The sequence below is a fragment of the Streptomyces sp. NBC_00122 genome (assembly GCF_045160845.1).
In the GTDB taxonomy this organism is placed as follows: domain Bacteria; phylum Actinomycetota; class Actinomycetes; order Streptomycetales; family Streptomycetaceae; genus Streptomyces.
Map to the genome: position 1 here is coordinate 6,768,332 of NZ_CP108191.1, position 55,851 is coordinate 6,824,182.

Genomic DNA, 55,851 nt, shown 5'->3' on the forward strand with positions numbered 1-55,851 from the left:
GTCCTGCGAGGTCGTCAGCACCTCCGCGATGTCCTGCTTGACCGCCGGGAGATCGAGGGTCTGGAACGCCGCGGCGTAGTCGAACTCCTCGCCGAGCGGGTTGGCGACGGCCGGGTTCTTGGCGAGGATCTTCAGGTTGAGCCGCTCGGGCCACCACTGGCGGTTTCCGCCGCCCTGCGTCGGGTGCGGCGCGCGCCCGTGCGCGACCGGGCAGCCACCTACGCCCTCGGCCTTCGCGTCTACGACGATTGCATCATGGTTCTCGGACATGGGAATCCTTCCGTACCAGGCGGATCGCGGTGTTCAGGAACTGAATGCGGTGGAACAGCCGGGGCTCCGGGCCCCGGCACATGTCCTCGGCCGTGTCGATCTCCTCGACGCCGAGGTGGTCACCGTCCCGGACGGTCTCGAACAAGTGGGACGCGAGCGGCCGTCACCTGCGGCATGCCGGCACCGCTGGGCTCCTCGGCGGTGGTCCGTCACGTCTCTGTCTCCCGCCGCTGTGGAGTCGTCCTGCCTCTTTGCTATCTGTGAAACCGATCCTACGATGGACAGAATCCAAGTCAAGAAGGCCGCCAACCCCATATGCCGTCGGATCCCGGACGTCTGCGCACACACGCCGGGGCATCCCACCGAACCGAAGAGGGGAACCGATATATGAGTGACCTGCTGGAGCGGCTGCGGGGGCGTGGCTGGCGGATGACGTCCCAGCGGCGGGTCGTCGCGGAGGTCCTCGACGGAGAGCACGTGCACCTCACCGCCGACGAGGTGCACGCCCGCGCGGTGCGGCTGCTGCCCGAGATCTCCCGCGCGACGGTCTACAACGCCCTGGGCGAGCTCGTCTCCCTCGGCGAGGTCGTGGAGGTCTCCACCAACGGGCGTGCGAAGCGCTACGACCCGAACGCGCACCAACCGCACCAGCACCTGGTGTGCTCCGACTGCGGCCTCATCCGCGACGTCCGCCCGGCCGGCGACGCGCTGGCCGGCCTCCCGGCCGAGGAGCGGTTCGGCTTCACGGTGTCCGAGGTCGAGATCACCTACCGCGGGCTGTGCCCGGCCTGCGCCTAGGTCGAGTTCGCCCTGCCGTCTGCCGGAATAACCTTTGAGACCCGGGGGGTTGGAGGGGTGGAAGCATCCGATTCCCCCTGGTGCCCGGGGGTCCGACGACCGGAGCAGACATGACCACCGAGACGCCCCGCGACGCAGACCGCTCGTTCCTCTTCGTCCTCGGCAGCTCCCGTCCGGACGGCAACACCGAGATCCTGGCGCGGGCGGCCGCCGAACAGCTGCCCGCCGGCGTCCCGCAGCGCTGGGTGGACCTGGCCCGGCTGCCGCTGCCCGACTTCCAGGACGGGCGGCACGACACCGGCTCCTGGACCGTCGGCGAGCACGAGGAACAACTGCGCCGGGCCACCCTGGAGGCCACCGACATCGTCATCGCCTCGCCCTTGTACTGGTACGCCCTTTCCGCGCACACCAAGCGCTACCTCGACTACTGGTCGGGCTGGCTCGCGGTGCCCGGCCTGGACTTCAAGCAGCGGATGGCGGGCCGGACCCTGTGGGGGGTGACGGTCATGGCGGACGAGGACGAGGTGGTCGCCGACGGTCTGGCGACCAGCCTCAACCACACCGCCGCGTACCTGCGGATGCGGTTCGGCGGTGTGCTGCTCGGCAACGGCTCCCGCCCCGGCCAGGTACGCGACGACGAGCGCGCGGCGATCCGAGCGAAGACGTTCTTCCAGCGCGAGGCCCCGCTCGCCCGGTTCCCGTACGAGCAGGACCCCGCGGGCCGGTAGCCGGGGCGGCAGACCCGGGAGGTGTCCCGTCCGCCCGGGTCGGGTCCGCCCGGGTCCGCCTAGGTCTGCCTCGTCCAGCGCTGTGACGCCTCCCCGCCGCACGTCTTCGTCACCAGGCCGCTGGCCATGCCCAGGTCGAGGCAGCCGCCGCCGTAGTCGCTGCGCAGGCTGCCGCCCGAACCCGTACGCCACAGTCGGCCGAAGTCCTGGGCGCAGTCGCCCACGAAGACGGCCTGGCCGAGACCGTTGGAGTACAGGCACCCGCCGCTCTGCTGGTTGACGAGCTTGAAACTGCCGTCCGACGTGCTCTGCACGGTCCATCGGGCGGTCGCGTTCGCGCAGTCGCCGAAGTCCGAGGCACCGTAGATCTGGGTGATGCACTTGCTGTTGTTGCCGTTGCGGTAGCGGTAGGTGCCGGATTCCGGGGGCGCCGGGGCCGTGGGGGCGGTGGTCGTCCCGCCGCCGGTGGGGCGCGTGGTGCCGGTGCCGCCCGCGTTCGCGGAGCTTCCGGATCCGCCCGAGCCGCTCTGACCGCCGCTCGCGCTCCGCCTCCGGGGCCGGTTCCGGCGCCCCCGGCGACCGCGACCGGGGCGCCGCCCGGCCCGGCCCGGCCCTTGTCGCTGCCGTCCCCCTCGGGCTTGTCCTGGGCGGGCGACTGCGCGGGTGACGCCGTCCCGGACGGGCTGCCGCTCGCCGGCGGGGCCGTCGGGTCGCCCGGCGCCGTGATCTGGACGGACGGGGTGGTCCGGGCCCCGGCCTGCGGCGAGGTCGTGTTCGGGAGGTGCTGGATCGCGAGTGTCGTACCGCCCGCGACCACGACGACGGGGACGACGGCGAGGAAGACGCGGGTACGGCGGCGCCGTTCAGGCCGTTCGGGCCGCGGCTCGGGCCGTGCCGGAAGGGGCTCCACCGCGGGGGTGGGCTCCGCCCCGGGGGCCTTCTCCGGCTCCTTCTCCGGTCCCTTCAGCCCTTCCGGTTCGGGGTTTTCGCCGGTGAGGGGGACTGTCGGTACGTCGACCGCCTGCACGTTCGCGGCGAAGGCGGCCCGCTCGGCCAGGCGCTCGGCGACGGCCGCCGGCCATGGCGGCGCGGTGGCCGGGATGTGCTGTTCGGCGCGTTCGAGGAGTTCGGCGGCGGTGGGCCTGCCTTCGGGGTCTTTGTCGAGACAGGCCGCGACGAGCTCGGCGAGCTCCGGTTCCAGCTCCCGCAACGGCTCCAGGTCGGGCTCCTCGTGGACGATGCGGTACAGCACCCCGGGCCCCGACTCGTCGCCGAAGGGCGGCTGTCCGCACGCGGCGTACGCCAGCACCGAGCCCAGCGCGAACACGTCGGTGGCGCCGCTCAGCCGCCGTGTGCCCGAGGCTTGTTCGGGTGCCATGTAGGCGGGCGTGCCCACGACCATGCCGGTCCTGGTCAGCTGGCTCTGCTCGGCGGCCCGGGCGACGCCGAAGTCGATGAGGGTGAGGCCGTCGAGGGTCAGCATGACGTTGGACGGCTTGAGGTCCCGGTGCACCATGTCCAGCGCGTGCACCGCCGCCAGGCCCGCCGCCGCTTCCCGCAGCAGCAGCCACAGGGCCTGCGCGGGCAGTGGGCCGCCGTGCAGCCCGACGGCTTCCCGCAGGGTGAGCCCGGGGATGTAGGCGGTGGCGAACCACGGGGGCCTCGCGGTGCGGTCGCTGGCGAGCAGCGGCGCGGTGGCCTCCGCCGGAAGCCGGGCGAGATTGTCCAGTTCGTGCCCGAAACGGCGCACGAAGTCCTCGTCCTCGCCGACGACGGAGGCCAGCAGCTGCTTGACGGCGACGTACCGGCCCTCGTGGACCCCGAGGTACACCCGCCCCATGCCTCCGGCCCCGAGCCTGCCCGCCAGCGGAATCGACCCGATCCGGTGCGGATCCCCCGCCTCCAGAGGCTCGGCCCCGCTCCCCCTGAGCTCTAACACGTCAGCCCCGCTCGAATTAGAAACAGTTTCTAGGAATCTAACCCGATTCCCGCGACGGCAACGCGCCCGGGTGAACGCCGACTTGCTCCTCGACGGGCCGCGGCCGGCCATCGGTGCGGACCCGGGAGCCGGCGCCGTGAGCCGCGTCTCACCGGGGCGGTGACGCTTGTCTATGCAACGAGTTGCATAGAAGGATCGGAGGCATGGCACTTGAGCACGCGATCCTCGTCTCCCTGCTGGAGCAGCCTGGCTCCGGATATGAGCTGGCCCGCCGGTTCGACCGGTCCATCGGTTACTTCTGGACCGCCACCCACCAGCAGATCTACCGCGTGCTCAAGCGCATGGAGGGCGACGGCTGGCTCGACGTCCGCGAGGTGCCCCAGCAGACGAGGCCGGACAAGAAGGAGTACTCCGTCGCCGCGGCGGGCCGGGCCGCCCTCTCCGGTTGGCTCCACGAGCCGATCCAGCCCGACAGCGTCCGGCACGAACTCGCCGTGAAGATCCGCGGCGCGGCCTTCGACGACCCGGCCGCACTGATCCGCGAGGTCGAACGGCACCACCGCGCGCACGCCGACCGGCTCACGCACTACCTCGCGGGAGAGCTGCGCGACTTCACCGGCTCTGACGCTCCCGCGGCGCCGGACGCCGGGCGGGAGCTCCAGCACGTCGTTCTCCGCGGCGGCATCGCCTACGAGCGGATGCAGCTCGCCTGGCTGGAGGACGTACTGGCCACGCTCCGGCGGACCGCGGCCCCCTGATCACCCGCACCGCTCACCCCGTACGTCTCACCCCGCACCCCTCATCCCGCACCCCTCATCCACCACCGAAAGGCGAACCTCCATGACCGACCCGCTGCTGTTCAACCCGCGCACCTACGACCCCGCGCATTTCGACCCCGAGACGCGCAGGCTGCTGCGCGCCACCGTCGACTGGTTCGAGGACCGCGGCAAGCGCAGGCTGATCGAGGACTACCGCTCGCGCGCGTGGCTGGGGGACTTCCTCGCGTTCTCCGCGAAGGAGGGGCTCTTCGCGACCTTCCTGACCCCGGCCCCCGCCGCGGGCCAGGACGAGCCGGACAAGCGCTGGGACACCGCACGGATCGCCGCGCTCAACGAGATCTTCGGCTTCTACGGCCTGGACTACTGGTACGCCTGGCAGGTCACCATCCTCGGTCTCGGGCCGGTCTGGCAGAGCGACAACGCCGCCGCCCGCAGCCGTGCGGCGGAACTCCTGCGCGAGGGCGAGGTGTTCGCCTTCGGCCTCTCCGAGAAGGCCCACGGCGCCGACATCTACTCGACCGACATGCTGCTGGAGCCCGATGGCGACGGCGGATTCCGGGCCAGCGGGTCCAAGTACTACATCGGCAACGGCAACGCCGCGGGTCTCGTCTCCGTGTTCGGCCGCCGCACCGACATCGACGGCCCCGACGGCTACGTCTTCTTCGCCGCCGACAGCCGCCACCCCGCGTACCAGCTCGTGAAGAACGTCGTCGACTCCTCCAAGTACGTCAGCGAGTTCCGGCTCGTCGACTATCCGGTCGGCGCCGACGACGTCCTGCACACCGGCCGCGCCGCCTTCGACGCCGCGCTCAACACGGTCAACGTCGGCAAGTTCAACCTCTGCACCGCGTCCATCGGCATCTGCGAGCACGCGATGTACGAGGCCGTCACCCATGCGCAGGGCCGCATCCTCTACGGACGCCCCGTCACCGCCTTCCCGCACGTGCGCCGCGAGCTGACCGACGCCTACGTCCGCCTCGTCGGCATGAAGCTGTTCAGCGACCGCGCCGTCGACTACTTCCGCTCGGCCGGGCCCGACGACCGCCGGTACCTGCTGTTCAACCCGATGACCAAGATGAAGGTGACCACGGAGGGCGAGAAGGTCATCGACCTGATGTGGGACGTCATCGCGGCGAAGGGCTTCGAGAAGGACACCTACTTCGCCCAGGCGGCGGTCGAGATCCGCGGCCTTCCGAAGCTGGAGGGCACGGTCCACGTCAACCTGGCCCTGATCCTCAAGTTCATGCGCAACCACCTGCTGGAGCCGGTCGAGTACCCGGCCGTGCCGACCCGCCTGGACGCGGCCGACGACGACTTCCTCTTCCGCCAGGGCCCGGCCCGCGGCCTGGGCTCCGTACGCTTCCACGACTGGCGCACGGCCTTCGACGCGCACGCGGCCGTGCCCAACGTCGGCCGCTTCCGCGAACAGGCCGACGCCCTGTGCGAGTTCGTCACGACCGCCGCCCCCGGCGAGGAGCAGAGCCGGGACCTCGATCTCCTTCTGGCCGTGGGCCAGCTGTTCGCGCTGGTCGTGCACGGCCAGCTGATCCTGGAGCAGGCACAGCTGTCCGGTCTGGACGAGGACGTGCTCGACGAGCTGTTCGGGGTCCTCGTGCGCGACTTCTCCGAGCACGCGGTGGAGCTGTACGGCAAGGACTCCGCCACCGCGGACCAGCAGAGCTGGGCCCTCGGCGCGGTCCGGCGCCCGGTCGTCGACGCCGACCGCTCGGCGCGCGTCTGGGCGCGCGTGGAGGCACTGGCCGGGGCGTACGAGATGGCCCCCTGACCCACCGGTCCACACCGGGCGGACGGCTCCCGGCAGTGGGGGCCGCCCGTCCGGCGCCGAGGTGATCAGGCCGGGCCGGCCGGGCCGGGGGAGCGGTCGGATGCCGTCATGCGCTCGATGTCGGTGGCGAGCGAATCGAGCCAGGCGAGGGCGGTGAAGAACCGCAGTGGGGCGACGTGCGGCGGCACATCGGACCCGGCGTCCGGCCCGGCATTCGGGCCGCCATCGGGCCCGGGCGTGAGCCCGCCGCCGGGCCCGGGTGCTCCGCCCGGCGCCAGGCCCGTACCCGCCCATCGCGCGGCCTCGCGCAGCCGCCTGGTCACCCCGTCGGCCCGGCCGTGCAGCCACGCCCCGTTGTCCTCGTCGAGGGCCGGCCCCCCGTGGCCGAGCACCCGCCGCGATCCCCACAGCACGTGATGGCCCGCCATCATGGCCGCCTGCCAGTCCGGCGCGGCGTCGGCGGGCCCGCGGGGCTCGCCCTGCCGCTGCGCGAACGCGGACTCCGCCAGCAGCAGCGCCTTCCGGAGCGGCCGGTCGTCGAGGGTACGTCCCGGTCGGCCCGCCACCGCGGCGGCCGAGGCGCTCTCGACCGTCTCGGCGGCCCGCGTCAGCAGCAGCGCGACCGCCCTGTGCAGTTCCTCCTGCGCGCCCCGGGGCCAGGCGAGCAGCCCGAACACGACGCCGATGAGGCTGCCGACGATCACGTCCAGGAACCTCACCTCGGCCAGTTGCCACGTCACCGGTGCCAGCTGCGCGAAGACGAAGGCCACGACGAGGGTGAACATGCCCTGGGCCCAGCCCACGCCCCGTACCGGCCCCACCCGGAACGCGATCAGCATGATGACCGGCAGGGCGACGGCGTAGACGGTGGTACGGCCGCCGATCAGGAACAGCAGGACCGCGGTGACCAGGGCGCCGAGCAGCGTGCCGGTGAGTGCCTGACGCACGGTCGCGCGGGTCTGGGAGGCCGTGGTCCGGGTCAGGCTGAGGACGGCCAGCATCGCCCAGAAGCCGTGGGGCAATGAGTCCACGCCCGCGACCGTACGGGCGGCGGCGAGCGCGAAGCTGATCCGTACGGCGTTCTGGAAGTACACGGACCGAGGCCCGGCGTGTGCCACCAGCCGGTGCCACCACAGGCGGGGCGCACGCTGACCGGCGTACCAGAAGCGGGCCCGGTCGGTCTCGGCCGGCAGCGGCGCGCGCCGGCCCCGTACCGCCAGTTCGGACGCCGTCGTGAAGGCCACGGCGGCGGCCGCCGCCTCCATCAGCGCCGCCCGGCGCCGGCCCCGTGCCGCGGTCGAGAGCTGCTCCACCGCGGCGGCTTCCGCGGCATCCTCCCGTACGCGCCGCAGGGCGCCGGCCGCGTCGGTCGCCTCGTCCGTTCCGTTCAGCAGGGCCGCGCTCTCGGTGGCGGCCCCGCCGACCGCGAAGAGCAGGTCGGACCCCTGCGCCGGAGGCGGGCCGCCGCCGGGCGGCGGGGGAAGGTTCGCCAGCCGGCCGAGGAGCGTGCGGCAGACCATGCCCGCGTGGGCGAGGGCGCGGTCCCGCAGGCCCGGCCCGGCGGGGCGGTCGGCCTCGGCGACCCGGGAGGGCCGCAGCGACTCTCCGGCCGCCCGGGCCGCCTCCGTCGAAGCGGCGGACAGCGTGTACGGTGCGCGGCCGAGCTCGGCGGCACAGAGGGCCGCGGTGCCGGCCGCCTCGGCGGCCAGTAGCCGGTAGGCGCGGGTGGGCGGCTCGGGCAGCACGAAGATCTCGGCGAGGAGCAGCAGTGCGAGGCCGAAGGTCGCCCCCGCGAGACGGTCGCCGAGGGTGTCCGGTGCGTAGGGCGGGAAGCACGGCAGGATGTAGAGCAGCTGCAGCCCGGGAGCGGCTCCCGCCGCCCGGGGCCCGGCAGCCGCCACGAAGGCCAGGACGAAGCCGATCAGCAGCATGCCGGCCACGGCGCTCCAGGTCCGCACCGCGAGGTAGGTGCCGGCCGTGATCAGCACCCAGGCCACGGGCGTGGCCTTGACCATGACGGCCGCCCGCTGGCGCCCGGTGCCGGGGATGTGGGAAAGGGCCCCCAGGGACACCACCGAGAACAGGGCGTACGTCGCCGCCACGGTCCGGTCCAGCCCGTACAGGCATACAAAGAACCCGGCACACGCGGCGAGGGTGGTGCGCACCGCGCGCTGTGTGACGCTCGCGGGGCCGCGGCCGACGCCTGCGTCGCGTTGGGCGCCCATGACTCCAGCATCGGGCCGCCCGGGGAAAGCCACCACACACGGACGGACGTGCCGGTCGGGCGGGCGCCCGTACCGGGATCAGCCCAGGAAGGACAGCCGCACCGTGCGGTCGGGGTTGTCCCGGTTGGTGTCGACCAGTACGACCGACTGCCAGGTCCCCAGCGCGAGCTCGCCGCCGACCACCGGAAGGGTCATGTGCGGCGGCACGAACGCGGGCAGCACGTGGTCGCGGCCGTGCCCGGGGGAGCCGTGCCGGTGCTGCCAGCGGTCGTCCGCGGGCAGCAGCGTACGCAGGGCCCCCAGCAGGTCGTCGTCGCTGCCGGCGCCCGTCTCGATGACGGCGAGTCCCGCCGTCGCGTGCGGGGTGAACACGTTGAGCAGCCCGTCCCGCCCCCGGGCGGCCCCTCTCAAGAACTCCGCGCACGCGGTGGTCAGGTCGTGGACGGTTTCCGACGTGCCGGTGCGGACGTCGATGGTCCGGCTGGTGAAGGTGTCTGGCATCCGTGCATCGTCTCGCGGCCCCCGTGCGCGCCCCGGCCGCCGCACCGTGCGGCCGATCCGTTGAAAACCGCCCGCACCGCGCATCGGCGGGCGCCCGCCCGGGCAGCCAGCCCCTGTGGCCCTCCCCGCCTCCCGCCCACCGAGCCGGCCCGCGGTGTCCGCCGCGCCCGCGGCCCCGTCCGCGCCCGTCCGTATGCCCTCCGCCCGGCGCGCACTCGTCGCCGGGTCCGTCGGCAACTTCGCGGAATGGTACGAGTTCGGTGTCTACGGCTCCTTCGCCACCGTCATCGCAGCTCGCTTCTTCACTCCCGACGGCGGCGACCGGACCCAGGCGCTCATCGCGACCTACGCCGCCTTCGCCATCGCCTTCTTCTTCCGTCCGCTGGGCGCTCTCGTCTTCGGGCGGCTCGCGGACCGGGCGGGCCGCCGGACCGCGCTCGTGCTCGCCGTCTCCCTGATGACCGGCGCCACCACCCTGATCGGATTCCTGCCCGCGTACTCCACCGCCGGCGCGGTCGCACCGTGGCTGCTGACCCTGCTGCGCGCTGTCCAGGGCTTTTCCGCCGGGGGCGAGTTCGGCGGCGCCGTGAGCCTCCTGACCGAGAACGCGCCAGCGGGCCGTCGTGGCCGCCACGGCGCCTGGCAGTCCTGCACCGTCGCGCTCGGGCTCCTCGCGGGGGCGGGCGTCGCCGCCGGCCTGGCGACCCTGCTCTCCGAGAGCGCCCTGTACGCGTGGGGCTGGCGCATCCCGTTCCTGCTCGCCCTGCCGCTGGGCGCCGTGGCACTGTCGCTGCGGCTCCGACTCCCGCAGACCGCCACGCCCGGCGCCGCTGCCGCTGCCGCGCCCGTCGGCCGGGGACGGCCGGGGGACGTGACGCCCGGGTCCGCCGGCACCCCGGGCCGGGCCCACGGCCGGGCGGCCGCCCCGGGAGCGGCCGGCACGGCCCGCGCCGTCGTCCTCGGCGTCGGCCGGATCATGGGCTGGTCCGCGGCCGGCTACACCTTCCTCGTCGTACTGCCCTCCTACCTCCAGGTCACCCTGGGCACCACCTTCCAGCAGGCCCTGGCCGCCACCGTCATCGCCAACCTCGGGTTCGCCGCCGCGATCCTGCCCGCCGGGGCACTCAGCGACCGGGTCGGCCGACGTGCCGTCATGCTCACCGGCAGCATCCTCGTGGTCCTGACAGCCGTACCGGTCCTGCACCTCCTGCGCGACCCCGGCACCTCCGTCGCGGCCAAAGCCGCGACCTTGGCGGCGGCCGGCGCGATGATCGGACTCCTGGCCGGTCCGGGCCCCGCCCTGCTCGCCGAGATGTTCCCGACGCGCGTCCGCAGCACGGGACTGGGCCTGGCCTACGCGCTCTCCAACGCCGTCTTCTCCGGATGCGCGGGCCTGATCGTCACCGCGCTCGTACGGCACACCGGCAACCCGGACGTTCCGGCCCTCTACGCGGCGGGCGCCTGCGCGCTGTCCCTGCCCGCCCTGCTCACGCTGCGTTCCGACGACCACCGAAGGCCCCTGCGATGACCCACCCCACGGCGCCGCCCGCACCGTCCGCATCGCCCGAGCCGTCGACCACCGTCATCGGCCTGATGTCCGGCACCTCCTGCGACGCCGTCGACGCCGCGGCCGCCCGCATCACGTGCGACGGCCCCGTGCTGCGCCTCACCCCGCTCGGCATGGTCAGCGAGCCGTACGACGAGGAGCTGCGCCACGCGCTGGCGGCAGCGCTCCCGCCCGGCCGCACCACCCTCGCCGACGTGTGCCGGCTCGACACCCGGATCGGGCAGTCGTTCGCGGCTCTCGCCGCCCGGGCCGATCGCGAACTCTGCGCGGGCCGGGCGGATCTGATCGCCTCGCACGGCCAGACCGTCTTCCACTGGGCGGACGGCGGCCTCGTGCACGGCACCCTTCAGCTGGGCGAACCCGCGTGGATCGCGGAGTCGACCGGACTCCCCGTCGTCTCCGGCTTCCGGACCCGCGACGTCGCCGCCGGCGGACAGGGCGCGCCGCTGATCGGCCTGATCGACCGCATGCTGCTGCGCGGGCACCGCGGCGTACCGGCCGCGCTGAACGTCGGGGGCATCGCCAACGCCACCGTGCTCGCCCCGGACGGCACCCCGGCCGCCTTCGACTCCGGGCCCGGCAACGCCCTACTCGACGCCGCGGCCCGCCACTTCACCGCCGGGCGCCTCGACCGGGACACCGACGGCCGCCTGGCGGCCCGCGGCACCGTCCACCGGCCGCTGCTCGACCACCTGCTCGCCGAGCCCTATTACGGCCTGCCCGCGCCCAAGACCACCGGCCGGGAGCTGTTCCACTCCGGCTACCTGCGTACGGCCCTGGACGCGGTCGGCCCGCTCCCGGCCCCCGATGTCCTGGCCACCCTCACCCGGCTCACCGCCCGCACCGTCGCCGACGCCCTGCGCCCGTACGGAGTCACCGAGGTGCTCGCCTCCGGCGGCGGCACCCGCAACCCCGTCCTGATGGCCGCACTCGGGCAGGAACTCGGCGCCGCGGTACGGCTGCGCACCTCGGACGCGGTCGGGCTGCCCAGCGCCGCCAAGGAGGCGTACGCCTTCGCCGTGCTGGGCTACCTCACCCTGCACGGCCTGCCTGGCACGGCGGCGCAGTGCACGGGCGCGGCAGGCCCCCGGGTCCTCGGCTCCCTGACCCCGGGCCGCACGCCGCTGCGCCTGCCCACGCCGCTCACGCGGGCGCCCCACATCCTGAAGGTCACCCCGCCACCGGCCGCCTGACGTCCTACCGGACTGCCGGGTGCACCGCCGGTACGTCGTCCTCGGGCGTCTTGGCCGTGACCAGCAGCCCGGCGAGCAGCCCCGCGAGCAGCATGCTGCCGACCGCCCACCAGAGGGTGGTGGTGTAGCCGCCCAGCAGTGCTTCGCCGGCCGGCCCGGACGGCCATGCCGAGTTGCGCAGGCGGGTGACGACGATGCTGCTGAGCAGCACGCTGCCGAGCACCCCGCCCACGTACTGGGCCACGGTGACGGTCGCCGAGGCGGCGCCGGAGTGCTGCGGGGCGACGGCGGTCGCGACGGCGAGGACCGGCATGAAGGCCACGCCGATGCCGAGGCCCATGAGGAGCATGCCGGGCAGTACCTGGACCACGTTGGCCCCGTCGACCGTGAGTCCGGTCAGGAGCACCAGCCCCAGAGCCGCGGTCACCAGGCCCGCCGCGATCAGGACGCGCGGTGCGAAGCGGTGCTGCAGGCGGGCGGAGAGCTGGGTGGAGCCGATGACGACCGCGGCGACCATGGGCAGGAGGGCCACTCCGGTCATGGCCGGGGTGTAGCCGAGGACGCTCTGCAGGTAGAAGGTCATGGACGGGAACGAGGCCAGGACGGCGACGCCGGCCAGGAGCATGACGAGGACGCAGCCGACGCGGTCGCGGCCCGCGACGCCGTACGGCGAAGGGTGCCGGCCCGCCGTCCTGGTCTGCCACCACAGGAAGGTCACGAACAGGGCGACGCCCACCGCGAACAGGACGAGGACCAGAGGGGCCGTCCAGCCGAGGGCATCGACCTCGGTGAGGCCGTAGGTGAGGGTGGCGAGCGCACCGGTGCCGAGCAGCAGGCCGAGCCCGTCGAAGCGGGCGCCGGTAGTGCCCAGGCGGTCGTGGACCAGGGGGAACGCGCTGATCAGGGCGATCACGGCGAGGAGGACGGAGGCGTACAGGGACACCCGCCAGCTCAGGGATTCGATGAGCCAGCCGCCCGTGAGCAGCCCGAGTGCCGAACCGCCGCCGGTGATCGCGGCGTAGATCCCGAAGGCCCTGCCGCGTTCCTTCGGGTCGGTGAAGCCCGTGGCCACCAGGGCCAGCGCGGACGCCGTCAGCAGCGCGCCGGAGAGGCCCTGCAAGCCGCGGGCCCAGACCAGCAGGCCGGAATCGCCGGCCGAGCCGGCGAGCGCGGAGGCCGCCGCACATCCGGCCAGTCCGATGACGAAGACGAGCTTGCGCCCCACGAGGTCGGCGACGTACCCGCCCAGCAGCAGCACGCCGCCGAAGGCGAGCGCGTAGGCCCTGAACATCGAGGCCAGACCGTGGGAGGGAAGTCCGAGGTCGGCCTGTACGGCCGGTACCGCCATGTTGAAGGTCGCCGTGTCGAGCAGCACCAACAGCTGCGCCAGGGCGATGACCGGCAGACCCCACCAGCGCCGGGGGTGCGGGGGCGCGGGCCAGGGGCCCGGGGGCGGTCCGAAGCCCTGCCCGGGGCCGCCGTGCGCGAAAGTCGTCGGGGAGTACGCGGGCGGCGGCGGGGGCAGCGGCTGGGCCCGGGCCAGGTCCTGGGGCTGAGGCCGCGGGGGCGGGATGCGGGGGTCCGGCTGCGCCGTGGGTGCCTCGGCGGGGGCTTCGGTGGGGGATCCAGCGGGTGTTGCGGGGGCGTAGTCCAGCAACTGGGCGGCATGGCGGCCGAGTTGTGCCAACACCGCGCCCGGCAGCCACTCCGTCGCCTGATCCGTCGCCTGATCCGTCGCCGTGCGCGCGGCCACCTGCTGGGGGGTGGGCCGCCTCGCAGGGTCCTTGTGCAGGCATTCGCGTACGAGGTCGACCAGCGTTTCCGGTACGCCGGTGAGGTCCGCCTCCTCCTCGGCGATCCTGAAGAGGTGGGCGTTCAGGCCGGTGTCCTTGGCGCCGAACAGGAGGCGCCCGGTGGCGGCGTAGACCAGGACGGCGCCCAGGCAGAAGACATCGCTGGCGGGGGTGAGTTCGAGACCGCGGACTTGTTCCGGCGACATGAAGCCGGGGGAGCCGATCAGCATGCCGGTGTGGGTGTGCAGGCTGTCCCCGGTGAGGCTGTCCATCGCCCGGGCGATGCCGAAGTCGATGACCCGGGGCCCGTCGACGGTGACGAGGACGTTGGACGGCTTGAGGTCACGATGGATCAGGCCCGCCTCGTGCACGGCCTGCAGGGCGACGGCCAGGCGGTTGGCGAGCGTGTGCACCGAGTGCTCGGGCAACGGCCCGAAGTCCTGGGCCACCACGGTGTGCAGATCGGGCCCCGGAATGTACTGGGTCGCCACCCAGGGCACGGCGGCGTCCGGGTCGGCGTCGAGCACGGCCGCCGTCCAACTCCCGCCCACGCGCCGCGCGGCGGCCACTTCACGGGCGAAGCGCCGGCGGAACTCGGGGTGCCCGGCGTACTCGGCCTGCACGACCTTGACGGCCACGGTGCGGCCGCCCTCGGAGCGACCCAGATAGACCAGGCCCATACCGCCGGCGCCCAGCCGGGCGATCAGGCGGTACGGGCCTATGCGGATCGGGTCTTCGGTGATCAACTGGTCCACGGGGAAAAGGTAGTACAGCGGTCCGACAGCGGTGGGGCCATCAGGCAAATCGTCCGTACGCGGCCCACTTCGGCTCCGACGGCCGCTTCGTGCTCCCGGGGCGCTGTGCATACTGCTGGTCATGACGTCCACGATCGCCTCCCGCTTGCACCTGATGATCACCTTTGTGCTGGTGACGTGCGGGGCGGTCGGCGGCGCCTGTTTCGGTCTTCTCCTGGGTGGCCGGTCGGCGGCTCTGGTCGCCGGGGGAGCGGCCGGCCTGGGCGCGGGGATCGGTTCGTTCCTCTCCCGCCGCCAGGTGGTGGAGTTCTTCCAGCCGGAGCGGGCCGTCACCCGGGTCGACGGGTACGCGGAAGGGATCGCCGACGCGGTCCTCGTGAGCATCGCGACCTACCAGTCCGCGGTCTTCCCCCTCACTGCGGAGGGCGTGACCGACGCGGAACGCGATGCCCGCCGTACCGTCGCCTACCGGGTCGCCGCCTACGACGGCCTGCCCCTGGCCGTAAGGGTGTCGGCGGCCGCGGCCCTGGAAGCCGTTGACCAGGGCCTGGACGCCGAACGGGCCCAGGCGGCGGTGAAGGCCCTGTCCCTCACGGTCTACGACCACCGCGGCGGCCGCTGAACCCGCGCGGCCCGCCGGGCGTCGCGGTCCGGGTCCCGTGGGCCGGTCAGCCGTTCAGCGACTTCATCAGCTCGGGGGAGTAGCGGTCGCCCGAGGCCACGCCGTGCGGGGCCACGGCGTCGATGGCGGCCAGGTCCGTGTCGCTGATCGTCACGGCGGCGGCGGCGATGTTCTCCTCCAGGTAGCGGCGGCGCTTGGTGCCCGGGATGGGCACCGCGCCCTGGTGCAGGGTCCATGCCAGGGCGAGCTGCGAAGGCGTGACGCCCTTCTCGGCGGCGAGGCGGCGCACCTGCTCGACGACGGCCAGGTTGCGGTGGAAGTTCTCGCCCTGGAAGCGCGGGTCGGTGCGGCGGAAGTCGTCGGCGGCGAAGTCGTCAGGGCTGGTGATGGCGCCGGAGAGGAACCCCCGGCCGAGCGGGGAGTAGGCGACGAGCCCGATGCCGAGCGCGCGCAGGGTGTCGAGGACGCCGTCGTGCTCGATGCCGCGCTCGAAGAGGCTGTACTCGGTCTGTACGGCGGCCAGCGGGTGGACGGCGTGGGCGCGGGCGATGGTGGCGGGCGCGGCCTCGCACAGGCCGATGTGGCGGACCTTTCCGGCGGCGACGAGATCGGCCAGGGCGCCCACGCTCTCCTCGACGGGCACGTCCGGGTCGATGCGGTGCAGGTAGTAGAGGTCGATGTGGTCGGTGCCCAGGTGGCGCAGGGAGCGGTCGGCCGAGCGCCGGATGTAGTCGGGGGTCGCGTTGTGGCCGACGAAGGCTCCTTCGTCGGTGAACTCGATGCCGGTCTTCGTCGCGACCACGGCGGATTCGCGGCGGCCGGTCAGCGCCTTTCCGAGAAGCCGTTCGTTGCGGAACGGGCCGTAGCCCTCGGCGGTGTCGAGCAGTGTGACGCCGAGCTCCAGGGCGCGGTCGATGGTGGCGAGGGACTCGGTCTCGTCCGTGGCCCCGTAGTGGGCGCTCATGCCCATCAGCCCGAGTCCTTCGGCGCCGACCTTCAGTCCCTGGCTGCCCAGTGTGCGGATGTCCATCGGGGTCTCCCTGGCGAGTAAGTAACTAACTGGATAGATAGAGCTTGCACCCTGCCTTGCGGCGATGTCAATAACCAGATAGTTACTTGCTAGGGTGTGAGGTATGGCACGGGATTCCAGCGCGACCAAGGCCCGCCTGCTCGACGCGGCCTTCTCCGAGTTCGCCGCGTACGGCATCGCCGGTGCGCGGGTCGACCGCATCGCCGAGGCCGCGCAGGCGAACAAGCGGCTCATCTACGTCTACTACGGCAACAAGGAGCAGCTCTTCGACGCCGTGCTCCAGCAGGCCCTGGAGGTCGGATCGGAGTCCGTACCGTTCGACGCCGACGACCTGCCCGGCTACGCGGGCGCCGTCTTCGACCACCTCGTCGAGCGGCCGTCGCTGATGCGTCTGGTGCTCTGGAAGCAGCTGGAGCGTCCGGGGAACACGGACACGACGGCCGCGTCCTACCGGGGCAAGATCGCGGCCGTGCGGCGGGCGCAGGAAGCGGGGCGGATCGACGCCGGGATGGACGCCGCCGATGTGCTGACGCTGGTGATCGCCATGTCCCAGGCGTGGTTCGGCGCGGTGGGCGGTCCGGCGGCAGACGAGACCGGCACCGCCTGGGCGCCCGGGCAACTCGCCCGCCACCGGGCGGCGATGGTGGAGTCCGTACGCCGGATGATCGCGCCGCCCGGGGATTAGGGTGCCGGCGCGGCGGGATCGGCTCCGGTCCGTCAGTCGTCGAGGGCTTCCAGGACCTTGCCGAGGTCCACGAACTTGAAGCCGGTGGCGGTGCGCTCCGCGGCCTGGGGCGTCTCGTGTCCGTCCTGGACGACGAGGAGGCCCTTCGGGTACTTGCTCCCGAGAGGGGCGCCCAGGGCCGCGGCGCCGTCGCACTCCTCGGAGCCGTCCAGGGTGCGGGACGCGGTGACGCGGAAGCCGCCCTCGTACTCGTTGCCCTCGTCGCTCTCACGGTCGTAGGCCGCGAAGGTGTTGTCGCCCTGGCTCGACGCGAGCAGGTAACCGTCGCCGTCAGGCTGCGTGATCAAGGTGAGCCCTTCGACGTCGGCCGCGAGCCGGCGGCCGCCGAAACCGGGATCGGGCCCCGGAGTGCACTCCTCGGTCTCCGCGTCGTAGGTGCCGGGCCTTCCGTACTCGCGGACCTTGTCGACCAGTTGCGGGGCCGCCGTGAGGTCGGCCCGCAGGCGCCAGATGCCGATGTCCTCCTGGCCCGCGTAGAGCGTGCCGTCGTCCGGGTCGACCACCATGCCTTCGACCTGGGGCAGTTCACCGGGTTCCGCGCACGGGGACCAGGAAGCGCCGTCCGGCAGGCGGAAGGAGGAAGGCAGGTCGAGGGTGCGGACCTTGCGGTAGTCGACGGTGCCGGAGCCGGTGGCCACGAGTTCGAGCAGGGCGACGGTGGTGGTCTTGCGCCGGCTGACGAGTGCGTAGGCGCGGCCGGTGGCCCGGTCGGTCCAGGTGGCGAGGCCGTAGGCCGTCCGCTGCTCGTTGACCTCGTGCTGGTCGGCGGAGAAGACGGGCCGGACCGCCGGATCGGTGACGTCGGTGAGCGGCCCGCCGGGCCGGGCGGGGTCGATGCGGTAGAAGCGCAGCCGGTCGTTTCCGCGGTCGCTGGTCACGGCCAGGTCGGCGCGTCCCGTCGAAAGCCGCAGCCCGTGGACGAGGTCCACATTGTTGAAGCGGCCGGGTGCGTCGCCGGGTGCGGGGCTGCTCGGCGCGGGCACGGACTGGATCTGCTGGGCGTCGAGGTCGTAGACCCGCAGCCCTCCCTCCTTGGCCGTGGCCACGACGAGGCTGCGGCCGGGGTCGGCCGCGTTGCGCCAGATCGCCGGGTCGTCGGCGTTCGCGTTGCCGCCGGCCTCGTCGTCGTACAGGGCGGCGGTCTCGGCCCGGGCGGTGACCGCCGGCAACGGGGCGGGCCCGGTCCGAGAGGTGTGGGCCTGCGCGGGCACGGCCGCGGCGAGCGCCGCGAGGGCGACGACGCCGGCGATCACGCCCGGCCGTCGAATGCGGGAGAGGGGCACGAAGCGGCTCCTTCACGTCGGAACAGATCGTGACCAGGTTCGGCACGGTTCGTAGCCGGTGCCCCATCCCGGGGTGGAGTTGACGTGAACACTTCATCAGCTGTGCGGGTTTCGGGCGGGTCCGCACCCGGCGCGTGGGAACCGCGCGGGGAGCGATCTTCGTCGTGTCGGTCGTGACTGACATTACCGACCTCACCGTCGAGCAGCTCGCCGAAGCCTGGCAGCGCATCCGTGACACGTCCCCCGCGGACGAAGCGGACCCCTTCGTCCTGGACTGCGCCCGCAGGCTCTCCGCCGACCCGGGCGGGGAACAGGCCCACGTGTGGGTGTCCGGGCTGTTGGCGATGTCGGGCCACCTCGCCCGGCGTCCGGTGCGGGAGGCCGAGCGCGCCGCCCTCGACGCCCTGCGCGCCGCGGTCAAGGAGCTGGGTCGCCGGGCCTGCTCGCACGAAGACCACCCGTACGAGTCGGAGATGGACTGGATCGAGGACGAGATCTGGCTGGGTGACAACGGGCTGCTGACCGGCGAACTCCCGGGACAGGACGCCGACGTCGACGCCGGCAAGGTGCTGTGCCCGGGCAACGTGGCGGGCTGGGCGCGCCTCGCCGTGGACGTGATCGCGCCGCTCACCGTCCGCCGGATCCCCGTGGGCGCGCCGGCGGACCACCAGAGTTCCATCAGCACCCTGTCGGGGATCGTGAACGACTACCCGTACTGCGATCCGCACGACGTGCTGATCGACGAGGCCGCCTGCCTTCCTGCCCGGCCGACCCGCGGAGTGCTCGCGGGCTACCTCGTGACCATGAACGCGACCTGCTGGTACGCGGCGTCGGAGAGGATCACCGACCGCTCGGTACCGGCCTCGATGGTCAAGGGGGTCGAGGCCGCCGTCGCGCTGCTGGAGGACGGTCCGTGCGCCCACGGCCCCGGTGAGCATCCCGATACCGGCGACCCGGACTACGCGAGCCAGGTCGGCTACCTGCTGCGCAGCCCGGGCGGCCGTGCCGAGATCGCCGAGTATGACGGGTGGGACGAGGACGGCGAGGACGGCGAGGACGGCGAAGGGGGCGACGGGCCCGGCGAGGACGAGCCGCTGGACGCGTGGGTGTGTCCCGCGTTCCTGCGCGAGCTGGCGTCCGAGACGATCGGCACGCTGAGGGGAGCCCTGGCGGCGTTCGACGACGTGCCGACGGAGAGCCGGGACGGCGCCTGACGCGGGGCGTGACCGGCGGGCTCAATCCGCCGGACCGGCCCCCCGCGGGTCGATCGGTGTGAGGACTCCCAGCCGGTCCTCGACCGCCTGGGCCGCGTCCAGGCACAGGTCCTCCCGGAAGGCGCGTCCGACGATCTGCACTCCGCAGGGGAGCCCGTCGGCCGGACCCGTCGGCACGGCCACGGCGGGCACGCCCGCGAAACTGGTCGCCGTGCACAGCCGCATTCCCGAAGCGACCCGGTCCCGCCCCGCCCTGTCCCGCGACTCCAGCCCCGGCTCCACCGGTGGCTCGGTGAAGGACGGGCCGAGCAGGAGCGGGTACTCGTGCAGGAATTCGGCCCACGAGCGGCGGATGCTCATCCAGGTTCCCATCAGCTTCACCAGCTCGTCCGCGCTCGCGGGCGGGGTCCGCTCCATCGCCATCCCGATGTAGCGGTCCCCGCCTTCGCCGAGCAGCCCGCGCACCGCCGGCCAGGTCGGGGCGAACTCGGTCACCGTGATCCGGCCGTAGGCGTCCAGCGCCTCGTCCAGCCTCGGTACGTCCGCCACCTCCCGCACGTCGTATCCGGCGGCACTCAGTGCCCCGGCCGCGGCTTCGACGGCCGCGCGCACCGTGGGATGGACGCCGTGCCCACCCGGGTCGGCCACGACCGCGACCTTCACCGGGCCGCGGAGGGGTTCGCCGTACGCCGGCACCGGTACGGCCCGCGGGTCGCGCGGATCGGTCCCCGCCAGCACCTCGTACGCCAGCCTCAGATCGCCCACGGTCCGGGCCAACGGGCCGTCGGTGACCAGCATCTGGGACGCCGGGCCGGGGTCGTCCGGGCCGAGGACGCGGTGGTCGGCGGGGAACCGCCCGGTGGTCGGCTTCAGCCCCGCCACTCCGCAGAACTGGGCCGGGACGCGGATCGAGCCACCGGAGTCGTTGCCGAGGCCGAGCGCCGCCATGCCCGTGGCGACGGCCACCGCGTCGCCCCCGCTGCTGCCGCCCGGCGTCCGGGCCGGGTCCCACGGGTTGGCCGTGTCGCCGAACAGCTCGCTGCGCGTGTGCATCCCGGCCAGGATCAGGGTGGGTACGTTGCTGTGCCCGATCACGATGGCCCCGGCGGCGCGCAGCCGGGCCACCGGGGGCGCGTCCGCCGTCGCGACCAGATCGCGGAAGCGCGCCACGCCGAACGTGGTCGCCGCGCCTTCGACCGCGGTGGTCTCCTTCACCGTGAACGGCACGCCCGCGAGCGGCCCCAGCACCTCACCGGCGGCCCGCCTGCGGTCGGTGTCCGCCGCCGCCTCGCGCGCCCGCTCCGCCAGGAGCTGTGTGACCGCGTTCACCCGCGGGTTGACCGCGGCGATGCGCTCCAGGTGGCTCTCCACCAGTTCCGCCGCCGATACCTCTCCGCTGCGGACGGCCTCCGCCTGCGCGGCGGCCGGCCTCTGCCACAACCCCTCTTGCATGACTCGTACGCTCCCCACTCGACTGTTCCGATGCGCTCGCATCGGAACAACGGAAACAATAGCCCGGGATCCGATGCGCTCGCATCGAATAGAGTGGCCGCACGACAGTCCGCGGTGGAACAGGGAGACGACCGGGCATGCCCAGGCAGGTGGACCACGAGGGCCGACGCCGGCTGATCGCCGAGGCCGTCTGCCGTCTCGCCGACGAACGCGGGCTGGAGGGCGTGACCCTGCGCGACGTCGCCGCCCGCGCACAGGTGTCGATGGGCGCCGTCCAGCGGTGCTTCCGCACCAAGGAAGAGATGCTCGTCTTCGCTCTCGGGTCCATCGGCGAACGGATCGGCGAGCGCGTACAGGCCCGCCTCGTCAGGAGCCCGGCCCAGTCGGCAGCCTCAGCCCTGGGCCACGCGGCCACCGAGATCGCACTGCTCGGGGAGGAGCACCGTGCCGAGGCCAGGGTCTGGCTCGCCTTCGTCGCGCAGGCCGCCGTGAGCAGGGCGCTCGCCGAGACGCTGAAGGCGAACTACGCGGCCCTGCAGGAAGCGTTCACCAGTCTCATCTCCGAAGCCTGCGAGGGCGCGGTACGCGCCGTCCCCCTCGACGCGCGACGGGAGGCCCGCGCCGTCCTCGCGCTCGCGGACGGCCTCACCGCGCACGTCCTCATCGGTCACCTCACCCCGCAGGAGGCCCAGGACGTCCTGCACGCGCACTTGAGCGGCCTCTGGGACACGGCGACCGTCCCGCGCCCGCTCTGAGGCACCTCGGTGGTGCGCTCCGCACGGAACCGCCTACGCTGCGGGGATGATCAAGCCCATAGAGCTGGTGATATTCGACTGCGACGGAGTGCTCGTGGACAGCGAGCGCATCGCCGCGCGCGTCCAGGTGGCCTTGGGAGCGGAACTCGGCTGGCCCATCACCGAGGACGAGGTCATCGACCGGTTCATCGGCCGTTCCAACGCGTCCGTCGCCGAGCAGGTGGCCGCCCGGCTCGGTCGGGAAGCAGCCGTGACCTGGACGGAGCGGTTCACGGAACTCCACCGGGAGGCGGTCGACGCGGAGTTGTCGCCCGTGGAGGGGCTGCCCGGGGCACTCGACGCGATCACCCTGCCCACCTGCGTCGCTTCCAGCGGTTCGCACGACAAGATGCGCCACACCCTCGGGCGGACCGGTCTCTACGAACGCTTCGCCGGCCGCATCTACAGCGCCACGGAGGTCTCGCAGGGCAAGCCGGCCCCGGACCTCTTCCTGTACGCCGCCCGGCAGATGGGCGTCGACCCCGCTGCCTGCGTGGTGGTCGAGGACAGCCGCCCGGGAGTACAGGCCGCACGCGCTGCCGGAATGCGCGCCTTCGGCTACGCGGGCGGGCTGACCCCCGCGGAGCGGCTTGAGGGACCCGACACCACGGTCTTCCACGACATGGGCGAACTCCCCGGGCTCCTCGAGGCCGCTTAGGCTGCCGGTCATGAATACGGCCAAGACCGGCGGTGCGACCGACGAACCGCACGGCACGACCTCCGAGCCCGTACGCGTCAGTCGTCAGGGGGCGGTGACGACGATCAGCCTGAACCGGCCGCACGTCCGCAACGCGGTGGACCGGACCACCGCGACGGCGCTGGCCGAGGCGTTCCGCGCCTTCGACGCCGACCCGGAAGCGGCCGTGGCCGTCCTCCACGGTGAGGGAGGGACCTTCTGCGCCGGTGCTGACCTGAAGGCCATCAGTGACGGAAGGGGCAACCGGGTCGCCGCGGACGGCGACGGACCCATGGGCGTCTCCCGGATGCGGCTCTCCAAGCCGGTCATCGCCGCCGTCAGCGGACACGCGGTTGCCGGCGGCCTGGAACTGGCGCTCTGGGCCGACCTCCGGGTGGCCGACGAAAGCGCGGTGTTCGGGGTGTTCTGCCGCCGTTGGGGTGTACCGCTGATCGACGGCGGAACCGTACGGCTGCCCCGCCTGATCGGCACGAGCAGGGCGATGGACATGATCCTCACCGGCCGGGCGGTCGATGCCGCCGAGGCCCTGCACATCGGCCTCGCCAACCGCGTGGTCCCCGCCGGAGAGGCGTTGGAGAAGGCCCAGGAACTCGCCGCGCAGCTGGCGCAGTTCCCGCAGACCTGCATGCGCCACGACCGCATGTCGGTCCTCGAACAGGAAGGCCTCGACGAGAGCACCGCCCTTGCCATCGAATTCGGGCACGGCACCGTCCCGCTCGCCGCCGAAGCCGTGACCGGGGCAGCCCGGTTCGCTTCCGGAGCCGGACGCCACGGCCTCGGAAGCGGGCCCGCCTGACAGGGGGTGAGGCCCGCGTGGCCGCCAACTCGGCTGGCTGCGTGGGCCTTTGGCGCGCTGGCCTATCATCGATCCGATTTCCGCCGCCCGTGCCAGCGCGGGCAGGCGGGAAGAGATTCTCGATGAGAGGGCAACGAGCACTTGCGATTGACAGGCAAGCACCGGATATCCATCGTCGCCGCGGCGGCCGCGGCGGCGATCGTGGGAAGTCTGCAACTCCCCTCCAGCGCGTTCGGCACCGAGGACACCGGGACCACGGAGAGCACCGCGCCTGAGGCGGCGCGTTCCGAGTCGGCGCCGCCGGCCGCGGAGGCACCCGACGCCCACACGGAGGCACCCGACTCGCACGCGGAGGACTCCGCCACCCAGGTCAGCGACACCACGGCCTTCAAGGACGGCGTCATGTCGCTCAGCGCACAGGCAGCCCGGCCCGCGGCGAGGTCGGCCGCGGCCGCCGCGCCCGCACCGCCCCAGGGTGAAGGGTGGAAGCTGAGCGGCGCGACCAAGTGGCTGCAGACCGGCTACACGATCAAGTTCTACGACCAGAAGTCCGCCGACTGGCTGGCCCCGTACGTACAGGCATCCGCCGCGGACCTGCGGCGGATCACGAACCTGCCGGTCTCCGTCGACACCAGGCCGGTCGGCTGGGACTACGTCAGGCCCAGGGGCGAAGTGGTCATCGGGGTCCTGCACCGCCCGTGCCTCCCGCCCGCAGGGGAAGGCAGCATGGGCAGTACCGGCTGGAAGGTGGTCCGCGACGGATCGGGCAGCGCGAACCTCAGCTGCGGCTTCACCGCGTCCTCGCTGGCCGACACCGTGACCAGCGGACACGCCTACATCGACGACGAGTTCTTCACCTCGGCCGGCAAGCCGACGGCCGCCATGGGCGAGACGTACATGCGCAACCACGTCAGCCACGAACTCGGGCACACGCTGGGCCTGACGCACGCCAACCGCAGCCTGACCAAGAGCGACTGCGTCAAGGGCACCGACTCCGGCCAGTTCCCGGTCATGTGCTCACCCACGTACGCCTACCAGGACAAGCGCGCGGGCACCTACGTCCAGCAGTTCGACGTGCAAGGCCTGCGCCTCCTCGCCGCCGGTGCCGGCGCCGCGCTGTCCCCGCAGGGCAAGGTGAGCGGACTCGGCGGCAAGTGCCTCGACGTCAAGGGCGGAAAGGCGGCCAACGGCACGCAGATCCAGCTCTACACGTGCAACGGCTCCGCGGCGCAGTCGTGGATCCTCGGCAAGGACGGTACGTTCCGCGCGTTCGGCAAGTGCCTGGACAACGCGCGCAACGCGAGCACCAACGGCAACAAGATCAGCCTCTACGACTGCAACGGCTCCGCGGCGCAGCGCTGGTCCGTCAACGCCAAGGGCCAGATCGTCCACGTGGCGTCCGGCAAGGTCCTCGACGTGACCGGCGGCGCGACCGCCAACGGCACCGTGGTCCAGCTCTACACGGCGAACACCAACAAGCGCCAGGTCTGGGTCACCCCGAAGTAGCCCGGCCCACCCCCGTGCGCCGTACCCGGGCGGTACGGCGCACGGGGCGGGCCTCACCCGCCGCGCCTCCGCGGCCGCCCCGGCAGCCAACTGCCGCAGGGGCGGTGGGGACAGCTCCAGTTCCGGACTGGGGCTGGGCCCATGGCGGCCGTCCCGCTCGGCGGGAAGTCTCGGATCATGAAACGAAACAAGGCAAACCTGGCCGTACTGCTCCTCTCCCTCGGTGGGCTGGTCGCCGCCGCGCCCGTCGCCTCGGCACAGCCGCCGGTGCCTGCCCTGGAACGCGACGCGCACGCTCTGCGCACCACCGACCCCCAGGCGGACCTGGCCGATCTGCGCCCGGTCGGCCGCATGGTGAAGGACGCCCGGGTGGTGGGTCTGGGCGAGGCCACCCACAGTTCGCACGAATTCCTCACCATGAAGCACCGGGTCTTCCGCTACCTCGTCGAGGAGAAGGGCTTCCGCACCTTCGCCCTGGAGGGGAGCTGGAGCACCGGACTGCGGCTCAACGACTACGTGCTGCGCGGCGAGGGCGATCCGGAGCTGATCATGCGCGCGGAGTTCCAGAGCAGCTACGTCTTCTGGAACAGTGCCGAATACCTGAACCTGCTGCGCTGGATGCGCGGTTACAACCTCCGGCATCCTCACGACCCGGTGCAGTTCATGGGCGACGACTTCGGGTACGCCGGTCCGGAGCTCTACGACAAGGTCACCGGTTACGTGGCCCAGGCCCACCCGGCACTGATGGCACGCTTCACCGAGCTGTACCGCGGCCTGCGGCCCGCGACCACCCCCGAAGCCCACATGAAGGAATATCCCGGGCGGCCGCTCGCCGAACGCAAGGAGATCGCCGACAGGACCGGGCGCGCCCTGGAACTGCTCAAGCGGCAGGGGCCCGGCGCGGGGACCGACACCGAGGCGTACGACTGGGCGGTACAGCACGCCACCGCCATCGACCAGACGGCCAGGGGATACGCCTTCGACTTCGACGACCAGCAGCAGGGCGCCCAGGCCATGAGCTACCGGGACGCGATCATGGCGGACAACGTGGACTGGTGGCAGAGGCACACCGGGAACAAGGTGGTGCTGGCGGCCCACAACGGGCACGTCGCCCTGCGGACCCACGACCCGGAGCACTATCCCGAGGTGCAAGGGAGCCATCTGCGCGACAAGTTGGGCAAGAACTACCTGAGCATCGGCTCCACCTTCGACCAGGGCTCGTTCAACGCCGTCGGAGACGACGGGCAGCTGAAGGGCTTCGCCGTGGGGCCCGCGAAACCCGGCAGCAACGAGCACACGCTGGACAAGGTGCGCCACCGCGACTACGTACTGGACCTGCGCACCGCCCCGCCCGCGGCCCGTACCTGGCTGGCCACGGCCCGTCCCGCCAGGAGTATCGGCGGGGCCTATCCGGGGCCCTACGGGCCGGAGGCCGACATCGCACTCGGGCAGTCGTACGACATCGTCATCCATCTTCACCGGGTCGGTGCCGCTCGCCTGATGCCGTAGCCGAGGGCGGCGGCGTGGCGCGTGGCAGAGGGGCATGGCACGAAACCTGCGATCATCGGCAGAAGAGCCACTCGTGGCCCGTCGGCCGTGGCGCGAAGCTAGAGCCATGACAGACAAGCCCCTCGGCCGCAGCGCCGTGTACACCGTCCTGACCACCGGCTACACCACCTCCACCGGACCGGGGGTCGCCGCCACCGTCTCGTACGTGTCCGACCGCGACCGGCACGTGATCGTGGACCCGGGCATGGTGGCCCACCGTGACCGCATCCTCGGCCCGCTCGCGGAACTGGGCCTGGGACCGGACGACATCACCGATGTCGTGCTCAGCCACCACCACCCCGACAACACCATGAACGTGGGCCTGTTCCCCGAAGCGTGGGTCCACGACCACAAGGCGGAGTACCGGAACGACCAGTGGACCGACCGGGACGCCGAGGGCCATCAGCTCACCGAGTCCCTGCGTCTGATCCGCACTCCGGGCCACAGCCCCGAGGACATCACCCTCCTCGCCGGCACCGCCGACGGCGTGGTCGCCTTCGCCGGTGACCTCTGGTGGCGCCCGGACGGCCCGGCCGAAGACCCGGTGGCCCCGGACCGGGACGACCTGCGCACCTCCCGCCTCCGTGTCGTGGCGGCGGCCGACGTGATCGTCCCGGGCCACGGGGGCGCCTTCCCGGCGGGGGAGGGGGTGCCGCTCTAGAAGGCTGATGAAAATGTTGGGTTCTGGCCCCGCCGCGGGAGCGGCGGGGCAGACTCGTTTTCGTGGTTCAAGGGGAGTGGGTCGGGGAGACGGTCGGGCCGGATGTGTGGGCTACGTGCCGGGAGTTAATCCCGGTCGGGAGCGTGTTCGCGTTCCTGGCCGAGCACCGTGGGCAGCTATTTCCCGCGGTGATGTTCGAGGACATGTATCCGTCGGCGAACGGCCGTCCGTCAATGCCTCCGCAGGTTCTGGCCGCGGCGATCACTTTGCAGGCCCTGCATGGGATGTCGGACTTCGAGACGGTCCAGGAATTACGCTGTGACCTGCGGTGGAAGGCCGCGTGTGGGCTCGGCTTGCACGATATGGCGTTCGATCCTTCGCTGCTGGCCTACTTCCGCCGCCGCCTGGCCCGCTCGGCCCGCCCGAACCGGGTCTTCGAGGCGGTGCGCGAGGTCGTGAAGGCCACCGGCGTGCTGAAGGGAAAGCACCGGCGGGCACTGGACTCCACCGTCCTCGACGATGCGGTGGCCACCCAGGACACCGTCACCCAGCTGATTTCCGCCGTGCGGGCAGTGATCCGTGAGGTCCCCGGCGCCGGACCTGTCGCGGCCGTGCAGTGCACCGCCCACGACTACGGCGACCCGGGCAAACCGAGGATCGCCTGGAACGACCAGCAGGCCAGGGCGGATCTGGTGGACGCCCTCGTTGGTGACGCGCTGCGGCTGCTGGGCCACCTGCCCGAACAAGAACTCGGCGAGAAGGCCGCGAACGCGGCCGGCCTGCTGGCCCTGGTCGCAGGCCAGGACGTCGAACCGGCCCAGGAGTCCGACGGCCGTGACGGACGCTGGCGCATCACCCGGGGGACCGCACCCGACCGCGTGGTGTCCACGATTGATCCCGAGGCCCGGCACATCCACAAGAACCGAACCCGCCATCAGGAGGGCTTCCGTGCGCATGCCGTGTTCGAGCCCGAGGCGGGACTGTTCACCGAGGTCGCTCTCACCGCCGGCAGCGGAGCCGACAACCACGAGGCCGCCGTCGCCCCAGACCTCCTCGCCGAGGAGGACCAGGAACTGACCGTCCTCGGCGACACGGCCTACGGCACCGGCGACCTCCGCCAGAGCCTCGAAGCCGACGGCCACACCCTGGTGATCAAGCCGCCGCCACTGCGGCAGGCAGTCCCCGGCGGATTCAGCACGGACGATTTCCAGGCCGATACCCAGGCCGGGACCGTCACCTGCCCGGCCGGCCACACCAAGCCCCTCGGCCGCCCCCTCGCAGGAGGCAACCGCCAGGCCCAGTTCAAGAAGCTCTGCCTCGATTGCCCTTTGCGCGACCGCTGCACCAGGTCCAAGACCGGACGCGTCTTCAGTGTCCATCCCCAGTACGACCTCCTCAAAGCCGCCCGGGACCAGGCCGCCACCAGCCAGGAATGGCAGGACGAATACCGCCGCTGGCGACCACCCGTCGAACGCGCCATCGCCTGGCTCGTCGCCAGAGGCAACCGCCGCGTCCCCTACCGCGGCGTCCTCAAGAACAACACCTGGCTCCACAATCGGGCAGCCGCCCTAAACCTCCGCCGCCTCATCAACCTCGGACTCACCCACACCGGCACCACCTGGGCCCTCACCCCCGCCACCACATAGACCCAGGGGCCACCCGGCCTACGGCCGGACAGCCCCACAACAAGATCTTCATCAGCCTTCTAGCGCCGCCTTCGCCCCTGGTCGGCGGCCACCGCCGCATCGCACCCCAAGGGCCGTACGGCGTCAGGCGAGCCGGCGTCGGGCCGCCACCGGGGCGGTGGCGACCCACAATGGCCGCAACTGGCGGCATCGGTAGGGCTCGGACAGACTGGTTGGGGGTGTCAGGGGCGGGAGGAGACTCCGATGTTCGGACATGTGCGATCACTCCATGACAAAGATCCGATCCTCATGATCAAGGTCAGCGTCTATCGCGGTGATCTGACGGCCATCGACCACGTCTTCACCAACGACGAGGGCCGATACGACGTGGAAATTCCCGCGGGCGCGACGGTCACCGTGCGGTTCGACACGCATCACTCGCTCAACAACGCGGAGGATTGGCAGCCGTCGGTGGTCGCGAACGTCGTTGCCAGCGACGACACTCCCTCGGACCGGTACCTGGTTCGACGAGGTCATGATTCCGACGCGGTGTCGGCCATGGACGCGCTGAGCGGATATCTGATCGCCGCGGCATCGAGTGACGTCGAGGGGGACGCGCAGTACGCGGACACGGCGGTGAAGCGCCTTGCGATGCTCAAACAGCACACCCGGGTGCTCCAGGACCTCCAGCAAAAGCTCCTCGACCACTTCGCTGAGCAGGCGTAGCGAGCGCACTTGACCGATCGTCAGGGGTGCCGCCCCGGACCCGTGGGCACACCCTCCGCGCCCGGCGGCTTCCGTATCGCGTCGGCTTCCGGCGTCCGGTACCTCCGGCGAAGCGGCGTCGCCGAATACGGCCGGGAGGCGCCGCCGCGCCGGACGGCAGACGATGGACTCGTGGAGACGCGGATCCCCGCAGGTAGGGCCAGGGCGGCACGGCGTAGGGTGCAGGTGCCACATGAACGAGCACATCCCGGTCGACGAGCTGATCAGCGGCGCCGCACAGGCCGCCGGCGGCTGGCTGGGCTCGCTGCCGGTCGCACTGGTGGCCACCAGCGCCGACGGGACGATCGTGCGTTGGAACCAGGTCGCGCAGGAGCTGCTGGGCTACACCCCACCGCAAATGCTGGGGCACAACATCGCCGAGCTCGTTCACCCAGGAGCCGATCGCAGCCTCGGGCGCTCACTCTGGGAGGCCGCCGCCTCCGGTCGGGGCGTCATGGGCACGGTGACCGCCTGGCACCGCGACGGGCACCCGCTGGAGCTGGAGATCTGGGCCTCTCCGGTGTCCGACCGCCGGCACGAGGCGGCCACGGTGCTGGTCTTCGCCGCCGATGCCCACGCGGCACGCCGCATCCGGGGGTCGTCGGCGGTATGGGACGGCCTGTTCGCCCGCTCACCCGTCGGCATCGCCATCCTCGACACGCAGCTGCGGTTCCTGCAGGTCAACGCCGCACTCGAAGCGATGAACGGGCTGCCCGAATCGGTGCACGTGGGCCGTCGCCTGGCCGAGATCCTCCCTGAGGTGAACGCCCTGGAGATGGAGGAGGCGATGCGGCAGGTGATGGAGACCGGGGAGCCGGTTCTGGATCGCCGCCGCGTCGGCCGGACACCGACCGCATCCGACCGCGACCGGGTGTGGTCGTGCTCCTACGTGCGGGTGGAGGATCCCGCCGGCATGCCGATCGGTGTCATCGCCTCGCTCGTCGACATCACCGAGCAGCAGCGCGACCACGAGGAAGCCGAAGCTGGCCGGCGCAGGCTCGCCCTGCTCAACGAGGCCAGCATGCGCGTCGGGTCCAGCCTGGATCTGGAGCGCACCGCGCAGGCACTCGCCGACCTGGCCGTGCCGCGCCTCGCCGACACCGCCACCGTGGACATCCTGGACGCCCTCGCCCGCGGTGACGAGCCCGGCACGGGGCTGGCCGGCGGGGTCGTCCTGCGGAGGCTGGGCAAGGCTCCGCTGGCCGGATCCAGGGTGACCGAGGTCCTCGCCCGCCTCGGCGGGAAGCTCGTCTTTCCCGCGGCCGCCCCCTACACCCAGGCCCTCGCGGGCCGGCAGCCCTTCCTGATCGCCCGCCTCGACGAACGGGCCGTGGCCCCCGCCGCCCCGCATTCGGCCAAACCCGCGGAACTGCTCGCCATGGGTGTGCACTCGTTCCTCATGGCCCCCCTCGTGGCGCGGGATTCGGTGCTCGGCGTCGCCACCTTCTACCGCACCCGCCCGAGCGAACCCTTCGGCTCCGAGGACGTCACCCTCGCCGCCGAACTCGCCGCACGCGCCGCACTCAGCATGGACAACGCGCGGCTCTACCACCGTGAGCACGAGACCGCGGTGATCCTCCAGCGCAGCATGCTCCCCCAGCACATCTCCCCGCCCCCCGGCATCGAGGTCAGTCACCGCTACCTGCCCGCGAGTGACGTCAACGAGGTCGGCGGGGACTGGTACGACGTCCTGCCCCTGACGGGCGGCAGGGCGGGCCTGATCATCGGCGACGTCATGGGGCACGGCATCGCCGCGGGCGCGGTCATGGGCCGGCTGTCCGCCTCCGTACGGGCCCTGGCACGCCTGGACCTCTCGCCCGTCCGGCTGCTGCACCAGCTGGAAGCCGCCCTCTGCGACCTCGCCGAGCCGATGCTGGCCACGCTCCTGTACGTCGTCTGCGATCCGGCCACGGGACACTGCACCGTCACCCGGGCCGGACATCCGCCGCCCGTACTCGCACTGCCCGACGGAACGGTCCGGCTCGTGGACACCCCGCCCGGGGTCCCCCTGGGGGTCGGGGGCGTCCCCTTCACCCCCACCGAGTTCGACGTGCCCGCCGGCGGCGTGCTCGTGCTCTACACCGACGGACTGATCGAAGCCCGCGGACACGACCTCGACGAGCGGCTGGCCGAGCTGATGAGGCTGCTCGCCGATCGTCAGAGTCAGCTGGACCATGTGTGCGACTCGCTGATCACCCACCTCGTTCCGGCGGCCGCCGACGACGACATCGCGCTCATGGTCGTGCGCATCGGCCAGTGACGAGCGACGTTGCATGGATATGCGAGATGGTGCATACTCTTTCCATGTCCAAGGTCCTCACCTCCCTCCCCGCCGGCGAACGCGTCGGCATCGCCTTCTCGGGCGGCCTCGACACTTCGGTCGCGGTCGCGTGGATGCGCGACAAGGGCGCCATCCCCTGCACCTACACGGCCGACATCGGCCAGTACGACGAGCCCGACATCGCCTCGGTGCCCGGCCGCGCGAAGACCTACGGTGCCGAGATCGCGCGCCTGGTCGACTGCCGCGCGGCACTGGTCGAGGAGGGTCTGGCGGCGCTCACCTGCGGGGCGTTCCACATCCGCTCGGGCGGGCGTTCCTACTTCAACACCACGCCGCTCGGCCGCGCCGTCACGGGCACCCTCCTGGTCCGGGCGATGCTCGAGGACGACGTACAGATCTGGGGCGACGGCTCGACCTTCAAGGGCAACGACATCGAGCGGTTCTACCGGTACGGCCTGCTCGCCAACCCGCACCTGCGGATCTACAAGCCCTGGCTGGACGCGGACTTCGTGACCGAGCTCGGCGGCCGCAAGGAAATGTCGGAGTGGCTGCTCGCCCACGACCTGCCCTACCGCGACAGCACGGAGAAGGCGTACTCCACCGACGCCAACATCTGGGGTGCCACCCACGAGGCCAAGACGCTGGAGCACCTCGACACCGGCGTGGAGACCGTCGAGCCGATCATGGGCGTCCGGTTCTGGGACCCCTCGGTCGAGATCGCCGCCGAGGACGTGACGATCGGCTTCGACCAGGGCCGCCCGGTGACGATCAACGGCAAGCAGTTCGCCTCCCCCGTCGACCTGGTGATGGAGGCCAACGCCATCGGCGGCCGGCACGGCATGGGCATGTCGGACCAGATCGAGAACCGGATCATCGAGGCCAAGAGCCGCGGCATCTACGAGGCGCCGGGCATGGCCCTGCTGCACGCGGCGTACGAGCGCCTGGTCAACGCGATCCACAACGAGGACACCGTCGCCCAGTACCACAACGAGGGACGGCGCCTCGGCCGGCTGATGTACGAGGGCCGCTGGCTGGACCCGCAGGCGCTGATGGTGCGCGAGTCGCTGCAGCGCTGGGTCGGCACGGCCGTCACGGGCGAGGTGACGCTGCGGCTGCGGCGCGGTGAGGACTACTCGATCCTCGACACCACGGGTCCGGCGTTCAGCTACCACCCGGACAAGCTGTCCATGGAGCGCACCGAGGACTCGGCGTTCGGCCCGGTGGACCGGATCGGCCAGCTCACCATGCGCAACCTCGACATCGCCGACTCGCGCGCCAAGCTGGAGCAGTACGCCGGCCTCGGCCTGATCGGCACCGACCACCCTGCGATCGGTGCCGCCCAGGCGGCCGCGACCGGGCTGATCGGCACCCTGCAGGAGGGCGGCGCCGAGGCGATCGCCTCCCGCGGCGAGGTGTCCGACGACGAGGAGATGCTGGACCGCGCCGCGATGGAGTTCGGCACGGACTGACCAGGAACCACCGGAAAGGCCGGCCCGGCGTCGTTGACGCCGGGCCGGCCTTTCCCTTGTTGTGCCCCGTCAGGGCAGATCGGGCCTGCCGAAGCATCAGCGGGGCGCGTCGTCGTGCGCGAGTGCGTTCTCCCGCATGTCCGGCTCGACGCGGAGTGTCCTGGCGAACCAGTCGCCGTAGCGGCCCCCCAGGAAGGGAGCCGTGGCCCCGTGAAGAAGGATGCTCAGGCCCACGGTCACGGCGACGGCGTCACCCAGCGAGGCTCCCCCGGGCAGGTGCTCTTCGAAGGCCAGCAGGCCGAACACGAGGGAGGCCAGACCGCGCGGACCGAACCAGCCGATGTAGGCCACGGAAGCGGGGCGCAGACCGGTGCCGAGCAGCGAGAGAGCGACCGGCAGCATCCGGGCGACGGTCAGGCTGATCAGCGCGTAGACCACGATGCGCCACGTCAGGTGCTGGAGTACCGGCCCCAGGATGACCGCGCCGAAGACGAGGAAGCTCAGCGAGGCGAGCAGCAGCCCGAGGCGTTCGGTGAACCTCGTGCTCTGCGCGGGATCCCCGTCCTCGGTACGCAGGCCCCGGTCGGTGGGCATCCGGCGCAGAAGGACGCCGAAGGCCAGGCCGGCGACCCACGCGCCGATGAAGCCGCTGCCCTCGGTCAGGACACACAGCGCGTACGCGATGACCGGAACGGCGAGCGCCAGGAACTGGCGCCAGTCGGAACTGCTCCACCCTCGGGCGAGCGACCAGCGCAACAGGCTCGCCCCGGTCCAGCCCGCCGCGATTCCGATGGCGCCGCTCAGCAGCAGCGCGCGCAGGAAGGTCTCGGCAACGCCCGGATGGCCATGGCCCCCGCCCGCCGCCGCAAGGGTCAGCACGAAGAACGGAAGCGCCAGACCGTCGTTCAGACCGGACTCGACGGTCAGGCCGCCGCGGACCAGGGCCGGCACCCGCTTGTCGGAGACGGCCTGCTTCCCGAGCGCGGCGTCCGTCGGCGCCAGGATGATGCCGACCAGGGCCAGCTCCCACACGCTCAGACCGGTCAGCAGGGGCCAGGCGGCGAGCCACCCCAGAGCCATCGTGACCGGCAGACCCACCGCGAGCAGCCGCAGCGGCAGGAACTCCTCCCGGCGCAGGTCCCGGGCCCTGATCCCGGCCGCGTCCGTGAACAGCGTCAGGACCAGGGCGCTCTCCAGCAGCGTCCGCGTGACCTCGGGATCCCGCGCCCGGTCCAACAGGTCCAGGCCCAGCGGGCCGATCCCCAGACCGACCAGCATGAACACCAACGGTCCTGAGACCACCGTGGTCGACAGGCGCCGCGAGAGCACCCCGTAGCCGACGATCACACTCCCGGCGATCACGACGGCCCAGCCGTTCATCCGCACTCCTCACACCGGGTGTCCCAGACGCGAAGGCCGACCCTACGTCTCGGGCCGACGGGCCACGGGAACCCCTGCTCCCAACGCGCCCAGCTCGGCTCGGTCGGCCCAACGGGCGTGTCGGTCGCCGCGCGGACGTTGCGGTGGCTCGCGGGGTGGCCAAGGGCATCATGGGCGGGTGAACGTCCCCCCGACAGCCGGCGGCGGAGCCGGCGTCCCCGCATTCCTCGAGGTCGCTCCCACACCCCGGACCGCTGTCGTATGGCTCCCGCCGGAAGGGCTGTGGCCTCCCATCCAGAGCATCCGAGCCGAACACGACCCCCAGATCCGCCGCTGGCCACCGCACGTGAACCTCGTCTTCGGCTTCGTCCCGGAGGCCGACTTCGCGTCGGCTGCCCCACTGCTGGCGGCCGCAGCCGCCGAGCGGGAGCCCTTCGCCATCCGCCTCAGCGGAGTGCACGCCTTCCGCCACCGCGCGTACGCCACCGTGTGGCTGGACCCCGCCGCGGCCGGTCTGGCTCCGTGGACGGCGCTCCAGAGCGCCCTGGCGGAGCCGTTCCCGCTGTGCCGCAGCCGGTTCCCGGGCTTCACACCACACCTCTCACTCGGGCGCACCCATGACCCGCGGCGGCTGGCTCCGGAGTGCGAGGCCCGCCTGGGCGCCATGTCGGCGCAGGTCCACGAGATCGTGCTGCTCTCCCGCCGGGGCGAGGAGCCCATGCGACCCCGCGTCGCGATCACCCTGGGCACCGGCGAAGTGCGTCGGCTCTAAGCGGCCTCGGGGAAGTAGGGCACGTCCCCGAGGCCGCTTAGGAGCTGTCCGGCCGATCTTGATAGACCGTCTGCAGTATCTGTTGCCGTACGATCTCGGCAGTTGAGGGGGAGGGCATGGAAGACGTATTCGATCTGACTGGACGGCCACCGAGCGGCTGGATGCACGCCATCTTCGGCGGAGGGCCCTATGGCGAGGACGTCGGCCGCTGCATCCCCGGCCCGCCGGCGCCTGCGACCATCACGGTTCCGCTTCCAGACAGCGGCGAGTTCGTCTACCGGCTGGTGACGGTCGGCTCATGGTCCGATCCGAACGACCCCATCGCCCTCTACAACGACACCGGCCCGGTGCCACCGCCACCGCTGTCGGAACTGGAGAAGTCCTGGCTCAACCGCCGCGCCGGCCAGTAGCTTCAGCCGTCATGACCGCAGCCAGATGACCAGCGAGGCTGCGGTCACGGTGCCCAGGAAGATGTAGCCGCGCTTGTCGTAACGGGTCGCAACGGCCCGGGAGTTCTTGAGTCTGTTGATGGCCCGTTCGACGGTGTTGCGTTTCTTATACCGCTCCTCGTCGAAGGCCGGTGGCCGTCCGCCTCGCGATCCCTTGCGTAAGCGGGCCGCCCGGCTGTCGGCCTTCTCCGGGATCGTGTGCCGATGCCCCGGCGTCGCAGATATTCGCGGCAGGGGCCGTTGCTGTAGGCCTTGTCCGCCGCGACGCTGTCGGGCTTCTTGCGGGGCCTGCCCGGGCCGAGGCGCGGAACGCGGATCTTCTCCAGCACCGGCACGAACTGGGTGCAGTCTGCCCGCTGTCCTGCGGTGATGAGCAGGGACGCGGGCGGCAGCACCCGTCCGCACTCAGGTGGATCTTGCTGGTGAAGCCGCCACGCGAGCGGCCCAGGCCCTCACCTCCCGCACCACCTCCGCCAGGCGGCCGACCAGGCTCTGCCACGGCGTTTCGTTCTGACGTTCTGGCGCTTCGTCCCCCTTTGAGGCGGCCGACGCGGGCGGCGGGTCGGTTCGGGCGCCAGCCGCATGCTGATGTGCGCGCACGATGGTGGAGTCCACCGCCACGTCCCAGTCGATCTCACCCGCTGCATCGGCTGCGGCCTGAACCTGCTGAAGAAGATGTTCCCAGGTGCCGTCCGCCGACCACTGCCGATGGCGCTCGTAGACCGTCTTCCATGGTCCGAACCGATCTGGCAGGTCCCGCCATTGGATGCCAGTCCGTACCCGGTGCAGGATCCCGTCGATCACCTGCCGGTGATCGCGCCACCGGCCGCACCGACCATTACTCACCGGCAGGAACGGCCGCAGCCGTTCCCACTCCGCATCCGACAGATCACCACGCTCAACCCACCCCATGCCCAGAACGAGCCGATCAACCGACGGTCACATGATCGACCGGACAGCTCCTAGTAGATCCCGTAGCGCAGCCGTCCCAGCGCCGTCATGGGGCGGTCGTGGGCGGCGACGGGGGCCGGGAGGGCGGTGGACCCGGTCAGGTAGCGGTCCACGGAGGCGGCCGCCGCCCGGCCCTCGGCGATGGCCCACACCACCAGCGACTGGCCCCGGCCGGCGTCGCCCGCGACGAACACTCCGCGCCCCCGCCCGCCGGAGGCCGCGAAGTCCACGCCGCGGGCGAAATTGCCGCGGTCGTCGAGCTCCAGTCCCAGCTGCTCGCGCAGGCCGCCCGCCCGCTCGGGGCCGGAGAAGCCCAGGGCGAGCAGGACCAGACCGGCCGGGATCACGCGCTCGGTGCCGGTGAGGGGCGTACGGGCCCGGGGCTCGACCGCGGTCAGGTGCAGCGCCCGTACCCGGCCCGCGGAGTCCCCCTCGAAGCGCAGGGTGGCGCTGGCGAACAGCCGCGGGTCGGAGCCCTCGCGCCCGCGGGCCTCTTCGTGGGCGTGGGAGATCCGGTACACCTTCGGGTACACCGGCCACGGCTCGCCGTCGGCCCGGTCGGGGCCGGGTTCCGGATTGATGTCGAGCTGGACCACGGAGAGCGCGCCCTGCCGCAGGGCCGTACCGAGGCAGTCCGAGCCCGTGTCGCCGCCTCCGACGATCACCACGTGCCGGCCCTCGGCGGTGACGGGCGGCACGGCGTAGTCGCCCTCCCGCACCCGGTTGGCGAAGGTCAGGTAGTCCATGGCCTGGTGGATGCCACGCAGGTCGCGCCCCGGGACCGGAAGCTCCCTGCGCTCCTCGGCGCCGACCGCGACGACGACCGCGTCGTACCGGCTGCGCAGCTCGGCCGCGCCGACCGCGCCGGCCACGCCGGGCGCGCCGCCGATGTCCGCGCCCGTCACGAACGTGGTGCCCTCGGCCCGCATCTGCTCGATCCGGCGGTCCAGGTACGCCTTCTCCATCTTGAAGGCCGGGATGCCGTAGCGCAGCAGGCCCCCGATCCGGTCGGCCCGTTCGTGGACGGTGACGCCGTGCCCGGCCCGGGTCAGCTGCTGCGCCGCGGCCAGTCCGGCCGGTCCCGAGCCGATGACGGCCACGGACCTGCCGCTCTGCCGCTCCGGCGGCAGCGGCACCATGTAGCCGCGCCGCAGGCCCTCGTCCGCTATCGCCTGCTCGACGTTCTTGATGGTCACCGGATCCGCGTTGATCGTCAGGACACAGGCGTCCTCGCAGGGGGCCGGGCAGAGCCGGCCGGTGGCCTCGGGGAAGTTGTTGGTCGCGTGCAGCCGCTCGTACGCGGCACGCCAGTCGCCGTGTGCCGCGTACGCGTTCCACTCGGGTATGAGGTTCCCCAGGGGGCAGCCGCTGTGGCAGAACGGGATGCCGCAGTCCATGCAACGGTCCGCCTGCTCCGAGACGAGGGGGAGCAGCGCCTGCCCCGCGTGGACCTCGCGCCAGTCGCCGAGCCGCTCCTCGACGGGCCGGGCCGGGACGGGCTTGCGGGGGATCCTGAGGAAGCCGAACGGATCGGTCACGCGCCGCCTCCCTGGGTCAGCCCGTACCGCATGCGCCATCTGGGCTACATGTGATGTTCTGACCAGATTACGCCGCCCAGGCAAGGGCCCCCAGGGGAGCCGCCACGCGCTCGATCGCCACGCCGCTCCGCGCTCCGTCGGCTACGGACCGTCACCGGTCCGATCCGCCGCCGGTGGTCGACGTCGTTCGAGCTCACTGCTTGCGGGGCTGGGTGAAGCGCAGCAGGTTGCCGGAGGGGTCGCGGAAGGCGCAGTCGCGCACGCCGTACGGTTGGTCGACCGGCTCCTGCAGCACCTCGCCGCCCGCCGTGCTGATGCGCTCGAAGGTGGCGTCGCAGTCTTCGGTCGAGAAGATGACGCCGCGCAGCAGGCCCTTCGCCAGCAGTTCCGCCATGGCCCGCTTGTCGGCGGGTGAGGCGTTCGGGTCCGCGAGGGGCGGTTCGAGGACGATGTTCACATCGGGCTGGGAGGGCGACCCGACGGTCACCCAGCGCATCCCCTCGAACCCGACGTCGTTGCGCACCTCCAGGCCGAGCACGTCCCGGTAGAAGGCGAGCGCCTTGTCGTGGTCGTCGACGGCGATGAAGCACTGCGAAAGCTTGATGTCCATGCGCTCCACGCTAGGGGCGGGGGGCGGCCTTCGCTTCTCCGTTCCTGACCGGTCGCGTGTGGATCTTGGAGATGCAGGCCGGGATGGCGGCGCCCTCGTCATGCGGGCGGGCCCGGTACGCGCTCGGACTCTCGCCGACCAGCTCGGTGAACCGCGAGCTGAACGATCCCAGCGAGGTACAGCCGACGGCGAAGCAGACTTCCGTCACCGTCAGGTCCCCCCGCCGGAGCAGCGCCTTGGCCCGCTCGATGCGGCGCGTCATCAGGTAGCTGTACGGCGTCTCCCCGAAGGCCGCGCGGAAGCTGCGGGAGAAATGGCCCGGCGACATGAGGGCGAAACGCGCCAGCGCCGGAACGTCGAGCGGCTCCGCGTACTCGCGGTCCATCAGGTCACGGGCCCGGCGCAGCCGGACGAGATCCTCAAGATTCACACGACAACCATCCCACAGCGCCGGGCGCCGCCGGTGAAATCGGCCAAGGTTCTGCCCGCCCCGGACGGCGGGCGCACCGGGGATGATGGCCCCGTGCAGATCCGCATCGAGGCCTTCGACCTGCCCGGCCGCACGTGCGCCGCGGGCCCCGGGTTCCCCGGTTATGCCGATGTCCACGTCGCGGTCCAACTCCGGTCACCGCGTGGCGAACTGCTGGGTCCGCAGCCGGGTGACGCCTCGGCCGTCTCCTGGACGCTGGAGTGCGACGTCGCCACCACCCCCCACGGGCTTCGACTTCAGGGGGCCTCACCTGGACCCGGCCACCGTCCGCAGCGCCGTACGGTCCGGACTCCCGCTCGCCCCGCTCGGCCTGACCGACGCCAAGGGGCAGCTCCTGTGTGCCGCCGTTGAGGCCGCCGCGCGTCGCATGGTCCGCCGGACCCGAACCGGACGCCCCCGTGTCCTGAGCGGTCGACCGCGAGCGCGGTCACGGCCGCGGTCACCACGACGCCGGCTGACGGCGGCGGGGCCGTCGGCCGGCGTCGTGGTGGGAGCGGCAGGTGCGCGCGAGGCGTGTGCCTCAGCCCGCGTCCCGCTCCGCGGCCTCGGCGACGCGCTTGATGTGCGCCAGCCGCCTGTCCCAGTCGGCGGCGAGCGCGGACATCCACCGCGCTGTCGCGTCGAGGGCCGCGGGCCGTACCGCGTACCGCACCTCGCGTCCGACCCGGCTGCCCGAGACCAGCCCGGCGGCGTCGAGGACGGTGAGGTGCTTGACCACGGCCTGGCGCGACACGGGCACGCCTTCGGCGAGCGTCGTCGCGGTGGCCTCGCCCTGCGCGGCGAGCAGGTCGAGCAGCCGGCGGCGTGTCGGGTCGGCCAGCGCCGCGAGGACGCCGTCGACCGCCTCGGCGGCGCCGCGGCGTCCGTCGGTCACGCGGACGGCTGTTCGGCGCGCGTCCGGAGCGCGTCGAGCACCTGGGGCCAGCCGCCGGTGTTGTCCTTCACCGCCTTGTCGCGCAGCGCCTCGGGGCCGGCCAGGGCCGCGAACCCGCTCTCGACGACGCGGAGCCGCGTCTTGTCGCCTTCCGGCGTCAGCGTGAACTCCACGAGCGTGCTGTTGTCCTCGCGCAGTTCCTCCCCGGGGAAGGCGCTGGCCCAGCGGTACGCCAGGTAGGTCTGCGGCTCGACCTTCTCCACACGCACCGGGAAGTTCCCGTACTCGGCGTTCTTCGCCACCAGCGACTCGCCTTCCCTGGCCGTGCTGCCGGTCAGGGTCCCCTGGTCGGCCACCCAGAAGCCGGGCTCGGCCACCAGCGACCAGACCCGGTCCAGGGATGCCGCGATCAGGGTTTCGCGTTCGATCCGGTCCATGCTCATGAGGAGACTCCTTCGCTGTGACCCATTGAATGCAACTACAGGGTTGCACGTCGGTGCCCCGGGTGCAACCTCAGGGTTGCATCTGGGCCCGTCGGGCGCCGGCGGCGGAGCAGCCACCCCGCGACGACGGCGGCGCCCGCGAGGGCGTACGCGACGGTGCCGGTGTCCGGGCCCAGTGAGCGCCCGGCGATGTACACGGCGGCGCCGGCCATCGCGACGCCGAACCACTCCCAGCGGCCGTCAAGGGCCACGAGGGCGATCAGCAGCAGCGCGTACCAGGAGTAGCCGGGAGTCATCAGGAGGAAGGCCGTGCCCGTCACCAACAGCGCAGCGCTCCAAGGGCGTTCGGGGTCGCCCCGGCGCCATACGTAGACGGTCACGGCGAGCATCACGGCGGCCACGGCGGGCAGCGCCCAGTCGTCCGGGAGCACCAGCCGCAGCAGTGCGTACCGGCCGTGGGCCCCGGCGTCCTCGTACCCCTCCTCTTCGGCGTACCCGCCCAGGTAGCCGAGGACGGAGGACCGGGACACCAGTACGTACGGCAGGTACAGCAGGCCCACGGTCGCCGCGGCGGGCAGCAGCACGGCGGCCGCGCGCCGCCACGTGCGCACCCCGGCCAGTGCTCCCGGCAGCAGGACGGCGGGCAGCAGCTTCGCCGCGACGGCGAAGCCGAAGAGCACCCCGCCCGCCACCCGACGGCGGCTGACCATCCCGAGGGCGGCGACCGACAGGAGCACCGCGAGGGCGTCGACATGGGCGTTGTTGACGGCCTCCACGGCCACGGCCGGGCACCAGGCCCAGTACGCCGCGTGGCGCGGATCGCCCCGTCGGCGACGCAGGATCAGCAGCAGAACGCCCGTCACCCCGACGGACACGGCCACGCCGCCCACTTGGAGGGCCTTGTGCCGTACGCCGTCGGGGGAGAGGGCGTGGACGAGGAGGAAGTACCCCTCGGCGACCGGGGGATAGATGGTGTGCACCTGCGGGCGGTTGATGCGGGTGCACACTCCCGCCGTGACGGGCGCGAGGTCGGGCCGCCCCGTGCAGGCCGGTCCCTCGGGGAACAGCCAGGCGTCACGCAGCCCCGTGAGCGCAGGATCGGCGGGGGAGTGGTCGTACGGCGAGATCCCGGCGGCCTGGACCCGCCCGTCCCAGGCGTAACGGAACGAGTCGGTGCTCGTCCGGGGCGCGGCGGTCAGCCCGGTGAGGGCGACGGCGGCCGAACCCGCCAGCACCAGCGGGATGACGGCCCGGGCCGGAACCCTGCGCAGGCTCACCACGGCAACGGCGAACAGCGCCCACGATGACGCGTACCACCAGGTCAGACCTATGGGGTCGGCGAAGTAGCCGTCCTTGCGCACCGTCGGGACCAGCACGGCGGTCAGTGCCGTCAGCAGTACGGCCGTGGTGAGAGTGGCGCGGACCGGATGGGCGGGGCGAGGGTGGTTCATGCGGCCCAGATCTCCGCGCCGCGGGAGAACGGCGGGGAAGACCGACGGCCCAGCTCCACGAAGGGCCGGCCCGCCGCGCTCCACCGGTGCGCCGGCCGCCAGCCGGTCCGCTCGGCGTACGCGCACAGGGCGTCGACCCCGACCCGGGCCCACTGGAACGGGGAGCCCAGTGCGCCGCGGCCGTCGGCGACGCGCACCTCGCACCGCTCGTCCACATCGGCGACGGCGCATTCGACGATGATCTTCCCGCCGGGGCTCGTCACCTCTCCCATCCGGCGCAGCAGCACGACCGGATCACCGCCGATGCCGATGTTCCCGTCGATCAGCAGCACGCTGCCCCAGCGGCCTTCCCCGGGCAGGGGGTCGAAGACCGAGCGGCACAGCGCCGGTCCGCCCATCCGCTCGGTGCGGGCCACCGCCTCGGGGCTGAGGTCGATGCCCAGCGCCCGGCGCCCACGGGCCGCGAGGGCCGCCACCAGCCGGCCGGGGCCGCAGCCGACGTCGAGTACGGCGCCTCGGCAGCGCCGCAGCACGGACCAGTCGGCCTCGTCCGGAGCCTCGCACCAGCGCTCCACCTCCAGGGGAAGCAGCCAGCCGTCCCCACGCCGCAGGAACAGCGGCCCCTGGCCGGACCGGAGCGCGTCGTTGTAGGGATCCGCCCGCCAGGCGGTCGGCGCGGTCACGAACGCACCTCGATGGTGGAAGCAAGCTCGGCGTGGAGCGTCGCGAACCGTCCGGCCGGCGCCTCGGCGGCCACCCGCAGCGCGTCCTCGGCGGTGTCCACATCGCACAGCTCCGGCAAGTGCCCGATCCGCAGCCCGGCCGCGCGCAGCCGCTCGTACTGCGCGGAACCCGTGTACGGCTGGGACATCGGCACCCCGCGCAGCAGGGCCGGGTCGGGCTCGGCCAGGCCGAGCGCCCAGAAGCCGCCGTCGGTGGCGGGGCCGAACCAGGCGTCGTACGCGTCCCAGGCGAGGGCGGGCGCGAGGAGGGCGGGGGACACCTGGGGCGTGTCCATGCCGAGGAGGAGTGCCGGGCCCGTACACGAGGCGAAGGCGGCGGCGAGCCGCTCGTCCAGGCCGCCCGCGCACTGCGGCAGTACCTCGAAGCCCGGCGGGAGCCACGGGCCGGGCCGCCCGTCCAGTACGAGTACGCGCCGCGCGGCGGGTACCGCGGCCACGGCGGACAGGGTGTCGGCCAGGGCGGCCGCCGCCAGCGCTGCCGCCTGGCGCGGTGTGAACGGCGGGGTCAACCGGGTCTTGACCCGGCCCGGAACGGGCTCCTTGGCGATGACGAGCAAGGTGGTCGAGGGCGCGGTCGTGGATGTGGATGTGGTCGTGGGAGGGGTCACCGGACACCGTCCGCGGCCGGCTTGCGAGGGGCTTCCGCCAGTACGCGCCGCATGTCGTGCACGGCCTGCCAGGTGCCCCGCCAGGTGCCGGTCACCTTGGACTTCCCGGACCGGGGGAGGTACGGGACGTCCACTTCGCGCACCCGCCAGCCCGCGTCGGCGGCCCGGACGACCATCTGGAGCGGATATCCGCTGCGCCGGTCGGTCAGGTCGAGCCCGAGCAGGGCCTCGCGGCGGGCGGCCCGCATCGGCCCGAGGTCCCGCAGGCGCAGTCCGGTGCGCCGGCGCAGCATGTGGGACAGGGCGAGGTTTCCGGCCCGGGCGTGCGCGGGCCAGGCGCCCCGCCCCTGGGGGCGGCGCCGCCCGAGGACCAGATCCGCCTCACCGTCCGACACCGCCCGGACGAAACCGGCGAGGAGGCCGGGGTCGAGCGAGGCGTCGCAGTCGCAGAAGCAGACCACGTCGGCCTCGGCGGCCAGCAGCCCGGCGTGGCAGGCGGCGCCGAAGCCGCGGCGGGTCTCCTCGACCACGGTCGCGCCGAGCTCGCGGGCGAGGGCGGCGGAGCCGTCGGTGGATCCGTTGTCCACGACGAGCGGCCGCCAGCCGGACGGGATGCGGGCGAGGACCCAGGGCAGGGCCTCGGCCTCGTTCAGACAGGGGAGTACAACATCTACGGTCACGTGACTCACCGTAGGAATCCGCGCGGCACAAAAGGGCTTTCCACTCCTTACGAAACGCGGACGTCACCCTCACCGGCCCTCTGGCTCCGCTGCCGGCGCCGGGCTGATGCGACCCTGGACCCATGAGCCATACCGAACCGTGCCCCCATGTCCTGGTGGTCGAAGACGACCCGACGGTCGCGGAAGTCGTCTCCGGCTACCTCGCACGGGCCGGCTGCACCGTCGAGCACGCACCCGACGGCCCCGACGCCCTGCGCCGTGCCGCCGCCCGGTGGCCGGACCTGGTGCTCCTCGACCTGATGCTGCCCGGTCTCGACGGCCTGGAGGTGTGCCGGCGGCTGCGGGCGACAGCTCCGGTTCCCGTGATCATGCTGACGGCGCTCGGCGACGAGGACGACCGGATCGCGGGCCTGGAGCTCGGGGCCGACGACTACGTCACCAAACCCTTCAGCCCGAGGGAACTCGTCCTGCGGGTCGAATCCGTCCTGCGCCGCAGCCTCGGCAGCCGGCGGCAGGACCCCGCCCCGTCCCGGCAGGTCCTCCGGGCGGGCGACGTGGTGCTCGACCCCGCGACCCGGCGCGCGGCCAAGCAGGGGCGCGAACTGGCTTTGACGCTCAGGGAGTTCGACCTCCTCGCCCACTTCCTGTCGCACCCTGGACGGGCACACGGACGCGAGGAACTGATGCGCGAGGTGTGGGGCTGGGACTTCGGCGACCTGTCCACGGTCACCGTTCACGTGCGCCGACTCCGGGCGAAGATCGAGGACGACCCCGCCCAGCCCCGGCTGATCCAGACCGTATGGGGCGTCGGATACCGCTTCGAGACCGGGGAAAAGGAGACCGTGTCGTGAAGGACGTCCTGCTCATCGCCCTCTTCGCGCTCGGCGGCGCGGGCGGCGCGGGGCTCGTCGGTGCGCTCGCCCTGCGCCTGGTCCGCCACCGTTCGGTCGCGGTGTCCCTCTTCGTGGTCGCCGCGGTCACGGTCACCGCGATGCTGGCCGGCACGCTGGCCGTCGCCGAGGCGATGTTCCTGTCCCGGCACGACCTGTGGGTGGTCACCGTGGTCGTGGCCGTGGCTGCCGTCGTCGCACTGGCCACCGCCATGCTGCTCGGCCGCTGGGTCGTCGCCCGCAGCCGCGAACTGGCCGTCGCCGCCCGCGACTTCGGTGACGGTGGCCGGTTCGCGGCCCCCCGGACCGGAGCCACCGCCGAACTGGCCGCGCTCTCCCGGGAACTGGCCGCGACCAGCGCCAAGCTCGACGCGTCCCGGAAGCGGGAGCAGGCCCTGGAGGCCTCACGGCGCGAGCTCGTCGCCTGGATCTCGCACGACCTCCGGACCCCGCTCGCCGGACTACGGGCGATGGCCGAGGCCCTGGAGGACGGCGTGGCCGCCGACCCCGCCCGCTACCACCGGCAGATCCGCACGGAGGTCGACCGGCTCAACTCCATGGTCACCGACCTCTTCGAACTCTCCCGCATCCACGCCGGAGCGCTCAGCCTCAACCCCAGCCGGATCTCGCTCTACGACCTCGTGGACGACGCCCTCTCCGGGGCCGATCCGCTCGCCCGGGAACACGGCGTGCGGCTGGTGGGGGAAGGGGTGGCCGCCGTACCGGTTGACGTCGACGGCAAGGAGATGGCCCGGGTCATCGCCAACCTCCTGGTCAACGCAATCCGCCACACGCCGGCCGACGGCACCGTCGCCGTCACGGCGGAGGGCCGGGCGGACGGGGTCGTCCTGTCCGTGACCGACGGCTGCGGCGGCATTCCGGAGGAGGATCTCGCGCGGGTCTTCGACACCGGCTGGCGCGGCAGCGAGGCCCGTACACCGCCCGCCGGGGCGGGACTGGGTCTGGCGATCGTCCGCGGCATCGTCGAGGCGCACGCCGGCCGGACCCACGTACGCAACGTCCCGGGCGGCTGCCGCTTCGAGGTCACCCTCCCGGTGGCGGCACCCGCCTGAGCTGTTCCGCCCGACCGGCTCCGACGCCGCCGGAGCCGGTCACGAGGCTCGCCTCCGGGGCGAAGGGCGAAGGGCGAAGGGCGAGGGGCGAGCGGCGAGGGGCGTCAGCGGACGGCGCCCGCCGAGGCGCGCTGCCCGGCCAGAGCGAACTCGGTCATCCCCTCCGCGAAGCCGACCGCCGGGCGCCACCCCAGCTCACGGCGCAGCCGGCCGGAGTCTGCCGTGATGTGCCGGACGTCGCCGAGGCGGAACTCGCCCGTGACGACGGGAGCGGGCCCCCCGTGCGCCGAGGCCAGCGCCGCTGCCATCTCCCCGACCGTGTGCGGTTCCCCGCTTCCCGTGTTGTACGCGGTCAGGGTGCCCGCGGGCCCTGCACAGGCGGCCTCCAAGGCCACCACGTTCGCCGCGGCCACGTCCCCGACATGGACGAAGTCCCGCCGCTGCGCGCCGTCCTCGAAGACCTGCGGAGCCTCGCCCCGGGCCAGCGAGGAGCGGAAGAACGACGCGACCCCGGCGTACGGGGTGTCGCGCGGCATGCCCGGCCCGTACACGTTGTGGTACCGCAGGGCCACCGCCCGGCCGTCCACGCACCGGGCCCAGGCCGCGGCCAGGTGCTCCTGCGCGAGCTTCGTCGTGGCGTACACGTTGCGCGGATCCGCCGGCGCGTCCTCGCCGACCAGGCCCGGTGCGAGCTCGGCTCCGCAGCTGGGGCAGCGGGGTTCGAACCGGCCGGCCGTCAGATCCGCCGCTTGCCTGGGCCCGGGCCGCACCACCCCGTGGCGCGGGCACTCGTACCGGCCCTCCCCGTACACCACCATCGACCCGGCCAGGACGAGCTGGTGGACTCCGGCCGCGGCCATCTCCGCCAGCAGCACCGCCGTCCCGAGGTCGTTGGCGCCGACGTAGGCCGGGGCGTCCGCGAAGTCCTTGCCGAGCCCGACCATGGCCGCCTGGTGGCACACGGCGTCCACCCCGCGCAGCGCGGCCCGCACGGCGTCCGCGTCCCGTACGTCCGCCCGGAGGAACTCGGCGTCCGGCAGGGGCGGTTTCTCGGGATGGGCGGCGGGCAGCAGGGCATCGAGGACGAGGGGGTCGTGCCCCCGGCCCTTCAGGGCGGTGACGATGTGGGAGCCGATGAACCCGGCTCCTCCTGTGACGAGTACGCGCATGCCGCGGACGTTACGCAGTCCGCGTCGACCGAGGGGTCTCCCACGCGGCCCGTAAGACTTCCGTCATGCGGTCGCGCCGGAGGTCACTTGGCCGGGAGCGTGCGGGCGAATTCCGTCGCCGCCGTGATCCAGTGGCGCAGGACCTCGTCCTCTGCCAGAGCCGGTCCGCCGACCGTCACCCAGCCCCGCATCGGACGGCCGGTGAAATCCATGGGGCGGGCCTCCGGCCGGGCGAGGGCCTGGGCGGTGCGGTCCGGACCCACGCGGGCGATGAGCTCGTCACCGACCACCCCCACCGTCATGTTTCCGTGCAGCAGGAAGGCGAGGCCGCCGAACATCCGCTTCTCGGTGAGTGCCGCAGGCCCCTCGCCCAGCTGTTCCCGGATCCGCTGGGCGAGTCCCTCGTCGAACGTCATGGACCCACTCTTCTACGCCGCGCGGTCGCACGCGCGCCGCAGGCCCTCGTCCGTGTGCGGCCGGCTTCAGGCCGAGGTCAGAGCCGCCGCGCCGAAGGAGACGTCGAAGCGGTCGCACCAGATGGTGACGCTGGTGTAGTCGGCCAGGTTCACATCGGCCGGGATCTCGTAGTTCTGGTCGCCCTTGTTGCCCTTGAGCTTGCCCAGGCTCACGTACTTGCCGTCGTCGAACACCCGCCAGCCGGCCGTGCCCTCCTTCACCGGCGCATCGGTCAGCCATACCCGCAGGTCGGGACCATTGCTGGTGTCGAGGTTCTCCAGGCGCAGAGTGCGGGAGCCGTCGGGCAGCCGGATCAGTTTCACCGTCCCGGTGGTGGCGTGCTCGTGGCTGATCAGGGTGCCCTCGGCGATGACCTGCGGGCCGGACGGTGCCGGTCCGGAGGATCGCGGCGCCGCGGTGGCGGTGGCGGTCGGCAAGGTCTCCTTGACCGTCTGGTCCTGCCACAGCTTCCACGGCTGGAACCAGTAGAGCCCGGCGCCGAGCACCACCACCGCGATCAGTGCCCCGGCCCGTATCCGTCCCCGCCGCTTCGCCTGTGTCGCTGTCACCGTCATAGCCTCTTCCTCGCCGGTCTGTCCGTATACCACCTGCATTCAATGCGGCGAGGGATCCGGGCACCATATCCGCCCTGGTGACGAAGTTCTTACGGCTGCGGTCCGGACCGCAGCCGTCAGCGTTCCGACAGCTCCGACGGGGCCTCCTGGACCACCCAGCCGTTGCCGTCCGGGTCCTGGAAGGACATGAACGAGTTCCAGGTCCCGCCCTTGCCGTCCATCCAGCCCGACGCGCCGACGTGGCGGACCGGGGAGACGTCCACGCCCCGCTCGACCAGCTCCGCGCGTGCCGCCTCGATGTCCGTGACACAGAGTTGAAGGCCTTGCAGCGCGCCCGGCGCCATCGCTTTCGTACCGGGCGCCGGGGGCAACCCGCGTTCCATCGCGATCGAACACCGCGAGCCGGGCGGAGTCATCTGGATGACGCGCACACCGGGGGAGACCTCGGCGTCGACGTCCACCGTGAAGCCGAGCCAGCCGGCATAGAACTCCTTCGCCCGGTCCAGGTCGGTGACGGGGACCAGCACGACTTCGAGCGTCCACTTCATGGAAAGCCTCCTCAGAAACGCCGGGGGACCACCGTCGCGCACGACGGGCGCCGCCGCCCCCATCGAAACGCCCCCTTCGGGCCGCTGATCGGACGCCCGGCCGACGGGGCGACCGACGCGGACGACAGTGGCCGTGAGGAGTTGGGGCCGGATGGAGCAGGCGGAGGGCGGTGGTGCCGGTGCGACCGGATGCTGGTCCCGGAACCCGGCGTCCGGCGTCCGGTCAGGTCCGGCCGCCCGAACCGCTCCTGAGGGGGTATCAACGTGCCCGTACAGCACCCCGAACGCTCCGTCGCCGCCCCCGCCCGGCCGCCGGCCCCATTCCGGGTCGGAGCCCGGCGGGCGGCCATCGCCGTCGTGGCCGCGGCCACGACGGCCGGGGTTCTTGTCCCTCAGCAGCCAGGTGACGGGTGACCCGGCGCTGCTGGCCCGTCTGCGGTCGGCCGAGGAGCAGGCCGCGCTCAGTCGACCTGCAGTTCGCCCATCCGGCTCCAGCCGGTGGCGCCCTCGATGGTGGTGCTGACGATGTCGGGCGTACGGGTGACCAGGGGGCGCATGGTTTCCAGGGCGGTGCGGAAGTGCTCAGAGGTGACGTGCGCCTCCGCCGCCCCGTCCTGGAACGCCTCGACCAGGACGTAGGTGTCGGGCTCCTCCAGGCTGCGCGACCACTCGAACCACAGATTGCCGGGCTCGGCGCGGGTGGCGCGGGTGAACTCCGCGACCTTGTCGGGCCACTGCTCCACGTATTCGGGCTTGACGGCGAATTTCACCACGATGAAGATCATTCGAGCAGTGTAGGCATGAATGGTGTGGCTTGCGTCGTGGCGGCGGCTGTCCCATAGTCCAAGGTATGGACGCGCGCGAGATGGCGCTGCGACAGGCGTACGGCCATGCCGTGCGCTGGCTGGCGAGCCTGTCCGACCGCAGGGTTCCCGCCCGCGCTTCGGTCGAGGAGATCGTGCGTGAGCTCGGCGGCGAACTGCCCGACGGTCCCAGCGCACCCCCCGATGTCGTCGACCTGCTGGCCACGGCCTGTGAGCCGGGGCTCACCGCGTTTCCCAGCGGCCGCTTCTACGGATTCGTGGTCGGCGGCACCGAACCCGCCGCGCTGGCCGCGGACTGGCTGGTCAGCGCCTGGGACCAGAACTGCGTGATGCGCGCCGCCTCGCCCGCGTACGCGGCGGCGGAAGAGGTCGCCGGCGCGTGGTTGCTCGATCTGCTCGACCTGCCGGGCGACAGCGCCGTCGGCTTCGCCACGGGTGCCACGATGGCGAACTTCACCTGCCTCGCCGCCGGACGCGACGCGGCGCTGCGACGCACCGGCTGGAACGTCGCCCGCGACGGACTGGCACGTGGGCCGGACGTACACGTCATCGCCGGCGAGGACCGCCACATGGCCGTCGACCTGGCGCTGCGCTACCTGGGGCTCGGCGAGCCCGAACTGGTGCAAGCGGACGATCAAGGACGCGTCGAGCCCGAGGCCCTGCGCCGCGCCCTGGCCGCCGGCGGGCAGCGCCCCACGATCGTGATCCTCCAGGCCGGAGACATCCACTCCGGAGCCTTCGATCCCTTCGCCGAGGCGATCAGGGCGGCCCGCGAGGCGGACGCGTGGGTGCACATCGACGGCGCCTTCGGTCTGTGGGCGGCCGCTTCCCCGACGTACGCGCACCTGACGGCGGGCTGCCGAGACGCCGACTCCTGGGCGACGGACGCCCACAAGACGCTGAACGTCCCCTACGACTGCGGCCTCGCCATCGTGCGCGATCCGTCCGCGCTCCGGGCGGCGATGGGCCAGCGCGGCGACTACCTCATCCAGCACGAACACGGCGACCCGGTCGACAAGGTCCCCGAGCTCTCCCGGCGCGGCCGGGCCTTCACCGTGTGGGCCGCACTCAGGTCCCTCGGCCGATCAGGTGTGGCCGACCTCGTCGACCGTCTGTGCCGGCACGCCTCCGCGTTCGCCACCGGCATCGCCGGGATCGACGGCGCGACGGTCCTCAACGACGTGGTGTTCACCCAGGTTTGCGCCGAGTTCGGCAACGACGAACGCACGGAACGCGTACTCGCCCGGCTGCTGGACGACGGCACGGCGTGGATCAGCGGATCCACCTGGCACGGTCGGCGCGTCATGCGCATCTCGGTGAGCAACTGGTCGACGACCGACGACGACGTGGCGCGCGCACTCGACGCGATCAGGCGCGCATCCCTCCGCGCCTGAGGCCGAGGCCGTCAGTCGTGGATGCGGGCGTTGCCGAGCTGGCTGACGGCGGCCGGGTCCCAGTGGTCGAAGAACAGCGAGCGGCCGGTGTCCAGGGCGGCGATGGACGCCATCTGACCGTCGGTGAGTTCGAAGTCGAAGACGTCGATGTTCTCCGCCATGCGCTCGGCGCGGACCGACTTGGAGAGGACGACGACCTGCCGCTGGACGAGCCAGCGGAGCACGACCTGCGCCACCGACTTGCCGTGCCGGGCACCGATCTCACCGAGGACGGGGTGGGAGAAGAGGTTGTTCCTGCCCTCGGCGAACGGCCCCCAGGACTCGATCTGGACGCGGCGCCCGCGCATCAGGTCCTGGTCGGCGGTGCGCTGGAAGAACGGGTGGGTCTCGATCTGGTTGACCGCGGGCGTGACCTCGTTGTGGTCGATGAGGTCGACGAGCCGGTCGGGGTAGAAGTTGGAGACACCGATCGCCTTGGCGCGGCCCTCGCGGTTCAGCCCCTCCATGGCGCGCCAGGAGCCGTAGACGTCGCCGTAGGGCTGGTGGATCAGGTACAGGTCGAGGTAGTCGAGACCGAGCTTGCGCAGCGACGTGTCGAAGGCGCGGCGGGCGTTCTCCTCGCCGGCGTCCTGGATCCACACCTTGGTGGTGATGAACAGCTCCTCGCGGGGGATGCCGCTGCTTTTGACGGCGCGGCCGACGGCCTCCTCGTTTCCGTACGCGGCGGCGGTGTCGAGGAGCCGGTAGCCGGCGACCAGGGCGTGGGTGACGGCCTGCTCGGTCTGCCCCGGCGGGATCTGGTAGACGCCGAATCCGAGGACGGGCATCCGGACACCGTTGTTCAGGGTGACGGTCTGCATGGAGTCTCCTTCGCCGTGGCGCGCGAGGTCAGTGGTCCGTGTTCCGTCCAGCATGATCCGGGCCCGCACCCGTCGGGCCCTACGACACCTCCCCGGGATGTGTCGAGACGGTTCCCGACGCGGTGAGGGTCGCGCGGAGCAAGCCCAGGAAGGCCGTTGCGGCCGGGCTTGCCGGTCCGTCCGTCCGCCAGGCCAGCGCCACGCGGCCGCGTAGCCGGGGGTGGGTGATCTCCAGGGTGCGCACCCCGAAGGCTGATGCCTCGTGGGCCTGGAGCGCCGGCACCACCGCCACGCCGAGCCCGCGGGCGGCGAGCTGCGCGAGGAACAGGGGCGCGGCCGCTTCGAAGGCGATACGGGGCTGGAACCCGGCCCGCGCGCAAGCGCGCTCGAGTACCCCGCGGGTGCCTGTGCCGCGCGGCAGGCTGATCAGCGGGCGGTCGCGGAGCTCGGCCAACGGAATGCCCGTGCGGCCCGTGTGCGTGAGGCCGGGGTCGTCCGGGGCGACGGCGGCGACCAGGGGTTCGTCGATCAGGACCTGGAGCGAGATGCCCGGTGGGGGTTCCTCGTCCGCGAGTCCGACCACCGCGACATCGAGCTCGCCGCGATGCAGCGCGGCGAGCATCCGCTCGGACGTGTTCTCGGTCAGGGTGACCTCGACCTGGGGGTGGTCGCGGTGGAAGCCGGCCAGGAAGGAAGCCAGGTCGAACGTGTGGGCGGCGGCTCCCGAGAGGAAGCCGATCGTGACGTGGCCACGCAGCAGCCCCGTGAACTCGTCCACGGTCTGCCGTACCGCTTCGACCGCGCTCAGGGCGGCCCGCGCGTACGGCAGTACGGCCAAGCCCACCTCGGTCAGGGTCACCGACCGGCCGGAACGGTCCAACAGCGGTTGCCCGAGCTCCCTTTCGAGCTGCCGTACCTGGGCGCTCACGCCCGGCTGCGCCAGGTGCAGGCGGGCGGCGGCACGGGTGAAGTTGGCTTCCTCCGCCACCGTGACGAAATACCGCAACTGCCTGATGTCCATAACTGATCATGCTAGCTGCGAGACGTGCAAACTCTTGGACCTGTGGCAGGGGTTGCCGGGATCCTTGACGACATGGAGAACACGACCTACCGGAGATCAGCGGCGGACACCAGAGCGGCGATAGCGGCCGAGCGCCGGGAACTGGCTGCCGTGCTCGACGGATTGCCGGCGCAGGACTGGGACGCTCCGACCCTGTGCGGGGGATGGCGGGTACGGGAGGTCGCGGCGCACATGACGATGGGGTTCCGGTACTCCCTCTCCACCACGGTGCGGGAACTCCTCAGAGCACGGGGCAACCTCCACCGGATGACCGATCGATGCGCCCGCAAGGACGCGGCCGCCCATACGACGCGCGAGCTCGCCGCGTTCCTCGGTGACAACGCGGACCATCCCTGGAAGCCGCCGGTCGGCGGGATCGAGGCGGCCCTGGGCCACGATGTGATCCACGGCCTGGACATCACGGTCGCCCTGGGCCTCGACCGCCGGGTTCCCGAGGACCGCGTGCGCATCCTCTTGAGGAGCGTCAACGCCAGGACCTTGAAGTTCTTCGGAGCCGACCTCAAGGGAATCGAACTCCGTGCCACCGATCTCGACTGGACATTCGGCTCCGGAGAGCCGCTGGCCGGCGCCGCACAGGACCTCCTCCTGCTCGCATACGGCCGAAAGCTGCCGCCGGGACGCCTGCACGGCGAACCGCGCGATCGCTTCGTGGCCACGCCGGGCTGATACGCGGGTCCGGGCCTTCGGCGGCGATCCGGCCCGCGTCACGGTCTTCGGCCAGTCGGCGGGCGCCGGATAGGTGGCCGCGCTGCTGGCGATGCCGCGTGCGGCCGGACTCTTCGGCCGCGCCGTCGCGCAGAGCGTCCAGGGCACGTTCTTCTCGCCGGAGCTCGCCTCCGACATCGCCGCCGCCTGCGCCGCCGAGCTGGGGCGCAAGCCCACGGTGGCCGGCCTGTCCACGGTGGCCCCCGCCCGGCTGTCCACCGCCGGTGATGCGGTCGGCGCCGCGATGGGCCGGCGGGCGGAACGCTGGGGGCAGGCCGCGCACACGTCGATCCCGTTCTCACCGGTCGTCGACGGTGACGCCCTGCCGGTCACCCCGTGGCGGGCCCTGGCCGACGGCGCCGGCCGGGACGTCGAACTCCTCGTCGGCCACACCCGCGACGAACAGCGGCTGCTCACCGCGCTCGACGGCCTGCGCGGGCAGGTGACACCGCAGCAGGCGGCGAGCGCCCTGGACGTCTTCGGCCCGGCCCGGACGGCGCACGCCGTTACGCGCGCCGCGGGCGGCCGCGCCCACGTCTACGAGCTGACTTGGCCCGCCCCGGGCATGGGCGGTGTACTCGGCGCCTGCCGCGGTCTCGACGTGCCGCTCGTCTTGGGCAACCTGGACGGCGGCCAGCCCGCCCTGCTGATCGGCGACGGCCCGTCCCCGGAGGCCGAGGCGCTGTCCGCCCGCATGCGTGCCGCGTGGACGGCGTTCGCCGCTCACGGCGACCCCGGCTGGCCCGCGTACGATTCCGGACGACGCCTCGTGCAGGTCTTCGACGCCCGAGCGGCTGTCACCGCCTATCCGGAGGAGACCTCCCGCCTGATCTGGCGGAACCACACCATCCCCGTGCTGCCGCTGACCGGCCGGTAGCGTCGGCCCGCCTGACGGGTGGTGTCCGGCCGGTTCGAGGGCCGGGACACCACCCGTGAGGTCAGGAGATGGTGACGAACTGGGCGATGCTCGGTACCCCCTGGGCGTCGAGGGCGAAGAGCATGTAGTTCCCCGGCAGGACCACTCCGGTGTCGGCCGGTACGGTCACCGTGTACGCGCCCGTTCCCGTGGCCGTGGACACGAGGGGGATCCGGCGCTGGTCGTTGTCCGTGGAGTGGGTGGCGGCCGCGGCCCGCATGAGGACGAAGGACGCCACCGGGCTCTGGGTGCTCACCGTGAGGGACGCTCCGGGGGCGGTCCGGGAGGGCACGCCCCCGGTGATGACGGGACGCGGCTTCGGCGAGCCGTCCGCGTTGAGCAGGTACGGCGGCGTGAAGACGGCCCCGTCCGGGTGGTTGGTCGCGCAGTCACCGCACAGGCCCCCGCCGCCGGAGAAGACCCGCCCGTCCGGCAACAGGTTGGCCACGCTGTGGTAGTTGCGCGGAATGGCCATGGTGGCGAGCGGTGTGAAGCTGCCGGTCGACGGGTCCCACAACTCGGGGGTCAGGACCGAGGTCGCGTCGCTGAACGGCACCGGATAGGACTGCCCGCCGAAGACGGCCACCTTGCCGTCGGGCAGGACGACGCTGTTGCTGAAACCGCGGGCGTGCTCCATGTCGCCCGTACGGGCGGCCTGGACCTGGCTGCCCGAGACGTTCACCGTGTAGGCACGCCGGGTGGCGGGGGTCTTCTCGTAGGCGGGCGAGCCGCCCAGTGTGAGGAGCTTGCCGATGTCGTAGGCGACGGCGTTGCCGGTCATGGCGTCCCCGCTGTCGGCCCGGGGGCCTGCGGGGGTGATGCTGCCCGTGCCGCTGGTCGTGATCCAGTTCATCTGCTTGCTCGGACCCAGTTGCAGTACTTTGCCGCCCGAAGTGGCGTGGAGCCACATGTGGTTGTCGGCGCGGTAGGGTCCGGCCGGGTCGGCCGTCAGCGCCGGGGTGGCGGAGACGCCCGGGAGCTTGCGCCAGGTACGGGTGTCCGGCGACCACACCTCGCCGGCCTTGTCGCCCGCGGGCCCGCTCCAGGATCCGCCCAGGACGAAGGCCTCACCGGTGGAGAGAAGGGTCATGGCCTGGTAGCCGCGGGCGATGTTCATGCTCGTGGTGGCGGACCATTCGTCGGTGGCCGGGTCGTAGATGCTGGCCTTTTCCGCGTTGCTGCCGCCGGTGACCAGCACCCGGCCGTCGGCCAGCATCGCGATGCCCGGACAGAACATGTCGTGGCCGGTGTTGTCGATACGCCGCTGGGTCACCTTGCCCGTCTTCAGGTCCAGGATCGCGGTCTGGGTGTAGCCGTTGCTGCCGCCGAAGCGGTCGACCGCGTAGGCGGACCACGCCAGCAGCTTGTCGCCCGGCAGGGCGGCGGTGGCCACGGGCACCAGGGGGAAGCCGGTGATCCGGTCCCAGGCCCCGTGGACGGCCGGGCTGGCCGGTCCGCTCAGGCGTATCTCACCGGCAGAGGTCCACGGACCGCGGCCGCCGGCCTCGGTGGTCACGGTCAGACGTACGAAGCGCGCGCTCTCGGCCCG

General features: G+C 72.4%; 54 protein-coding genes and 1 pseudogene (2 of these 55 only partly in view). 27 read left to right on the plus strand and 28 right to left on the minus strand.

What is annotated here, in order from left to right:
• Window positions 1–270: the start of a catalase/peroxidase HPI gene (gene katG, locus OG737_RS30845; RefSeq protein WP_328929479.1), read on the minus strand. Its footprint begins 1,962 nt before the window's first position; 270 of the gene's 2,232 nt are visible here — the first part of the coding sequence; it begins with the start codon at window positions 268–270; the stop codon falls past the left edge of the window.
• A 387-nt stretch (window positions 271–657) separates the two neighbouring features.
• Between katG and OG737_RS30850 the strand changes: the two genes are divergently transcribed.
• Window positions 658–1,068: a Fur family transcriptional regulator gene (locus tag OG737_RS30850; protein ID WP_328929481.1), complete on the plus strand. Its 411-nt coding sequence runs from the start codon at window positions 658–660 to the stop codon at window positions 1,066–1,068.
• Between the two features lie 110 nt (window positions 1,069–1,178).
• Window positions 1,179–1,796 (plus strand): NAD(P)H-dependent oxidoreductase, encoded by a 618-nt coding sequence (locus OG737_RS30855; protein WP_328929482.1) that lies wholly within the window; start codon window positions 1,179–1,181, stop codon window positions 1,794–1,796.
• A 59-nt stretch (window positions 1,797–1,855) separates the two neighbouring features.
• Here OG737_RS30855 and OG737_RS30860 read toward each other — a convergent pair.
• Window positions 1,856–3,735 (minus strand): annotated as a pseudogene (locus OG737_RS30860) (protein kinase domain-containing protein).
• 203 nt (window positions 3,736–3,938) lie between these two features.
• On the opposite strand from OG737_RS30860, the gene OG737_RS30865 reads away from it, so the two are divergent.
• Together OG737_RS30865 and OG737_RS30870 are read left to right on the plus strand one after the other, a co-directional pair.
• On the plus strand, window positions 3,939–4,493 hold the full coding sequence (locus tag OG737_RS30865) for a PadR family transcriptional regulator (protein ID WP_328929484.1): 555 nt from the start codon (window positions 3,939–3,941) through the stop codon (window positions 4,491–4,493).
• An 82-nt stretch (window positions 4,494–4,575) separates the two neighbouring features.
• Entirely contained in the window at window positions 4,576–6,300 is a 1,725-nt protein-coding gene (locus OG737_RS30870) for an acyl-CoA dehydrogenase family protein (RefSeq protein WP_328929485.1), read from the plus strand.
• A gap of 65 nt (window positions 6,301–6,365) precedes the next feature.
• On the opposite strand, the gene OG737_RS30875 is transcribed toward OG737_RS30870, so the two are convergent.
• Both OG737_RS30875 and OG737_RS30880 read right to left on the minus strand, forming a co-directional pair.
• Entirely contained in the window at window positions 6,366–8,525 is a 2,160-nt protein-coding gene (locus tag OG737_RS30875) for an FUSC family protein (RefSeq protein WP_405922238.1), read from the minus strand.
• Window positions 8,526–8,603: 78 nt separating this feature from the next.
• A complete protein-coding gene (locus tag OG737_RS30880) occupies window positions 8,604–9,026 on the minus strand; it encodes a YjbQ family protein (protein WP_328929487.1) in 423 nt (140 codons plus the stop codon).
• A gap of 193 nt (window positions 9,027–9,219) precedes the next feature.
• Here OG737_RS30880 and OG737_RS30885 point away from each other — a divergent pair, with 193 nt between their 5' ends.
• Together OG737_RS30885 and OG737_RS30890 are read left to right on the plus strand one after the other, a co-directional pair.
• Window positions 9,220–10,554 carry an MFS transporter gene (locus OG737_RS30885; RefSeq protein WP_328930532.1) on the plus strand — a complete coding sequence of 445 codons (1,335 nt, stop codon included), beginning with the start codon at window positions 9,220–9,222 and terminating at the stop codon, window positions 10,552–10,554.
• Window positions 10,551–11,786: an anhydro-N-acetylmuramic acid kinase gene (locus tag OG737_RS30890; protein ID WP_405922239.1), complete on the plus strand. Its 1,236-nt coding sequence runs from the start codon at window positions 10,551–10,553 to the stop codon at window positions 11,784–11,786. The genes OG737_RS30885 and OG737_RS30890 overlap by 4 nt, the downstream gene beginning before the upstream one ends.
• 4 nt (window positions 11,787–11,790) lie before the next feature.
• Here OG737_RS30890 and OG737_RS30895 read toward each other — a convergent pair whose 3' ends face one another.
• Complete coding sequence (locus OG737_RS30895) at window positions 11,791–14,334, minus strand: MDR family MFS transporter (protein ID WP_328929489.1); 2,544 nt, start codon at window positions 14,332–14,334, stop codon at window positions 11,791–11,793.
• 121 nt (window positions 14,335–14,455) lie between these two features.
• Here OG737_RS30895 and OG737_RS30900 point away from each other — a divergent pair, with 121 nt between their 5' ends.
• Window positions 14,456–14,956 carry a hypothetical protein gene (locus OG737_RS30900; RefSeq protein WP_328929490.1) on the plus strand — a complete coding sequence of 167 codons (501 nt, stop codon included), beginning with the start codon at window positions 14,456–14,458 and terminating at the stop codon, window positions 14,954–14,956.
• Between the two features lie 46 nt (window positions 14,957–15,002).
• Here the strand turns inward: OG737_RS30900 and OG737_RS30905 are convergent, their stop codons facing one another.
• A complete protein-coding gene (locus OG737_RS30905; RefSeq protein ID WP_328929491.1) occupies window positions 15,003–15,986 on the minus strand; it encodes an aldo/keto reductase in 984 nt (327 codons plus the stop codon).
• 103 nt (window positions 15,987–16,089) lie between these two features.
• On the opposite strand from OG737_RS30905, the gene OG737_RS30910 reads away from it, so the two are divergent.
• Window positions 16,090–16,671 (plus strand): TetR family transcriptional regulator, encoded by a 582-nt coding sequence (locus OG737_RS30910; RefSeq protein ID WP_328929492.1) that lies wholly within the window; start codon window positions 16,090–16,092, stop codon window positions 16,669–16,671.
• Window positions 16,672–16,703: 32 nt separating this feature from the next.
• Here the strand turns inward: OG737_RS30910 and OG737_RS30915 are convergent, their stop codons facing one another.
• Complete coding sequence (locus tag OG737_RS30915; RefSeq protein ID WP_405676846.1) at window positions 16,704–18,014, minus strand: phytase; 1,311 nt, start codon at window positions 18,012–18,014, stop codon at window positions 16,704–16,706.
• 173 nt (window positions 18,015–18,187) lie between these two features.
• Between OG737_RS30915 and OG737_RS30920 the strand changes: the two genes are divergently transcribed.
• Window positions 18,188–19,228 (plus strand): hypothetical protein, encoded by a 1,041-nt coding sequence (locus OG737_RS30920; RefSeq protein ID WP_328929493.1) that lies wholly within the window; start codon window positions 18,188–18,190, stop codon window positions 19,226–19,228.
• A 21-nt stretch (window positions 19,229–19,249) separates the two neighbouring features.
• Here the strand turns inward: OG737_RS30920 and OG737_RS30925 are convergent, their stop codons facing one another.
• The gene (locus OG737_RS30925) at window positions 19,250–20,680 is read right to left on the minus strand and encodes an amidase (protein WP_405922240.1); all 1,431 of its coding nucleotides are present in this window, start codon (window positions 20,678–20,680) and stop codon (window positions 19,250–19,252) included.
• A 137-nt stretch (window positions 20,681–20,817) separates the two neighbouring features.
• Between OG737_RS30925 and OG737_RS30930 the strand changes: the two genes are divergently transcribed.
• From OG737_RS30930 to argG, 10 genes are all read left to right on the plus strand, one after another.
• Window positions 20,818–21,435: a TetR/AcrR family transcriptional regulator gene (locus OG737_RS30930; protein WP_405922241.1), complete on the plus strand. Its 618-nt coding sequence runs from the start codon at window positions 20,818–20,820 to the stop codon at window positions 21,433–21,435.
• 46 nt (window positions 21,436–21,481) lie between these two features.
• The gene (locus OG737_RS30935; RefSeq protein WP_405922242.1) at window positions 21,482–22,132 is read left to right on the plus strand and encodes an HAD family hydrolase; all 651 of its coding nucleotides are present in this window, start codon (window positions 21,482–21,484) and stop codon (window positions 22,130–22,132) included.
• A gap of 10 nt (window positions 22,133–22,142) precedes the next feature.
• Window positions 22,143–22,967, plus strand: coding sequence for a crotonase/enoyl-CoA hydratase family protein (locus OG737_RS30940; RefSeq protein WP_328929497.1), 825 nt, complete (start codon window positions 22,143–22,145; stop codon window positions 22,965–22,967).
• A 147-nt stretch (window positions 22,968–23,114) separates the two neighbouring features.
• Window positions 23,115–24,473, plus strand: coding sequence for a ricin-type beta-trefoil lectin domain protein (locus tag OG737_RS30945; protein ID WP_405922243.1), 1,359 nt, complete (start codon window positions 23,115–23,117; stop codon window positions 24,471–24,473).
• Between the two features lie 177 nt (window positions 24,474–24,650).
• Window positions 24,651–25,982, plus strand: a complete 1,332-nt coding sequence (locus OG737_RS30950) for an erythromycin esterase family protein (RefSeq protein ID WP_405922244.1) — start codon at window positions 24,651–24,653, stop codon at window positions 25,980–25,982.
• Between the two features lie 106 nt (window positions 25,983–26,088).
• On the plus strand, window positions 26,089–26,682 hold the full coding sequence (locus tag OG737_RS30955; protein WP_405922245.1) for an MBL fold metallo-hydrolase: 594 nt from the start codon (window positions 26,089–26,091) through the stop codon (window positions 26,680–26,682).
• A gap of 62 nt (window positions 26,683–26,744) precedes the next feature.
• A complete protein-coding gene (locus OG737_RS30960; RefSeq protein WP_405678978.1) occupies window positions 26,745–28,328 on the plus strand; it encodes an IS1182 family transposase in 1,584 nt (527 codons plus the stop codon).
• Between the two features lie 243 nt (window positions 28,329–28,571).
• Window positions 28,572–29,033 carry a carboxypeptidase regulatory-like domain-containing protein gene (locus tag OG737_RS30965; protein ID WP_405922246.1) on the plus strand — a complete coding sequence of 154 codons (462 nt, stop codon included), beginning with the start codon at window positions 28,572–28,574 and terminating at the stop codon, window positions 29,031–29,033.
• 232 nt (window positions 29,034–29,265) lie between these two features.
• The gene (locus OG737_RS30970; RefSeq protein ID WP_405922247.1) at window positions 29,266–31,332 is read left to right on the plus strand and encodes a SpoIIE family protein phosphatase; all 2,067 of its coding nucleotides are present in this window, start codon (window positions 29,266–29,268) and stop codon (window positions 31,330–31,332) included.
• Between the two features lie 44 nt (window positions 31,333–31,376).
• On the plus strand, window positions 31,377–32,822 hold the full coding sequence (gene argG / locus OG737_RS30975; RefSeq protein ID WP_328929503.1) for an argininosuccinate synthase: 1,446 nt from the start codon (window positions 31,377–31,379) through the stop codon (window positions 32,820–32,822).
• Window positions 32,823–32,918: 96 nt separating this feature from the next.
• Here the strand turns inward: argG and OG737_RS30980 are convergent, their stop codons facing one another.
• Entirely contained in the window at window positions 32,919–34,202 is a 1,284-nt protein-coding gene (locus tag OG737_RS30980; protein ID WP_405922248.1) for a cation:proton antiporter, read from the minus strand.
• 178 nt (window positions 34,203–34,380) lie between these two features.
• Between OG737_RS30980 and OG737_RS30985 the strand changes: the two genes are divergently transcribed.
• Window positions 34,381–34,974, plus strand: coding sequence for a 2'-5' RNA ligase family protein (locus OG737_RS30985; protein WP_328929505.1), 594 nt, complete (start codon window positions 34,381–34,383; stop codon window positions 34,972–34,974).
• 116 nt (window positions 34,975–35,090) lie between these two features.
• The gene (locus OG737_RS30990; protein ID WP_257552399.1) at window positions 35,091–35,384 is read left to right on the plus strand and encodes a hypothetical protein; all 294 of its coding nucleotides are present in this window, start codon (window positions 35,091–35,093) and stop codon (window positions 35,382–35,384) included.
• A gap of 44 nt (window positions 35,385–35,428) precedes the next feature.
• Here the strand turns inward: OG737_RS30990 and OG737_RS30995 are convergent, their stop codons facing one another.
• From OG737_RS30995 to OG737_RS31015, 5 genes are all read right to left on the minus strand, one after another.
• Complete coding sequence (locus OG737_RS30995; RefSeq protein ID WP_405922249.1) at window positions 35,429–35,818, minus strand: transposase; 390 nt, start codon at window positions 35,816–35,818, stop codon at window positions 35,429–35,431.
• A gap of 10 nt (window positions 35,819–35,828) precedes the next feature.
• Window positions 35,829–36,335, minus strand: coding sequence for an IS5 family transposase (locus OG737_RS31000; protein WP_405676839.1), 507 nt, complete (start codon window positions 36,333–36,335; stop codon window positions 35,829–35,831).
• Between the two features lie 50 nt (window positions 36,336–36,385).
• Window positions 36,386–37,912 (minus strand): glutamate synthase subunit beta, encoded by a 1,527-nt coding sequence (locus OG737_RS31005; RefSeq protein ID WP_328929506.1) that lies wholly within the window; start codon window positions 37,910–37,912, stop codon window positions 36,386–36,388.
• A 193-nt stretch (window positions 37,913–38,105) separates the two neighbouring features.
• Window positions 38,106–38,522 (minus strand): VOC family protein, encoded by a 417-nt coding sequence (locus OG737_RS31010; protein ID WP_328929507.1) that lies wholly within the window; start codon window positions 38,520–38,522, stop codon window positions 38,106–38,108.
• Window positions 38,523–38,532: 10 nt separating this feature from the next.
• Window positions 38,533–38,952, minus strand: coding sequence for a helix-turn-helix domain-containing protein (locus OG737_RS31015; RefSeq protein WP_405922250.1), 420 nt, complete (start codon window positions 38,950–38,952; stop codon window positions 38,533–38,535).
• Between OG737_RS31015 and OG737_RS31020 the strand changes: the two genes are divergently transcribed.
• Complete coding sequence (locus OG737_RS31020) at window positions 38,836–39,363, plus strand: DUF5990 family protein (RefSeq protein WP_405922251.1); 528 nt, start codon at window positions 38,836–38,838, stop codon at window positions 39,361–39,363. The genes OG737_RS31015 and OG737_RS31020 overlap by 117 nt on opposite strands.
• A 169-nt stretch (window positions 39,364–39,532) precedes the next feature.
• Here the strand turns inward: OG737_RS31020 and OG737_RS31025 are convergent, their stop codons facing one another.
• The 6 genes from OG737_RS31025 to OG737_RS31050 are packed head-to-tail and all read right to left on the minus strand — an operon-like array spanning window position 39,533 to window position 43,811.
• The gene (locus OG737_RS31025; RefSeq protein ID WP_328929510.1) at window positions 39,533–39,886 is read right to left on the minus strand and encodes a metalloregulator ArsR/SmtB family transcription factor; all 354 of its coding nucleotides are present in this window, start codon (window positions 39,884–39,886) and stop codon (window positions 39,533–39,535) included.
• Window positions 39,883–40,329, minus strand: coding sequence for an SRPBCC domain-containing protein (locus tag OG737_RS31030; protein WP_405681296.1), 447 nt, complete (start codon window positions 40,327–40,329; stop codon window positions 39,883–39,885). The genes OG737_RS31025 and OG737_RS31030 overlap by 4 nt, the downstream gene beginning before the upstream one ends.
• 35 nt (window positions 40,330–40,364) lie before the next feature.
• A complete protein-coding gene (locus OG737_RS31035; protein WP_405922252.1) occupies window positions 40,365–41,780 on the minus strand; it encodes a glycosyltransferase 87 family protein in 1,416 nt (471 codons plus the stop codon).
• Window positions 41,777–42,463 carry a methyltransferase domain-containing protein gene (locus OG737_RS31040; protein WP_405922253.1) on the minus strand — a complete coding sequence of 229 codons (687 nt, stop codon included), beginning with the start codon at window positions 42,461–42,463 and terminating at the stop codon, window positions 41,777–41,779. The genes OG737_RS31035 and OG737_RS31040 overlap by 4 nt, the downstream gene beginning before the upstream one ends.
• Window positions 42,460–43,131, minus strand: a complete 672-nt coding sequence (locus OG737_RS31045) for a DUF2064 domain-containing protein (protein WP_328929513.1) — start codon at window positions 43,129–43,131, stop codon at window positions 42,460–42,462. Before OG737_RS31045 ends, OG737_RS31040 begins: the two co-directional genes overlap by 4 nt.
• Window positions 43,128–43,811, minus strand: a complete 684-nt coding sequence (locus OG737_RS31050; RefSeq protein WP_328929514.1) for a glycosyltransferase family 2 protein — start codon at window positions 43,809–43,811, stop codon at window positions 43,128–43,130. Before OG737_RS31050 ends, OG737_RS31045 begins: the two co-directional genes overlap by 4 nt.
• A 122-nt stretch (window positions 43,812–43,933) precedes the next feature.
• On the opposite strand from OG737_RS31050, the gene OG737_RS31055 reads away from it, so the two are divergent.
• Together OG737_RS31055 and OG737_RS31060 are read left to right on the plus strand one after the other, a co-directional pair.
• Window positions 43,934–44,662 carry a response regulator transcription factor gene (locus tag OG737_RS31055; protein WP_328929515.1) on the plus strand — a complete coding sequence of 243 codons (729 nt, stop codon included), beginning with the start codon at window positions 43,934–43,936 and terminating at the stop codon, window positions 44,660–44,662.
• Entirely contained in the window at window positions 44,659–45,774 is a 1,116-nt protein-coding gene (locus OG737_RS31060; RefSeq protein WP_328929516.1) for a HAMP domain-containing sensor histidine kinase, read from the plus strand. Before OG737_RS31055 ends, OG737_RS31060 begins: the two co-directional genes overlap by 4 nt.
• Before the next feature lie 104 nt (window positions 45,775–45,878).
• On the opposite strand, the gene OG737_RS31065 is transcribed toward OG737_RS31060, so the two are convergent.
• The 5 genes from OG737_RS31065 to OG737_RS31085 form a co-directional block, all read right to left on the minus strand.
• Window positions 45,879–46,943: an NAD-dependent epimerase/dehydratase family protein gene (locus tag OG737_RS31065; protein ID WP_405922254.1), complete on the minus strand. Its 1,065-nt coding sequence runs from the start codon at window positions 46,941–46,943 to the stop codon at window positions 45,879–45,881.
• Window positions 46,944–47,026: 83 nt separating this feature from the next.
• Window positions 47,027–47,359 (minus strand): TfoX/Sxy family protein, encoded by a 333-nt coding sequence (locus tag OG737_RS31070; RefSeq protein ID WP_405922255.1) that lies wholly within the window; start codon window positions 47,357–47,359, stop codon window positions 47,027–47,029.
• A gap of 66 nt (window positions 47,360–47,425) precedes the next feature.
• The gene (locus tag OG737_RS31075) at window positions 47,426–47,974 is read right to left on the minus strand and encodes a DM13 domain-containing protein (protein ID WP_405676833.1); all 549 of its coding nucleotides are present in this window, start codon (window positions 47,972–47,974) and stop codon (window positions 47,426–47,428) included.
• 116 nt (window positions 47,975–48,090) lie between these two features.
• On the minus strand, window positions 48,091–48,522 hold the full coding sequence (locus OG737_RS31080) for a VOC family protein (RefSeq protein ID WP_328929520.1): 432 nt from the start codon (window positions 48,520–48,522) through the stop codon (window positions 48,091–48,093).
• 461 nt (window positions 48,523–48,983) lie between these two features.
• Window positions 48,984–49,307: a putative quinol monooxygenase gene (locus OG737_RS31085; RefSeq protein WP_328929521.1), complete on the minus strand. Its 324-nt coding sequence runs from the start codon at window positions 49,305–49,307 to the stop codon at window positions 48,984–48,986.
• Window positions 49,308–49,372: 65 nt separating this feature from the next.
• On the opposite strand from OG737_RS31085, the gene OG737_RS31090 reads away from it, so the two are divergent.
• Window positions 49,373–50,740, plus strand: coding sequence for a pyridoxal-dependent decarboxylase (locus tag OG737_RS31090; RefSeq protein ID WP_328929522.1), 1,368 nt, complete (start codon window positions 49,373–49,375; stop codon window positions 50,738–50,740).
• A gap of 11 nt (window positions 50,741–50,751) precedes the next feature.
• Here the strand turns inward: OG737_RS31090 and OG737_RS31095 are convergent, their stop codons facing one another.
• Window positions 50,752–51,600 (minus strand): aldo/keto reductase, encoded by an 849-nt coding sequence (locus tag OG737_RS31095; protein ID WP_405922256.1) that lies wholly within the window; start codon window positions 51,598–51,600, stop codon window positions 50,752–50,754.
• Window positions 51,601–51,679: 79 nt separating this feature from the next.
• Window positions 51,680–52,621: a LysR family transcriptional regulator gene (locus OG737_RS31100; RefSeq protein ID WP_405922257.1), complete on the minus strand. Its 942-nt coding sequence runs from the start codon at window positions 52,619–52,621 to the stop codon at window positions 51,680–51,682.
• Window positions 52,622–52,693: 72 nt separating this feature from the next.
• On the opposite strand from OG737_RS31100, the gene OG737_RS31105 reads away from it, so the two are divergent.
• A complete protein-coding gene (locus OG737_RS31105; protein ID WP_328929525.1) occupies window positions 52,694–53,347 on the plus strand; it encodes a maleylpyruvate isomerase family mycothiol-dependent enzyme in 654 nt (217 codons plus the stop codon).
• 73 nt (window positions 53,348–53,420) lie between these two features.
• On the plus strand, window positions 53,421–54,263 hold the full coding sequence (locus tag OG737_RS31110; RefSeq protein ID WP_405922258.1) for a carboxylesterase family protein: 843 nt from the start codon (window positions 53,421–53,423) through the stop codon (window positions 54,261–54,263).
• A 61-nt stretch (window positions 54,264–54,324) separates the two neighbouring features.
• On the opposite strand, the gene OG737_RS31115 is transcribed toward OG737_RS31110, so the two are convergent.
• A protein-coding gene (locus tag OG737_RS31115) for a discoidin domain-containing protein (RefSeq protein WP_405922259.1) crosses the window boundary here: on the minus strand, window positions 54,325–55,851 show its 3' portion. Its footprint extends 1,026 nt past the window's final position; the window shows 1,527 of its 2,553 coding nt (coding positions 1,027–2,553); its start codon lies off the right edge, out of view — the gene reads right to left on this strand; it ends in the stop codon at window positions 54,325–54,327.

Bases quoted from the DNA above. Each gene is read 5' to 3' on its own strand.
- OG737_RS31030 (WP_405681296.1), bottom strand. From the start codon at position 40,329: ATGAGCATGGACCGGATCGAACGCGAAACCCTGATCGCGGCATCCCTG.
- OG737_RS31010 (WP_328929507.1), bottom strand. From the start codon at position 38,522: ATGGACATCAAGCTTTCGCAGTGCTTCATCGCCGTCGACGACCACGAC.
- OG737_RS31035 (WP_405922252.1), bottom strand. From the start codon at position 41,780: ATGAACCACCCTCGCCCCGCCCATCCGGTCCGCGCCACTCTCACCACG.
- OG737_RS31075 (WP_405676833.1), bottom strand. From the start codon at position 47,974: ATGACGGTGACAGCGACACAGGCGAAGCGGCGGGGACGGATACGGGCC.
- OG737_RS30910 (WP_328929492.1), top strand. From the start codon at position 16,090: ATGGCACGGGATTCCAGCGCGACCAAGGCCCGCCTGCTCGACGCGGCC.
- OG737_RS31070 (WP_405922255.1), bottom strand. From the start codon at position 47,359: ATGACGTTCGACGAGGGACTCGCCCAGCGGATCCGGGAACAGCTGGGC.
- OG737_RS30930 (WP_405922241.1), top strand. From the start codon at position 20,818: ATGCCCAGGCAGGTGGACCACGAGGGCCGACGCCGGCTGATCGCCGAG.
- OG737_RS30965 (WP_405922246.1), top strand. From the start codon at position 28,572: ATGTTCGGACATGTGCGATCACTCCATGACAAAGATCCGATCCTCATG.
- OG737_RS30880 (WP_328929487.1), bottom strand. From the start codon at position 9,026: ATGCCAGACACCTTCACCAGCCGGACCATCGACGTCCGCACCGGCACG.
- OG737_RS30950 (WP_405922244.1), top strand. From the start codon at position 24,651: ATGAAACGAAACAAGGCAAACCTGGCCGTACTGCTCCTCTCCCTCGGT.
- OG737_RS30890 (WP_405922239.1), top strand. From the start codon at position 10,551: ATGACCCACCCCACGGCGCCGCCCGCACCGTCCGCATCGCCCGAGCCG.
- OG737_RS31080 (WP_328929520.1), bottom strand. From the start codon at position 48,522: ATGAAGTGGACGCTCGAAGTCGTGCTGGTCCCCGTCACCGACCTGGAC.
- OG737_RS31020 (WP_405922251.1), top strand. From the start codon at position 38,836: ATGGCCCGGCGACATGAGGGCGAAACGCGCCAGCGCCGGAACGTCGAG.
- OG737_RS30850 (WP_328929481.1), top strand. From the start codon at position 658: ATGAGTGACCTGCTGGAGCGGCTGCGGGGGCGTGGCTGGCGGATGACG.
- OG737_RS30970 (WP_405922247.1), top strand. From the start codon at position 29,266: ATGAACGAGCACATCCCGGTCGACGAGCTGATCAGCGGCGCCGCACAG.
- OG737_RS30875 (WP_405922238.1), bottom strand. From the start codon at position 8,525: ATGGGCGCCCAACGCGACGCAGGCGTCGGCCGCGGCCCCGCGAGCGTC.
- OG737_RS31090 (WP_328929522.1), top strand. From the start codon at position 49,373: ATGGACGCGCGCGAGATGGCGCTGCGACAGGCGTACGGCCATGCCGTG.
- OG737_RS30900 (WP_328929490.1), top strand. From the start codon at position 14,456: ATGACGTCCACGATCGCCTCCCGCTTGCACCTGATGATCACCTTTGTG.
- OG737_RS31100 (WP_405922257.1), bottom strand. From the start codon at position 52,621: ATGGACATCAGGCAGTTGCGGTATTTCGTCACGGTGGCGGAGGAAGCC.
- OG737_RS31000 (WP_405676839.1), bottom strand. From the start codon at position 36,335: ATGGGGTGGGTTGAGCGTGGTGATCTGTCGGATGCGGAGTGGGAACGG.
- OG737_RS31095 (WP_405922256.1), bottom strand. From the start codon at position 51,600: ATGCAGACCGTCACCCTGAACAACGGTGTCCGGATGCCCGTCCTCGGA.
- argG (WP_328929503.1), top strand. From the start codon at position 31,377: ATGTCCAAGGTCCTCACCTCCCTCCCCGCCGGCGAACGCGTCGGCATC.
- OG737_RS30940 (WP_328929497.1), top strand. From the start codon at position 22,143: ATGAATACGGCCAAGACCGGCGGTGCGACCGACGAACCGCACGGCACG.
- OG737_RS30925 (WP_405922240.1), bottom strand. From the start codon at position 20,680: ATGCAAGAGGGGTTGTGGCAGAGGCCGGCCGCCGCGCAGGCGGAGGCC.
- OG737_RS30990 (WP_257552399.1), top strand. From the start codon at position 35,091: ATGGAAGACGTATTCGATCTGACTGGACGGCCACCGAGCGGCTGGATG.
- OG737_RS30870 (WP_328929485.1), top strand. From the start codon at position 4,576: ATGACCGACCCGCTGCTGTTCAACCCGCGCACCTACGACCCCGCGCAT.
- OG737_RS30935 (WP_405922242.1), top strand. From the start codon at position 21,482: ATGATCAAGCCCATAGAGCTGGTGATATTCGACTGCGACGGAGTGCTC.
- OG737_RS31085 (WP_328929521.1), bottom strand. From the start codon at position 49,307: ATGATCTTCATCGTGGTGAAATTCGCCGTCAAGCCCGAATACGTGGAG.
- OG737_RS30855 (WP_328929482.1), top strand. From the start codon at position 1,179: ATGACCACCGAGACGCCCCGCGACGCAGACCGCTCGTTCCTCTTCGTC.
- OG737_RS31055 (WP_328929515.1), top strand. From the start codon at position 43,934: ATGAGCCATACCGAACCGTGCCCCCATGTCCTGGTGGTCGAAGACGAC.
- OG737_RS30885 (WP_328930532.1), top strand. From the start codon at position 9,220: ATGCCCTCCGCCCGGCGCGCACTCGTCGCCGGGTCCGTCGGCAACTTC.
- OG737_RS30980 (WP_405922248.1), bottom strand. From the start codon at position 34,202: ATGAACGGCTGGGCCGTCGTGATCGCCGGGAGTGTGATCGTCGGCTAC.
- OG737_RS31065 (WP_405922254.1), bottom strand. From the start codon at position 46,943: ATGCGCGTACTCGTCACAGGAGGAGCCGGGTTCATCGGCTCCCACATC.
- OG737_RS30905 (WP_328929491.1), bottom strand. From the start codon at position 15,986: ATGGACATCCGCACACTGGGCAGCCAGGGACTGAAGGTCGGCGCCGAA.
- OG737_RS30955 (WP_405922245.1), top strand. From the start codon at position 26,089: ATGACAGACAAGCCCCTCGGCCGCAGCGCCGTGTACACCGTCCTGACC.
- OG737_RS31105 (WP_328929525.1), top strand. From the start codon at position 52,694: ATGGAGAACACGACCTACCGGAGATCAGCGGCGGACACCAGAGCGGCG.
- OG737_RS30865 (WP_328929484.1), top strand. From the start codon at position 3,939: ATGGCACTTGAGCACGCGATCCTCGTCTCCCTGCTGGAGCAGCCTGGC.